This is a genomic window from uncultured Campylobacter sp. (assembly GCF_944323605.1).
GTDB lineage: Bacteria > Campylobacterota > Campylobacteria > Campylobacterales > Campylobacteraceae > Campylobacter_D.
The window spans coordinates 1-57,671 of sequence record NZ_CALUTC010000007.1; the positions used below are offsets into that span (position 1 = coordinate 1).

Sequence of the window (57,671 nt, forward strand, 5' to 3'; positions counted from 1 at the left end):
AGAAAAAGATCGGCTTGAGATCTTATATATACGATTATTTTTATATCATCAAAACCTACTTCTGTGAAAAATTCTTTTAATGCTATACTTGCATTTTCTACATCTTTACACCACCACAGAATATCCTCAGAAGAGAAAATAAAAGTTTTATTAGGATTTTGCTTAAGTTCTTCTTTTAATTTTTTTATTATATCTTTTACAAAGCTATCTTCTTTTTTGCCTTTTAAATAAAAATCAACTATGTAAATGAGATAGATATGTCTATTACGCGATAAATTCACATTAGAATACAATATTCCTTTTTCTTTTAGTTTTTCATGGTTTTCATCAAGAAATACTTGTATAGTAGTAGTGCCTGTCTTACCAGTGCCTATATGCACGTAAGCCGTCATATTAAATCCTTAACAATGCTAATTGCTTATATTATTATCCAAAAGTTTTTTATACTCAACACAGCCATCGCTAAAACCTAAATCACAAGATTTTCCAAAATTGCTTTTAGCAGCCGAGCGATTATTTTTTTCACTTAAGTAAAATTCAGCCAAAACAAAACAAGATTTCGCATCCTTTAAATCACACGCTTTTGTGTAAGCTTTTTGTGCTAAATGGGTATTTTGCTTTACTATATCTCCATTTCTATATAAAAAACCCATTCTAAGACAAGAATTTGCATCTTGTAAATCACAAGCTCTTTTATAAAATTCAAGTGCTAATTCCCCATCTTTTTCCTCATCATATATCATTCCTAAGCCTTTGCAAGCATTAAGATGTTCTAAAGAACAAGCTTTGTATAGATTTAATCTAGAATTTTTTATATCATCTTTGCTTTCTAAAATCAAAGCTAAATTAAAGCAAGCATTGCTAAGCTTTTTATCGCAAGATAGTTCATAATATCTTTGTGCTGTATCTTGACTATATGAAACTCCCTCGCCATTTTCATACATATATCCTAATAAAAAGCAGGATTTTGCACTACTTGATTGTTCGCATAAAAATTCGAGCAAAGGTAAAGCCTTTGCGTAGTTTTTGGATTGATAATACCCTAAAGCCGTATCAAAGTCGTTTGAAAATAAAAAAGTAAAAAATACAAATAAGGATAAAAAAATTCTCTTCATACAAAAACCTTAATTTTTAATATCTATGATAGCAAAAAAAAATAAACCCTATAAATCTTTAAGCGTATCTTTTGCTTTTAGAATGTGTTTTAAGTTTTTTTCTAGCTCATTTTTTTTATGTGATATAAGCTCTTTTTTACGCGAGATGAGTTCTAAATTTTGCTCTAAATGCCTTGAAACAACCTTGCTTATAACAGGCTTATTTATAAGTAAAGCTTCAAATTCGTGCACGTTTAATTCCGTTAAAACCCTTTCGTATATCTCGCTTTTTTTAGGATAGTAAAGGCTAAATTGTGAGCTATCAAGTTCGTAAAAATTCCTACTCTCATTTATTTTCCTAGAAAAAAATCCAAGACTTAGCTTTGTAGCATTTTCGTAATTTGTAAAGGCTTTTAAATTTAGCTTTTCTAAAAAAAGCTCAAGATCTAAAATATTTTTAAATAATATATTTTCAAAATCTCTTAAAAAATACTCCTCACTGGCATTACAAAATGCTCTTACTTCGCTGAAATTATCATCACTTTGAAAATCATCATCTTTTTTTATATTTGAAAACCTAGATTTAAAAAGTAAAATTTCTTTTTGAAAAAGTAAAAAGCTATTGTTTAGCTTATCTTTTAGCTCCTCAAAAGATTTGCTTAGCTGTGCTTTTACTTTTTTAAACTCTTTATTTAAAACATCGCTATTGTAAAACATAGATAAAAAAGCATCATCGCTTGATATATACGGGCTTTTGTAGTCATATTTCATATATAAATTTTTCTTAAAAAAGCCACTTGCTTCTTTGTAAAAATGAGCTTCTTTCTCTTTTACATTATCAAAAATTTCCTTAGAAATCCTTTCGCTAATGCCTTTAAGGCTTTCTAAAATTTGATGATTTAAAATTTTTACATCTTTTAGCACTGTTTTAAAATGCTCTTTTAGATAATTTTCGTATTCATTAAATTTTTTTTCTAATATAGAGAAAACATCGCAAAAAAGTGTATTTTCATTTTCTAAAAGTTTGCAAATTTTTAAAATTTTTCTTTTTGTGTAAGCTTTTTTTAGCTCTAAATGGTCTAAATTTTTTAAAAAATTTAGTAAAGTGTCAAAATTTGACTGTTTGTAAGTATTTTTATCAGAAGCTTCTTTGCAAGATATTGCTATGACTTCATTAAAATACTTTGAAAAAATTGTTTTTGCATAGCTTGATACATTTTCAAGCTCGCTTTCATTTAATTTATCTTTTTGGTTTAAAACACAGATACTAGCACCTTGAAGTAAATCTAAATTCGCTTTTATGGCATCTTCCTCACTCTTTTTTCCGGCATTATCTATGAGACTTAGCCAGATTAGAGAATGTATGCTATTTAATTCTTTAAAGGTTGTAACCGTGTCTGTGTCGTTTGCATTTAATCCCGGAGTGTCGATTAGAGTGATATTTTTAAGTATTTCTACCGGTGCGTATATGTGTAAGGATTTTGCTTCTTTTACATTATTTCTTTGATCGGTGTAGTGTTTTAACTCGCTTATATCGCAAAGCAAATCGCTTCCATCTTCAAATTCTATTCTTAAAAAATAATCTCTAGCATAACGCAAAAATGTAGGTTTGAATGTAACAGGCACGGCACCTGTTGGTAGGCATTCTTTTTGCAAAATGATGTTTAAAAGGCTTGATTTACCACTTGAAAACTGTCCTATAACAGCAACGTTTATATTTTTACTTAAGGAGTAAATCAGCTCATCAAGCTCTTTGCTTAAATTTTTACTTAAATGCATAAATGGTTCGTTTAAGATTTTGCATATAGATTTTACCTTGCCTTCAAAGCTATCATCAAAACTAGGCAAATAAAGCCCTTCATAGGCTTTTATGAAGTTATTTAGAAGTTTAATTTGCATTTAAAAGATCCTCTTTTAGCTGGGTAAGTCTTGAAATTTTCTCCAAATTTTCATCATAAGAATTAAGTGTTTTAGAATTTTCGCTTTCAAGACTTGATATTACAGCACTTAGATTGTGTAATTTTTCTTTTTGGCTTATTTCGTATTGAGATAGTTTTTTGTTTAAAAATTCATAGAAATTTTGATTTATATTTAAATTTTCTAAGAGTTTTTTTAGATTAAAATTTTTGAAAGCTTCGTTAATGCATTCGTCAAATTTTACTTCCATTGTAAAAATATCAGCTTTTTCTTGCACTATATTTGATATTTGCATTCTTAAAATGCTAAAATTTTCATTATCAAATATATTTTCTATAGCTCTTGAAATACCTTCTTTAAATTCATCAAAGCCACTATCAAAATCATCTTGCAAAAATTCATATTTAAGTGAAAGGCTTTGTTTAAGCTCTGAAATCCTTTTCAAATTTTCAAATTTCACATCTCTTAAAATATCATTTATACCATCTTTTGTTGTTATATCCACTATGCTTAAAATACGATTTAAATTCGCCTTTAAAGACTTGCTTTTCAGATATTTAAGCTCATCAATCAATCTTTCTTTTAATTTTTTTGCCAACAAAAGCACTAAATTTTCAATGCCATTTTCTATATTATCAAGCTTTAAGAAAGTAGCATTTATCTCTTCCTTAGCCTTTGTTAGCTCTTTTTGCTCCTCTTTAAATTCTAGTAAAAGTTGTTTATTTTTTATATTTATGCCTTCTTTACTTTCTTTTATTAGCTTATTTTGCATTTCATATTCATCTAAGAGCTTGTTTAGCTCCAACATAAGCTCTTTTTTGTAGGCATTAAGAGCTATCTTGCTTTTTTGACCCGAGTAAAGTTCGTTAAAAAGATAGGTTTCAAGTTCTTTTATGCCGCTTTGCTTGAAAGCTTCTTCATTTTCTAAGCCCTTGTAAAAATCGCTAGCTTTTTTAGAGCTTACGCACAAAAAGTCTATATTCTCTACCAAATTTTCATCTAGGTCTTTTAAATTTTGCCTTAGACTTTGTTTTGTGTAGTTTATAACCTCTTTTAAATCACTTTCGCTTAGCAAATCAGCCTTTGTTAAAACTACCAAAAACTTAGATAAGCGGGAATTTAATAGGCAGTTGATTAAAAATTCTAAATCCTTTTGTGTTAGGCTTTGAGAAGCATTCATAAGGTGTATTAAAAAATCGCTTTCTTTTATATATTCTTTTGTTAAAATTTCCCTTTGCACTACCACATCATCAAGTCCGGGTGTATCTACTATGCATATATTATTTTGCAAGAAATCTAATTTACTTTTTAATTCTATCTTTTTTATAAGAGCTGAAAGTTTGTTTTTAGCAGAGCTAAAATTTTTCAAGTCTTTTGTTTCTATTTCCTGTGTTAAACCACCGTCTTTTATATAGTCTTTTATGTTTATATCTTGCGAAAGCTCATCTACAAATTTTTGCAGTTCTTTATTATACTGTGAGCTTTTTAGTATATTTTCCCATTCTTTTTGATTCCAAAAGTAAATTTTAGCTTTATTTTCGTTTCCATATCTTAAAACCGTTAAATTTGCCGTTTCTGGTATATTTGATGTTCCTAAAAAATCTTCTTTTAGTAAAGCATTTAAAAGGCTTGATTTACCAGCGTTCATCACGCCTGTTATGGCTATATTAAATTCTAAATCTTTAAATTTTTGTAAAGAATTTTGTAGTCTTTGTTTTGCATCGTGATTAAGGCTTAAATTTTGAAGTTCTAAATTTATCGCATCTAGTTCTTTAAAATTTGCTTTAAAAAGGGCTTGTTTGTCTATTTCTTCTAATTTTATATTTTCTATGAAAGTTATCACCAAAGAAGTATCTGAAATTTTTTCCAAAATTTTCAAGGCTTTTAATAGATCGTTTTTATCGATAAAGCCACTTTTTAGCAAGTTTATACAACAGAGTTGAACTTGCTGTATGTTAAATATATCCACTCTTAAATTAAGTTTTTTGAATATATCTTTAAATTCATTTAAGAGAAAATATCTTTCGTAATTATTAGAATTTGTGCTTAGTATTATCGCAAATTCGCTCACATCAAGTATATTTTTATCTTCAAAATTTGCATTAAAATCTAAAAACTGTAAGTTATCTTGCCAGATTTTTTCTAAAAAAGTTTGCAAATATTTTTCCCCCTCATTATCAGGGGGAAAGTTTTTATTTATCTTTTTGTGCGACAAGTTGTCTTCTCATATATGCTATTTTACTTTGCAATGGCAGCTCTTTTGGGCAATTATCTTCACAGGCAAGCAAAGACATACAACCAAATACACCGTCATCATCTCCCACAAGCTCATAAAAATCCTCTATGCTTCTATGATCGTGTGGATCTTGTAAATATCTAGCAGTTCTTAAAAGTCCAGTTGCACCTATAAAATTTGGTCTCATTAGTTTTGTAGCACAAGATGCTAGACAAATTCCACATTCTATACATCTATCAAGTTCAAAAGTTTCTTCAGCAACTGCTGGTTCTATCTTTTCTTCTATCTTAGATATATCTGTTTCTTTTTCGTTATGCACCCAGCTTTCAACTCTTTTACACATTCCCTCAAACCATTCTCCTGTATTTACACTTAAATCTTTTATGTGTCTAAATGCAGGCATAGGCATAAGTTCTATAACTCCGTCAGCATAATCCTTTGTAAGAGTTTTACAAGCTAGTTTTGGCACTCCATTTATCATCATAGCACAAGAACCACAAATTCCAGCACGACAAACAAAGTCAAAGCTTAAATCAGCGTCCATTTTTTCGCGTATCAAAGTAAGACATACAAAGACCGTCATAAAAGGAGTTTCCTCAAGCTCATAGCTAACAAAATGAGGTTTTGAAATTTTGCTTAAAGGATTATATTTTAAAGCTCTTATGGTTAGTTTTCTACTCATAATTAACTCCTATTCTTTGATTTAAAGCTTTGTATTTTGGTTGTAATTCGTAAGGCATTAAAGCGTGTTGAATTTCGTGTCTTGATTTGCCTTCAGCTTCCATTTTTTCCCTTATAGCATCAACTTCAGCTTGTCTTTTTTCGCTTAGTGGATTTTCGATTATATTACCTTTTGCACCGTATCCTCTAAATGCTGGTGGCATTTCCATTTTCATAATATCAAGCTCATCATACTCAACCTTTGGCAAGGTCTCGCCCTCAACCCAATAAGTAAGAGTTCTTTTCATCCAATTCAAATCATCTCTTTTTGGATAGTCTTCTCTGTAATGAGCACCTCTGCTTTCTGTTCTAAGTAAAGCTCCATACGCAACACAAAGTGCGACTTTTAGCATTCTAGGCACTCTATAAGCTTCTTCAAGCTCAGGATTTGCTGTAGCTATGTTTTTGCTATGCACTTTTACATCAAGGGATTTTTTATAAAGCTCTTCAAGCTCATCAACAGCTTCTTTTAATCCTTCTCCTGTCCTAAAAATAGCTACCTTATCCCACATTATCTCTTTCATTCTGTTTTTTATCTCAAATACAGAATTTTTTCCTTCTTTATCTACTAAGGATTTTAGATATTCATATTCTTTTGTTAAGAATTTTTTAACTAAATCTGTATCAACAACCTCTCCATTGTTTTTACAGTAATCAGCAAAATAGTCTCCAACTATCATACCAGCAACAACCGTTTCAGCACAAGAATTTCCTCCCAAGCGGTTAAAGCCGTGCATATCCCAACAAGCAGCCTCACCACAGGCAAAAAGTCCTTGTAACCATTGAGATTCTCCTGTTGGCTTTGTTCTAATTCCACCCATTGAATAATGTTGCATAGGTAAAACAGGAGCCCAGCCTTTAGGACCTTCATCAGCAGGATCTATGCCGTTAAATGTCTTACATATATCTTGCACGTCTCTTAGATTTTTTTCTATGTGAGCTCTACCAAGTATAGAAATATCAAGCCATAAGTGATCTCCATAAGGACTTTTTACTCCTTTTCCTTTTCTTATATGCTCCATCATTCTACGACTTACAACATCTCTACTTGCTAGTTCTTTTTTTTCTGGTTCATAATCAGGCATAAATCGGTATCCATCAACATCGCGTAAAATTCCACCATCTCCTCTACAACCCTCAGTTAGTAAGATCCCGCTTGGTACTATAGGAGTTGGGTGAAACTGCACTGCTTCCATATTTGATAATCTACAAAGCCCGGTTTCAAGTGCTATAGCAGCACCTGTTCCTTCACAAATGACTGCGTTTGTGGTTTGTTTATAAATTCTGCCATATCCACCTGTAGCTATCATAGTTCCTCTAGCAACAAAGGCTGTTAATTCTCCATTTGTAAGGTCCCTTGCTATAACGCCTATGCACCTTTTACCATCGTGCATAATCCTCACAGCTTCCATTCTATCTATGATCTTAACTTCGTGCTTTATGGCTTCATTTGCAACACCATACAGCATACAGTGCCCGGTTGCATCAGCTATATAACAGGTTCTCCATTTTTTAGTTCCGCCAAAATCCCTAGCATTTATTAGTCCGTGTGCTTCTTCTTTTTCTTCTATAACTGTTTTTTGAGCGTTTATTACAACAGTTCTAGGTCCTTTAGTAACCCTAGTCCAAGGCACACCCCAGGCTGCTAGTTCGCGTACTGCCTTTGGAGCAGTTTGAGCAAACATTCTTGCTACTTCTTGATCACAGCCCCAGTCAGAACCTTTTACTGTATCAGCAAAATGCAAATCCTCATTATCTCCATCCCCTTTAGCTCCATTTCCTAAAGACGCTTGCATACCGCCTTGAACAGCCGCAGAGTGCGATCTTTTTACGGGACAAATACTTAGCAATGTAACGCTTTGTCCGCTTTTAGCTACTTCAATAGCAGCTCTAAGCCCAGCTAAGCCACCGCCTATTACTAAACCGTCGCTATATTTAATATTCATATCACTCACCTCTTAACGCATATATGTAGGAATGTAACGACTTCCTATTTCGTGATCACTCATACCAACTTTTATGTAAGCTGCCATAGTTAAAAGCCCTAGAGCTATAAAAAATACACTTATTATCCATTTTAGTTTTTTAAGAGCTTTTCTGCTTGCTTTTGCATTTTTGCCCTCAAACCAACCCCATTTAACACATAGTCTATAAAGACCTATTCCTCCGTGTAATTCAACTGCAAAGAGTAGAACAAGATAAAAAGGCCACATTTGAAGCATTCTCTCACCTGAGCCGTAAGGATCTATGGTGTGAGCTTGAAAAAACATCATTCCCAAGTGATAAGAAGCAAAGAAAAACATAATAAAACCAGTTATTGCTTGTGTAAACCATAAGCTTGTATCGCCGTGTTTTATAGTTTTTGCGTGAGTTCTAAAAAGCTGCCACTGTCTGTAGTTTATAGGAAATTTTCTCATAGCTAGTCCTGCATGCACTACGAATATAACAAAAACTATAAAAACTATGATAGAAACTACCCAAGGTTGCGGAGTACCAAATATGAAGCTACCCTCGAACATCTTTGATATACTATACATAAAATCATTGCTAATTAAAATACTAGCAACAAAAAACATATGTCCCCACATAAACAGTCCCAAGAAAAGACCACTAGCGCTTTGGATAAAATCAAGCTTTGCTGGTAATTTGCTCTTTTTACCATCAATGCTTTTTCCAAAGTAACCTTCAATGATTTGACTCATTGCTACTCCTTGAAAAAAAATTGTTAGTTTTAAGATAACGTTTAGATTATATTTTTAATACACTTAAAATAACTTAAATTAATACCTAAATTTAAACCTTAAATAAATAAAAATTAACAATGAAGCAAGAATCATAACAATACTTAAAATTTGTCCCATAGTCAGTCCAAAGCTTAAAAAACCTATATGCATATCTGGTTCCCTGTAAAATTCACAGATAAAACGGGCGATAGAATAAAATAAAGTATAAAGTATGATTAACTCACCTTTAAATCTTTGAAATTTTCTTGCTATAAATATCAATACAAAAACTACAACACCTTCCAAAAAAGCTTCATAAAGTTGCGATGGATGCCTTAAAATTCCATCTACATAAATTCCCCACGCAACATCTGTGCTTCTTCCAAAAAGTTCTTGATTTAAAAAATTTCCTATTCTTCCAAATGTATATGCTAACGGGACAGAAAGTGCTACTAGATCTAAATATTCCCAAATATTTTCTTTGTATTTTTTGCAGAATAGTATTGTAGCTATAAAAAAGCCTACAACTGCACCGTGAAAGCTCATACCACGAATTCCTACAAAATCTCCGTTTGCATTGAAGGGATTAAAAATTTGCCAAGGTTGCATTATATACCAAAGAGTATTATTATCATAAATTAAAATATAGCCTAGTCTTGCTCCTAAAATAACTCCTATTTCCACCCAAACAAAATAATTATCTATCATCGCAGCTTTTATATTGAAACCGTATTTTTTTGCAAAGTATTGTCCTATAAATAGCCCAGAAAATAGTGCTAATACATACATAAGACTATACCAATATATATTAAAACCAAATATAGAAAAAGCAATCACATCAAATGAAGAATAGATATTTTGCCAAGTGTTCATAATTTTCCTTTTTTGTGAAAATATAGCAAATTAAGCCTTAATATATGTAAAATTTTGATAGAATATAATCAAAGAAAGGATTTAAAATGAAATTTATTGTATCAATTTTGTTTGCTTTTTTATTTTTATCTTGTGCAAACCAACGCACTTACAGCCCCTTGTTGAGTTTTGATATTCCATATGAGTTAAAAATGAGTGAAGAATCAAAAAATATAGAATTAAAATTTAATGATATAAAATTATATGAATCGCTTAGTAAAGATACTAGCACAGAATTTAAAAACACAGCTCTTTACGCTAGGTTAAAAACTGAAATAAATCTTTTAAAAGACGCCTTGCAAAAAGAAAGCAAGAAAATTTTAGAAGCAAAGGGATATAAGATAGTTGATACTAATGCTGATTACACTGCTTATCAAAGCTTAAATATTTATCTTGATGAAATTCAACTTGCTAAAGATGAAAGCTTAATAGATGGAAATTTTATAAGATCAAATTTAAAAGTAAATCTTGTGTATGGTCTTGCTATAGACTTTAAACGTAAAAAAATACCTTTTAGAAATATACACACAGAAAGTAAGATAAGTGGCATAGAGCTAAGATACAAAGTGCCTGATTCTAAAGATTTGCAAGGCTCAAATTTAAAACAATCTATAACAGAGCTTGATGAAGATATTAAGCTTGTTGTTAAAGATATAGATGAATTTTTAATCGATTTTTATAGAAAGAGTATTAAATCTTTGATTGATAATTTATAATTTTAAAAAATATATTATCGATTTAAATCAGGAGCCGAGTATAGCTTTAGATTCATTTGTATTTTTATATTGTTTTGGTTTGTGGATTTAAAGCTTATAGGATAGTCTATTTTGAATAAATTTTTATATTTTTCTAAACCATACACAAAGCTATAAAAATTACTAGGATCTTTTATAATAGCATTTATTTTTATGTTTTTGTTAAGATAAGCTTCGGAGCTATTTACATCAGAAATTGATATATTAATATTAGTAAAATTATTTTCAGATAATAAGCTCATAAAATCATCTTGCTTAAATTCGCTTGTAAATTTTGATAAAATTTCACCATAACTTGAATATAGCTCTTCAAGCTTGTTTGTAGATAGTGTGAGTTTTGTCTGTGCATCAGAATTTATATCATTTTGATTTAAGAGTCTTACTCTGCTTTCTTCGTGCGATTTAAAAGATGGCATTATTAAAAAAACTATTAAGGCACAGCATATACATACAAAAATTAGGATATGCATAGAGAATTTTAATAAATTTAAATTATCTAAACTGTTATCTTTTTTCACTTTAGACCTTCTATATTTTTATTTACGCTCACAAATTTATACCAACCATTGCTAAGAGGGTAGAAATTTATAGAGCTTGTATCAAAAGTGCTTTTTAATGGAGTTTGAATCAGCAAAGCAAACATTTCTTTTGTAGGAGTGATTCCTACTAATTCTAGTGAAAATTTATCCATTTTTACACTTTCTAATCTTATAGCACCCGATTTTATTACAAAATCAAAAAGATTATTAACTATATTTCTTATCTTCATATTATCACCATCCGAAGTAAGCACACTTAAGGCAAAATTCTTTCTGGCGGTTAATGTATCAAAATCAGCGTTATTTTTAGAGGTTTGCTCTTGCATTTTTATCAATTCTTGTTTTTTTGTTTCAATTTCCATATTCATAAGAGTTGTTTTAGCTAACACAAAAAAGTAAAATGATAAAATTACACCTATACATAGTATGTAAAATATCAGCCATATCTTAGCTACGAAACTAAATAGTGATTTTTGCTTAGGTTTTATTAAGCTATATGTCATACCTTAAGCTCCTTACGCATAAGCTCATTCATAAGCTCTAATGTATCTATTTGCACCAGTTTTGGCTTTAAGAAAAGCTCACTTTCTATGTAACTTAAAACAGCATTGCTTATGTTTTCATTATCATAAAGCACTATATCATCTATAAAATTTCCTTTGTAAAGTGGATTATTATAAAATTCTTTTATACTCATAAATATATAAGAACACATCTGCATATCATTGCTAAAATCTCCTAAATTTATTTTAGCTGAACTCGTGTATTGCATATCGTCTAGTTTTTCATCTAAGAGATTATCTAGCTTATCTAAGTCATAATTTTCTATGTTTGCGTCTTCTATTTCTTTGTTTTCTTCCTTTTCTACTGTGGTGCTTTCTTTGTTTTCTAATGCTGATTCTTTTGGGCTAAGATCAAAAAAACTTCCAAAGCATATATCCTTTGCTTTGCATATCATTACAGCAATACAGTTAGAGTGTCTGTATATATAAAGTCTTAGTTTGTTTTCAATATTTTTTTCTTTGCTTATGCAGTAATATAGCAGAGCCAGTGGAGAAAAAGCAAAATCAAGTCCACCGCAATATTCAAACTTTTTTTTAAGTTCATTTATAGAATTTATAGATGAATATAATCTAGCATTAGCTATATTTATTGAAAATACATTACTTGGATTTACGCCGTATCCGCTCATATCTTTCGAATTAACGCAAGGAACTATACCTTGAATTTGACGGTCAAAAAATACAGATATGTAATAAAGTTGGAAGTCATTAACTAATGTTTTTACATACCCTAAAAGCTTTTCTTCGCTTTCAAATGTTTTTTCATAAGTATGTATTAATTTGTTATTTTTAATACTATGAGCTCTTACTATATGTTTTTTGTTTTCAAAAATAACACAAACAAAAAGATGTAACATATATCTTCTAAAAGACAAAAACATTATTCACATATCCTTAGTAAAACTATCTTCTTTTGTAATAATATCAAATTTTTCCTTGATTATCTTTTTTGCTTCATCTTTACTTAAATTTTTTATGCTAAATGCTTGTGAAATTCTATATCTTAATCTAGAAAATGGCTTTGGCAGTATCATTTTATCCCAAGATTTAAACTGCCAATACCTATTTGCTTCATAGTTTAATACAACTATATCAACATCTTTTTTTTGAGATATATTTATGCAACCATCTGATATTGAATGATAAGGACCTCTAGGACCATCAGGGGTTATGGCTATGCAGTTTCCAGAATCTAAAATCTTAAATGAAGATCTTAAAACGCCAGTAGCGTTTTTGTATGTGCTTCCTCTAACGCTATCTATGCCGAAAAGTTCTATATTTTTAGCTATTAATTCCCCATCTTTATGTTCTGAAATCATTACAAAAACTCTTTTATCTTTAAGTCCTAGTTTTTTAAATATAAATGGCATTAAGGCAAGTTTGCCGTGCCAAAATAAAAAAATATAATTTTTATTATCTAATTTATCTCCTATAAATTCTTTTTTGCAACTTAGAAATAAAAACCACTGTAGTAAAAATATTAATCTTATAATAAAAGCAAATTTAAATGACTTCACCGTAAAGCACCATTCTCCTAGCTTGATTTATCTTTACATCTTTTATTTTTCCAAGTAATTCTTCACTAGCCTTTACTTGAACTAAAAAATTATTATCACTTCTACCGGCTACAAAACCATCATTTCTAAGTTCATCAAATAAAATTTTCATATTTGTATTTTCTTTTGTCTTTACTATTTCATCTAAAATTTCATTATATCTTGCTTGCAAAATGCTTAATCTTGTCGATGCTGTTTTTTCATCTATTTGATTTTCCATAGTAGCAGCCTTTGTAAGAGGTCTTTTTGAATATTTGAATGAAAAAACTTGCTCAAAACGAACAGCTTCTAAAACTTCCATTGTGTCTTTAAAATCTTGCTCGCTTTCTCCCGGAAATGCTACTATTATATCTGTAGATATGCTTACATCAGGGCAAAGCTCTCTTAGTTTTAAGGCTCTATCAAGATACCATTTTTTATCATAACCCCTTTTCATAGCCTTTAAAATAGCACTAGAACCACTTTGTAAAGGCATATGCATAGATTTGCAAATTTTTTTATTTGTGCTAAATACATGCAAAAATTCATCATCCATATGCAAAGGATGAGGACTTGTAAAACGAATTCTTTCTAAGCCATCAATCTCGCTTAATTCTTGCAATAAATTTGAAAAATTCATTTTTTTATGTTTTGATGAGAAATATTTTCCATAATTATTTACATTTTGACCGAGTAAAAAGACTTCTTTAGCACCATTTAAGACAGCCTTTTTCGCCTCTTTAAAAATTATATCAAAAGGTATAGATAATTCTTTGCCCCTTGTATGCGGGACTATGCAGTAAGTGCATTGTTTATCGCAGCCAATAGATATATTTATGTATGTTTTATAAATGCTAGAACGGTAGTCTTCAAAACTGAATTCACTATCATCATTTTCAAGATCAATGCTTATAAATTTTGATGTTTTAACAGCTTGGGAAATTTTTGAAACATTTCTAGCACCTAGAACAAAATCAACAACAGGAGCTTTTTTAAAAATTTCATCTCCTAAGTGAGATGCCGTGCAACCACATACACCTATCTTTGCACCGTTTTTTTTGATTTTATCAAAAGAGCCAATTTCTGAAAAAAGCTTATGAACTGGTTTTTCTCTAACCGAACAAGTATTTATTAAAATTAAATCTGCATCTTTTGCTTCTTTTGTAATGCTATACTCATCATTTTTGCTAAGCTCGGCTATCATATGCTCTGAATCTCTTACATTCATAGCACAGCCAAGCGTCTGTATAAAAAGCTTTTTACTCAAAATATATGCACCTCGTATATATAATCTCCACTATCAAGACCGTATCTTACTTCTCTGTAATACACAGAAAGACCCTTTTTTTCGAAATGTTCAACTAGTGAATTTAAATTTTTTTTAGAATTTTCCTTGTCAAAATAAAAAAAACTTTGCCCTTCTTTTTCAACGCTGTCTTCTAGTTTTTTTAAACTTATAGTTTTTGCTTGCTCGTCTAATAAAGTCTTTGCTAATTTTAAGTCCATTATAAATCCTTGTCTATATTACTTTTGAAATTTTTAATTTTAGCAAATTTTACTTTTAATTAAACTTATTTTGTATATAATTTGACTCTAACTTTATAAAATTTCCCAAAAAGGCTTTATAGAAAATGGAAAAAATTACAGATATAATACAGTCCATAGCTAATGAAAAAAATTTAAATTTAGAAGATGTAAAAACTAAAGTTATTACCGCCTTGGTAAATACTGCTAAAAAGGTTTATGGAGAGCATTATGACTTTTTTGTTGATCCTAAAGATTTGAAGCTGTATCAAAAAATTATAGTAGTTGATGATAAGGACGAGAGGCTAAAAGAGGAAAATGAGCATTTTATCTCTCTTAGTAAAGCTAAAAAAGAAGTTAATGGTGTGGAAATAGGCGATGAATTAACATATGAATGTAATCTTGAAAATTTAGGCAGAACAGCGGTAAATACCCTGCATAAAGAATTAGAATATCACGTGCAAAAGCTTTTAGAAGATACTATATATAAAAAATATCAAAATATGCTAGGACACATAGTTTTTGGCACTGTTATTAGAGTAGATAGCGATGATAATACTTTCATAGAAATAGATGAGATAAGAGCTTTTTTGCCTAGAAAAAATAGAATCAAAGGCGAGGTATTTAAGGTAGGAGATGTCGTTAAAGCAGTGATTCGAAGAGTTTATATAGATAAAAATGGCATCAGAATGGAACTCTCAAGGACTAGTCCAAAATTTTTAGAAGCTTTATTAGAATCTGAAGTGCCAGAAATAAAAGACGGACTTGTAAGTATATATGCAAGTGCTAGAATTCCGGGAGAAAGAGCAAAAGTTGCACTTATATCAAATAGTCCAAATGTTGATTGTGTTGGGGCTACTGTTGGTTCTAAAGGGGTTAGAATAAATGCTGTGAGCAAAGAGTTAAATGGTGAAAATATAGATTGTATAGAATACAGTAACGAAGCTGCCATTTTTATAACTAGAGCTTTAGCACCAGCCATAGTAAATTCCGTTGTTATTGAAGATAAAAAAGCTATAGTAGGGATTAACAGCGAACAAAAAAGCAAGGCTATAGGAAAAAATGGTATTAATATAAGACTAGCTTCTATGCTAAGTTCATATGAAATAGAATTAAAAGAATTTAAGGAGATAAAAAATAAAGAAAATGAGGATGCTATCAAAAATCTAGAAAATTTATTCAAAAATATATAAGCTAAGGATTTTTGTGAATTTTACACAGGCATTTAAACTCACAGTGCCAGTAGCCTTTGCTTATATCCCACTTGGTATTGCACTTGGAATTTTAGCCGCTAGCAATGATTTTTCTTATTTGCAAATTTTAGCTATTTCTTTTTTTGTTTATTCTGGCTCTGCTGAATTTTTGCTTGTAAGCTTTATAGTAAATGATGAAAGCATTTTAGGAATTTTTGTGAGCTTGTTTTTGGTGGGATTTAGGCATTTTTTTTATACACTTTCTTTATTAAATGAGCTAAAATCATTAAATTTTTTAAGACATTATGTTATTTTTGCCTTATCTGATGAAAGCTTTGCTTTGTTAAGTGCTTATAAAAAGGAATTTAATGAAGACATAAACAAAAACAAAAAAAGCTTATTGCAAAGTTTTATTTGTTTTTTAAATCAATCCTATTGGCTAATGGGCGTTAGTTTGGGATTTTTGCTACAGAATGTTTTTGTTGTGGATTATTCTGGCATAGAATTTGCCCTAAGTGCTTTGTTTATAGTCATTGCTTATGATGTTTATAAGCAAAATCCAAGCAAGGATATCCTGCTTTTTTCAGTATTTATAGGACTTTGCGCCTTGTTTTTTATAGATAAAAAATATATGCTTTTTTTATCTTTGTTTGCTGTTCTTTTGTATTTATTTGTTAGGAAATATTATGCAAGATAAGTTTATTTTAATAATTTTCATAGCTTTTTTGGCAACTTACAGTTCTCGATTGCTTCCATTTTTGCTTTTTAATAAGAAGTCAGAAAGCAAAAAATTACTTTTTATACAGCACAATATGCCACTTGCCATAATGGTAATATTAGTTTTTTACACATTTTATTCTTATGATTTATCTAGTTTTAAAAATATTTTTTCTTTGTTTTTATCTTGTGTTTTTGTGTTATTTTTGCATATTGTATTTAAAAGTGCTTTGTTTAGTATAGTTCTTGGAATTTTATTTTATATGCTTTGTTTGAGAATTATTTAATTAAATTGGTAAGATAAAATAAAAATTCTTAGGCTCTTTTTCAAAACCAAGCTCTCCTGAATGTGCGTTTATGATTTCTTTAGATAAAGACAGCCCAAGTCCATTTCCTTTTAGTTTTGTTGTTTTAAATGCTTCAAATACCGCTTTTTCGTCTTTTATTTCAGCTCCGTTATCAAAAACTTGCACATATAACATTTTATCTTTCACAAAGCTTTTTATGGATATAAAGGCTTCGTCTAACTCTTTTTCTTCTATGGCATCTATGCTATTGTATATTAAATTTTGCAAAACTAAAACAAGTAAATTTTTATCTGCATTAATGTCAATATCCAAAAAATCAAAATCAAAATTTATATTAGCATTAAAATTATAAGAATTTATCACAAAATCACATTCTTCTTTTAACTCTTTTAGATTGAAGCTGTGTTTATTTATATGCACTCCCTTTGTAAATAGTAGGGTTGAATTTACTATCCTTTCAACTCTTGCTATAGCTTTTTGAATTTCAAGCACTATATGTTTATTTTTTAATTCACTTCTTGAAAATAATGTAGAAGCTAATAACGATATAGAGCCTATTGGATTTCTTATCTCGTGTGCTAAATGAGCTGCTACACTACCCATACTAGCAAGTCTTTCATTCCTTTTCTCATCACTTATATCCGTAACTAGTATTATGCAAAGATCATCGTGTTTTGTATTTTTTACTGTGTAAAATCTTGTATTGTATTCAAGCTCATAAGAACCGATTTTGTTTATATCTATTTGTTGTAAGAGTTTTTCATTTTTTGAGGCTTGATAGTTTTGTAAAACTGTTTCTTTTTTTGAATTTATTACCCAAAGTATGGCTGGTAAAACATCTATAATATCGCTTATCATTTTACTTAAAGCCATATAGCTTTCATTAAGTTTTTTATATTCGTTTTCTATGATATAGCTTTGTTCTATTAGCGATTTTAAGCCATCTTTTAAGACTTCTTTTTCATCAGAATCTAGGCTCTTTAGTATATTTTCGTTCATCTGTGTCCCTTAGAAGTAATTTTAAATCGTTTATATTAAATAAAAGTAAATTTTGCACCTTATTTTTTGTAAGCTGTGTAGAAAAGCCATTTTTTGAAAAAAGTATGAAATAATCAGGTTTTAATCCTAAAATTTCAGCTTTATTTTTTAATATATTAAATATATTTTTACACGATTTTTTTTCCGTAAATTTTACCTCACCAATCAAGGTCAAGTTGCTATCTTTATAAAACAAATCAAACTCAAGCTCTTTATTCCAAAAGCTAGATACGCACTCAAGCTTAAATTTTTCTTCTACAAGTTCTTTGCCAAGCATTTCAAAACAAAAGCTTTGATAGTGCGTAAAATCATTTTTTATTTTTTGCAAAAGCTTGTCATATTCTTTTTGTTTTATCATTTTTTCATTAGGCTTTAAAAAATAAAAGAAAAATCTTGCAAAATGATTTTTAAATATCACCTTATCTTGAACAGTGTATTTTCTTAGCTCTTTTTTTTCTTTTTCTCCCTTTTTTAAAACTTTTTTCTTTTCTTTGCTTTTTTCAAGCTTAAGCAAACCGCTTTCTAGCAGTTTATTCATAGTAGATAAACCTTTAAAATGTCCTAAAATTTTATTTATGGAATACCTCTTTCTAGAATTTTTTGCTAATAAGCATAGAGCATTTATGGTTTCTTTATCAAAATTAAATCTCTTGTCTATTAATTCGTAGTATTTAAATAATTCTTGTATGCTAGAGAAAATATCATTTGATTTAGCCTTTAAAAAACACCCGTCAAATACAGAATAAAAGTCTATTAATGTATTTATATGCTTTAAATTTGGATACTGCGTGCTAAAAGTGCTGAATTTTATGTTTTTCCTTTTTTATAATCTTTTTCTTGTATAATTGTAGCAAAACTTTTCTTAAAATTTTTGGGATAATTTTATAGAGATTATGGATATAAAAGATTTAAAAAAAGATATAATTTTAAAAAAAAAGCATAAATATTTTGATTTCACAGCCTCTGCCTTGGCTTTAAGGTCTGTAGAAAAAGAGATAAGAAAAATTTTATTAACTTATGCAAATACTCATTCAGATAGTGCTTTAAACTCTTTTATCACACAAAAATACTATGATGATTCAAGAGCGTATATAAAAAAAAGCTTAGCTCTTAGCGATGATTTTGCTTTAATTGCTTGTGGGACTGGTGCAAGTGCTGCTATTAAAAAATTTCAAGAGCTTCTAGGTCTTTATGTTCCTCCTCTTGTAAAAAAGAAATATTTTTCTAATATCGATAAAAAAGATTTGCCTTTGGTCATAATAGGTCCATTTGAACACCATTCAAATGAAATTTCCTTCAGGGAAGCCTTGTGTGAATGCATTAGAGTGCCTTTGAATAAAAATTTAGAGGTTGATTATGAATTTTTTGAAAAAACCTTGCAAGAAAACTCACAAAGAAAGATTATCATAAGCTTTTCACTTGCTTCAAATGTGACCGGCGTTTTTAGTGATTACAAAAAAATTTATTCTTTAGCTAAAAAATACAAAGCTATATTGGCTTTTGATGGTGCGTCTTTTATTGCTTATAAAAATATAAATTGCGATTTTTACGATGCATTGTTTATAAGTTCTCATAAAATTCTAGGAGGAGTTGGTGCTTGTGGGCTTTTAGCTATCAAAAAATCTTTATGTGGAGATATTCCTAGTTTTGCAGCCGGAGGGACTGTTTCTTATGTATCTAAAAGTTCTGCTAACTATCTTAATGATGTTGAAATTTTAGAAGAGGGCGGAACTCCCGGAATTTTACAGCTTATAAGAGCCTCTTTAGCTTTTAAAAAAAGAGATGAAATAGGTCTTGACTACATAGAAAAAAAGAGCAAAATTTTAAAAGAATATTTTTTAAAAAAATTAGAACAAATAGAAGATGTTGTTTTGTATGCTGGGAATTTTAAAGATAGACTTTGTATTTTTTCATTTAATATAAACGGAATTTCTCCTTTTGATCTGTCATATACCTTAAGCAAATACTATAAGATAGAAACTAGGGCAGGTTGTGCTTGTGCTGGACCCTATGGACACGATTTGCTTGGATTAAAAGATAATCAAAAGCTAGAAAACAAGCCCGGTTGGCTTAGAGTCTCCTTGCACTACACTCACGATATAGAAGATTTGGATTATTTTTTTGACTCCCTTAAAAAGAGTATCGATAGGCTAAAATATTAATATTAGTTTATGTTTTTGTCTTTACTTGTGCAAAGATGTGATAAGAAGCATTCATTACACATAGGGTTTTTAGCCTTGCAAGTATATCTACCAAAAAGAACCATAGCTTGATGTAGGTAGTTTAAGTTGTCTTTAAAGATTTTTACTAGTTCTTCTTCTGTTTTTTCGGGCGTTTTTGCAGTGCTTAGTTTTAATCTATGAGCTACCCTAAAAACGTGGGTATCAACAGCCATAAAATTTGCTCCACACCATTCTATTAAGACAACGTGAGCTGTTTTTTGCCCAACACCAGCTAAAGACTTTAAATCTTTTTCATTAAGCGGAATTTCGCCATTAAAATTTTCGCAAACTGATTTTGCCATTTTTATTAAATTTTCGGCTTTATTATTGAAAAAAGAGCAAGTTTTTATATAGTTTTTAAGGCTTGCTAACTTAGCCTTAGAAAGACTTTTTATATCTGGATAGGCTTTAAAAAGGCTAGGAGTTATTAAATTTACTCTTTTATCGGTGCATTGTGCTGAAAGCATAACACATACTAAAAGTTCATACAAATTTGAAAAAACAAGTTCAGTTGTGGCTTTATTATATTTTTGTAAAAAAAGTTCTTTTATCTGAGATTTTCTTTTCATTTTGTTATTTTATATTACTTAAGCTTAACGAAACTTAACTATAATGTCTTAAGTATTTCACTCAAAAGGAATGTTTATGAGAAAAATTTTATTTACAGCCTCTATTTGTCTATCTTTAAATTTGGCAAATGCAGCTGTTTTAGCTACTGTCAATGGAAAAGATATCACAGATACGGAGCTTAACAAAAGATTGGAGCAGGTTTTAGCCGGTAAATCCATAAATTCTTTACCAGCCGAACAAAAAAGAATGCTTATACAGCAGTATATTGCTCAGTATCTAATCATAGAAGATGCTAAAAAAAAGGGATATGAAAAAGATAAGCTTTATTCTGAAAACTTAGAACTTGCAAAAGAAAGCATTTTGATGGGGGTTTATCAACAAAAATTAGCAGATGATGTTAAGGTTGATAGCTCCAAAGTTAAGGCACTTTATGAGAAAAATAAAGATCAGTTCATAGAACCAGCTGCAGTTCATGCAAGACACATACTTGTTAAAAGCGACGCAGAAGCAAGAGCTATAATATCTGAGCTTGGCACATTAAAAGGTTCTGCTTTAACTTCGAAATTTGAAGAATTAGCAAGAGCTAAATCAATAGACCCGGGCTCTGCTTCAAGAGGAGGTGATCTTGGTTGGTTTGGACAAGCTGATATGGTAAAACCTTTTAGCGATGCCGCTTTTTCTCTTAAAAATGGCACTTTTACAAAGACGCCTGTTAAAACTCAATTTGGCTATCATGTGATATTAAAAGAAGAATCAAGAGCTAAAAAACAATTGACATTAAGCGATGCCAATGTTAAGAGATTTATAGAAAATCAATTAAAAGCACAAGAAGTTAATATTCTTATGAATGAAAAGGCTAAAGAGCTTTTTCAAGGTGCTAAGGTAGAGATAAAATAATGGGTGTTTTAGATATAGTAAATGCCGGCGTTGTAAGTGGCGAAAAATTAAATCAAGTTTATGAGTATGCAAAATCAAACAATTTTGCTATACCTGCTGTAAATGTAGTTGGCACAAATTCTATAAATGCTGTTTTAGAAGCAGCTAAAAAAGTAAATTCCCCCGTTATCATCCAGTTTTCAAACGGTGGGGCTAAATTTGTGGCTGGAAAAAATTGTCAAAATGGCGATATTTTAGGTGCTATCAGTGGTGCAAAGCACGTTCATTTACTTGCTAAAGCTTATGGTGTGCCTGTTATTTTGCATACAGACCATGCTGCAAGAAAGTTGTTGCCTTGGATAGATGGTTTAATAAAAGCAAATGCAGAATTTAAAGAAAAAGAAGGACAAGCTTTGTTCTCATCTCATATGCTTGATTTAAGCGAAGAGAGTTTAGAGGAAAATTTAAGCACTTGCGAAGCTTATCTTGAGCGTTTAGATAAGCTTGGAATTTGTCTTGAAATAGAGCTTGGTTGCACAGGCGGAGAAGAAGATGGCGTTGATAATACAGGTATTGACAATGCTAAGCTTTATACTCAACCAGAAGATGTAGCTCTTGCTTATGAAAGACTAGGTAAAATAAGCGATAGATTTTCTATAGCAGCTTCTTTTGGTAATGTGCATGGTGTTTATAAGCCCGGAAATGTAAGCTTACAGCCTAGTATATTAAAAAACTCCCAAGCCTATGTAAAGGATAAATTTAATCTAAATTACGATAAGCCTATAAATTTTGTCTTTCACGGTGGTTCTGGTTCAGAGCTTAGCGATATAAAAGAAGCTATTTCTTATGGTGTAATAAAAATGAATATAGACACAGATACTCAATGGGCATTTTGGGATGGAGTGCGTGAGTATGAAAAGCAAAATAGGGATTACCTACAAGGACAAATTGGAAATCCACAGGGTGATGATAAGCCAAATAAAAAATATTACGATCCAAGAGTGTGGTTAAGAGCTGGTGAAGAAAGTATGATAAAAAGACTTCAAAGGGCTTTTGAGGATTTAAATTGTATAGGTAGAAATTAGGGATTTTTAATGGATAGAGAAAATTTAGAGGTTGTATTACCAGACATAAAGCAAAGAAGTGGTTTTTTAGTATATGTAAAGATTATATTTTTGCCATTTGTGTTTTGTTTTATAGCTATTTGTGCTTATTTAGACTACATAGACTTAAATATAGGTATAATAGAACTAAGTCTAATTATTTGCATATTTGTAATAGTGCTATTTTTTGCAAGATATAGCTCTGAATACACCTCTAGTATTTTCGAACAACAAAAAGATGAATTTAAACAAGCACTTAAAAAATATATTATGAAAAATTTTTTAAGTATAGGCAAAGAAACCAAAAGTAACGCTTCTTTTGATGATTTTGCCAACTCTTATATAAGAGGTATAAAAAATGAGCATTTCTCCTCAATGGCTAGTAATGTATTTGCTCTTTTAGGAATTTTAGGAACTTTTATAAGCATAGCTTTTTATATACCAAATTTTACAAATCTTAATATGAATTCATTAGAAGCAGATATATCAAAGCTATCTATAGGTCTTGCTTCATCTTTTTATATCTGTATTTATGGGATTTTTTTATCTTTATGGTGGATGTTTTTTGAAAAATTTGGAAATTTAAAAATTCAACTCATTTTAGATAGGCAAAAAAATGCTACTAGGGCTTTCTTTTGGTCAAAAGAGGAGCTTAGACAAAGATATTTGGAAAAATCTTTACAGCACTTCGATAAGATAGGTATAGTTTTTGAGCAAGTTAGCAATGAAGACTTTTTCAAAGAGCTTGATCATAGCATAGAACGTAAATTTGGTCTTTTTCAGGATATGCTTAATGTTGAAGAAAAAGCCATAAGACTAAGCAGTGAAAATATAAAGCAAAGTATGACTGAGCTAAATAGAGCACACAGAAATCAAAGAGACTTAAGCAAAATTTATCTTGAAATGACTAATAGCATAAGCATTTTAAATCAAAATTTCAAAGATATAAGCTCAAAGATGAGTGAGCAGTATAATAAATTATTAGATGTTAGCAATGAAAGAATATCTCATCTTGATAAAACATTGATATTGTTAGACGAAAAAATAGATTCTTTGAAAAGAAATTTTGAGCTTTATGAAACTTCCTTGCTTGAAAGTCAAGATAGAGTGTTTAAAGGCTTTAAAGACGCTATGTTTCAAGGTATGAAAGACTTCAAAGAAGTTTATGAAGAGGAAAAAACTATAGATGATAAAATAGAAATGATGTCTCAACTAAAACAAGATATGACAGAAATTGATAATGAAGCAAGTGAAGTTATAGCAAAGCTTGTGCAAGAAGATAAAGTCGCAAAGAAAAATGAAATCTAACAATAATCTATTCTTATTTTTTCCAATGCTTATAGTAGCGTTATTTATGCTGCTTTTATTTCTTCTTTCTGTATTATTTTTAAAAAATATATTTACACGAGAAGAGATAAAAAAAGAAGAATATGACTTAGTGTCTCAAAAAGAAAAATTTGATGAGTATATAGAAAATTTTAAACAAAGAGAAAAAGCCATATTTGATTTAGCTAGAGGTATGGAGAGTGGAAATCTTAGCATAAACACAAATTCAAGGGACAAAGATTTACTTTTGCTTCTTTCGCAGCTTGAAAGACAGGAGGCTGAATTAAATTCATTGAAAAATGATTTTAATAAGGCAAAGCAAAAAATTTTGGATTTAAATTTTTTACAAGGTGATACTATACTAGAATTACAGGCAAGATTGGATGCTAATATAAGTCTAGATTCTCAAAGTGGGGCTATGACTATAAGGTCTGATTATTTGTTTAATGATAATTCCTACACTCTTAAAAGCGAAGCGAAACCAAAATTACATAGAATTTTATCCGAGTATTTTAATGCGATATTAGAAGATGATTATTTAAAGGGCATTATACAAAACATAATCATAGAAGTGCATTCTTCTTCAGATGATTCATCTTTTATGTATAAGTTGGATTTAACACATAAAAGAGCTTATGAGTTAGCATCTTTCATACAATCTTTTTACAAAAATAATTCTTTTAAAAAGCTTTTACTAATTAGTGGAAAATCATTTTCACAGCCAATCTACACAAATGGCGTTGAAGATGAGGTAGCTAGCAATAGAATAAAGATTTATTTTACAGTATCAAATGAAGCGATTATAGAAAAATTTGAAGAATTTTTTCATTAGTAAGATAGACAAAATAAAAATTGGCAATTTTTCTTTTTATGTAAAAAGAGATGATTTATTAGGCGTAATAAATGGCAATAAAGCTAGAAAATTGGCATTTTTTATGGATAATGAATACCAAAAAGGACAAAAATTAATATCTTACGGTTCATCCCAAAGTAATGCATTAGCTGCTTTAAGCATATTTTGCAAACAAAGATCCTTAAAATTTATCTTTGTTTGTGAAAAAATTTCTTCTTTTTTAAAGCAAAATCCACAGGCAAATTACGCTTTAGCACTTGAAAATGAAGCTTTAATATTTGAAAATTTAGAATTTAAGCACAGAAGAGATAAGGCTTTAAATTTTTTAGAAGAAGGAGATATATTTATAGAAGAGGGGATTGCTGTTAAGGAGGCTGAATATGGGCTTAAGATTTTAGCCAAGGAGATACAAACTCAAAGCAAAGAATTAGGAATTGAATTTGATATTTTTTTGCCTTCTGGAACTGGCACATCTGCTGCTTTTCTAGCTAAAAATTCTGATTTTAATGTCTATACTTGTGCTTGTGTCGCAGATGAAGCTTATTTAAAACTTCAAATTTCAGCACTTACTAAATTTCCAAAAAATTTGCATATATTGAGTGCTAGTAAAAAATTTCATTTTGCAAAACCTTATAAAGAGCTTTTTCATATCTATAATGAATCTTTAAAAAGCGGCATTGAATTTGATTTACTTTATGACTGTGTGGGACTTTTAACTGTGCTTGAAAATAAAAATATATTTAAAAAACCACTTTTATATATACATCAAGGAGGTTTGCTAGGAAATTCTAGTATGTTAAAAAGATATATAAGAAAGGGTTTTTAGCATATTAATCTTACTCACACAATCCAGCTTCTATTAAAAAGCAAGATGGCTTGTATTCTTGTTTTTTATCTTTGCTATCTCTTTTTGCATAGCTTAGATAAAGTAAGTCTTTGGCTCTAGTAGTTGCTACATAAAAAAGCCTTCTTTCTTCCTCTATATTAGACATTATTTTTTTATTTGGAAACCTATCTTGTGCTAAATCCACAACAAAAACAAGCTCAAATTCAAGCCCTTTACTAGCATGAACTGTGAGCAAATTTACTCCTTTTGCTGAATTTATTTCTGAGCTTGCTAAATTTAGAAAATTATAATACATATCTATTTTTTCATATTGCAAGGCATAATTTTTTAACATATCTATTTTTTCATATAGTCTTTTAGAAGCCTCTTCTTTTTTGAAATAATCTACTTGACCGGCTTTATTCATAGAACGTTTATATATAAGCATTTCGCATATTTTTTGGAAAAACAAATTCGAGCTTATCTTTTGGCTTAACTCATAAGAATTTTTACATTTTTTTGCATCCTTAAAATAAAGATAAAGTTGTTCTAAAACCTTTGCCACTTGCTCATCTACTTTAGAAAGCTTTAATATAGGGTGTTCGTTAAATTCACTACTAAGTTCAAATTTTTGCTTGTCTTGCATAAGTTCTAAATCATCAAAGAGACCAAGGCTATAATCAATCCTTTTTGTTTTTTCAAGTTTTATGTTTAAATCAGGCTCTAAAAAACCTTTTATCAAATTTTCATTTCCTAATTTTGTAATATTATCAAATAGCTCTTTTGAAAAAGCTGCACCAACTCCTTTCGTGTATTCTAAAAGGTGCATAAATGCCATTAAATCTTTTGGGTTTATAAAAAGAGAGAGCATAGCACAAAAAGCTTTTACTTCAAGACTTTCAAAAAAGCTCCAAGTTCCCTTTCTAACGGCACTTATCCCAAGCTCTCTTAATGCTAATTCTATCCCGTCTGCACTTGAATTGTTTCTAAATATTATAGCTATATCCTCGTGCCTTACTTGACTGTGAAGTATTATTTGTGCTATGTTTTGGTATTGTTCGTATAGATTATCATACACAAGCAAAGCAGGCTCTTTAAAATTTCCTTCTCTTGTTACTATTAGCTTTTTTGGGTAGAGTCTTTCGTTGTTTGATATTACTTTATTTGCTAATTTTAGAATTTGAGCTGATGAGCGGTAGTTTTTATTTAAGGTGTAAATTTTCGCATCTTTAAATTTATCTTTGAAATTCCCTATTATGCTTATGTCAGCACCGTTAAAAGCATATATACTTTGATCATAATCTCCTACGCAAAATAAACTTTTACTTTTAAAAGAGCTTATCAATGAGGCTTGTAAGCTATTTGTATCTTGGTATTCATCTACTAGTATTTCACTAAATTCTCTTTCATCTTTTAAATTTTCTTTTAGTCTTATAAGCAAGTCATTAAAATCCACATAATCAAATCTCTTTTTTTCCTCTTCGTATTCTTTTAATATATCAGCATAAATTTTTATGAATGGCACTTGATCTTCACTATAGTTGTCTATAAAAAATTCCTCAAAACTTTCATTGTTGCTTTTATTTTGAAAAAGTGAGTATATATCGTATAAATAACTTGCAGTATATGGCTTTGAATCGCTAATATGTGCAAAACTTCTTTTTTCATATATGCTTTTTAAGAGGCTTTTAAGTTCGCTTGATTGCTTTAAGCTTATATTGTGATTTTTATTTCTTAGCAGCTTGTATGCTACGCTATGAAATGTTCCTGCTAAAATTTCCTTTGTTATTGATTTATCAAAGTATTTATTTAGCCTTGTTATCATTTCTTTTGAAGCTTTGTTTGTAAATGTTAGTAGCATTATTTCATCGGCTTTTACACCATTTTTAAGTAAATATGCTATTCTAGCTACTATTGTTGAAGTTTTTCCTGTGCCAGCACTTGCTATTATTAGATTGTGTCCGTATTCTGCGGTAGCGGCTTTTAGTTGCTCTTCATTTAATCTTGAAAGTGGCATTTTTATCCTTTAAGGCTGATAATTATAAAAAAAAATTACTTAAAGTTCTTATGTTTTAAAAGTTTTTTACTGTATAATTTAGCAATTTTTTCAAAAGGTAATTTATGAATTCTAAGAAAATTATGGCAATTTTGCTGGTTTTGCTAGTAGTTTTAGTGTGCTTATTTTATTATATGTTCGCAAATAGAAATATAAAAGCTATAGATTTTAATGAAGAAAATCTCACAGAAGTAAAAACAGAAGTAAAACAAGATAAAAAACCAGAAATTAAGGTTGTAAAAAGCACTACAAATAAAGCCAAAAAAGAAGAAAAAATAAATTCCAAAGAAGCAGTTAAAGAAACTAAAAAAACTAATAATCCTACAAATGAATTGTATGATGAATACAAAAAGCTCTTAGCTCAATCAAAAAGAGATAGAAGTTTAGGTGAGCCAAGATACAATTTTTATGTCTTAAATTCTCAAAAGCTAAATGCGGCACAAAAAAGATTGATAAATGATATAAGAACGACTCTTTCTCTAAGAGGCGGTTATCTTAAATATGAAATTTTTGTTGAAAAAATTTCTGATGAAAATATGAAACTTTATATTTTTAATACCTCTTTATTTGATAATACTTCTTGGGAAAAATTAGATGCAAACGCACTTCCTAATATGCTTTTTAAATTCAATCAAGATACTGTTTTAAGTATAAAAAATAGCTTTTATATGAGAGATTTAAAGCTATCTATAGGTAAAAATGCAAAAATCAAAGCTATGCACATAAGCGGACACACTGATGAAAACGGTTCAAAAGCTTATAATTATGCTTTAGGCTTGAAAAGAAGTGCAGCTGTTGCAAGCGAATTTCTAAGGCAGGTTGGTAAGATTACGTTAGATTCTTACGGAAAAGACGCTCCATTTGGCGTAAAATCCTACGAAAATCGTTGTGCTGCTATAGTCTTTATGTAAGAAAAGGTTTTTATATTATGTATGATAAGAGTATAGAGGAAAAATATTATAAAATTTGTGAGCAAAGAGGATATTTTGAGCTAGACGGTAACAAAAAAATACAAAAAAAAGATAAATATTTTTGTATAATGATGCCACCTCCTAATGTAACCGGAGTATTGCATATTGGACATGCACTTACTTTTACCTTGCAAGATATTATAGTTCGTTATAAAAGAATGGATGGGTATAAAACCTTATATCAGCCAGGTCTTGATCATGCTGGTATAGCAACTCAAAATGTTGTGCAAAATTTATTATTAAAAGAAGGTCTAAGTAAAGAGAAAATCGGTCGCGAAGAGTTTGTAAAAAGAGTTTGGCAGTGGAAAGAAAAGAGTGGGGGTCAAATTTTAGAGCAAATGAGGCTACTTGGCATAAGCCCTGCTTGGTCTAGGCTTAGATTTACAATGGATAAAGGTCTTGCAAATGCAGTAAAAGAAGCCTTTGTAGATTTATACAATAAAAAGCTTATATTTAGAGCAGATAAAATGATAAATTGGTGCACTAATGACGGTGCTATAAGTGATATAGAAGTGGAGCACAAGGAAAATAAAGGCTTTATTTATTATATAAGGTATTTTTTAAAAGATAGCGATGATTATGTTTTGGTGGCAACTACAAGACCAGAAACTTTTTTTGGCGATAGTGCCGTTATGGTTAATCCAAAAGATGAACGATACAAGCATTTGATAGGGCAAACTGTTTTGCTTCCTTTAAGTAAAAAAGAGCTTAAAATAATAGCAGATGAATATGTTGATATGAAATTTGGAACTGGGGTTGTTAAAGTTACTCCAGCACACGATGTAAATGATTATGAAGTTGGTCTTAGACATAATCTTGATTTTGTTGTTATTTTTGATGAAAAAGGTATTTTAAATGAAAAATGCCTAGAATTTAATGGGCTTGAAAGATTAAAAGCAAGAGAACTTATAGTTAAAAAGCTTGAAGAGGAAGGTTATTTAGAAAAGATTGAAGAACATGTAAATCAAATAGCTTACTGCTACCGTTGTAAAAATATAATAGAGCCATATATTTCAAAGCAGTGGTTTGTAAGTAAAGATATAGCAAAACAAAGCATAGATAAAGTAGCAAATAAAGATATGAAATTTTTTCCTAGCCATTGGATAAATAGTTTTAATGCTTGGATGAGAGAGCTTAAAGATTGGTGCATATCAAGACAACTTTGGTGGGGACATCAAATTCCTGTTTATTACTGCGAATGCTCCTATGAATTTGCTTCAAAAGACGAACCTAGCGAATGCCCTAAGTGCAAAGGCAAGAATTTCAAACAAGATGATGATGTGCTTGATACTTGGTTTTCTTCTGGACTTTGGGCTATGAGCACTTTAGGTTGGGGAAATCGTGGCTGGAAAGAAGGTGAGCTTTATAATAAAGATGATTTAAAATATTTTTATCCAAATTCTTTGCTAATAACCGGTTTTGATATTTTATTTTTTTGGGTAGCTAGAATGATGTTTCAAAGCACGAATGCACTTGGTTTGTTGCCATTTAAAGAAGTATATCTTCACGCCTTAGTAAAAGATGAACTTGGTAGAAAAATGAGTAAGTCTTTAGGAAATATAATAGACCCAAAGGAAAGCATAAATGAATATAGTGCCGATATATTAAGATTTTCACTTGCTTTGCTTGCTATACAAGGAAGAGATATAAAGCTTAGCAATGATAAGTTGATTCAAGTAAGAAATTTTACAAACAAACTTTACAATGCAGCAAATTATTTGCTTTTAAATGAAAAAGACTTTAAAAATTTGCACGAAATTGATATAAAAAGTGAGCTTGGCAAGTATGTTTTATCGCGTTTTAATCTATGCGTAAAAGAGCTTAGAGAAAATTTAGATAATTACCGCTTTAATGATGCAGCAACTGTTCTTTACCGATTTTTTTGGGATGAATTTTGTGATTTTGGCATAGAGCTTTCTAAAGCCGAAAAATCAAGTGTTATAGAGCTTGGTTCTATATTTAAAGAAGCATTAAAAGCCTTATCTGCATTTATGCCTTTTATAAGCGAATACTTGTATCACAAACTTAGTGGGACTACTTTAGAAAATGATGAAAGTATTATGATAAAGCCATACCCTGAATTTGTGAAAAGAGATGAGGAAATTGAGGAGCTTTTTTCTTTGATTATAGAAAGTATAGTTTCTATAAGACGTGCAAAAAGCGTTATAGAGCTTACAAATTCAAAGATAAAAAAAGCATATGTAAAGCTAAATGATGAGAATTTGATAGAAAAATTAGAAAAATATAAACATTTTATATCTTTGCTTTCAAAGAGTGATGATATAGAATTTGTAAATTCCAAAATACAAAATTGCAGTGCCGACATAAGTCTTAATTTAGAAACCTTTGTGCCTCTTGATGATGTCGATTTAAGTGCTGTTTTTCAGAGATTAAATTCACAAAAGAAAAAGCTGGAAAAAGAAAAAGATAAATTATCATCTATGCTTTTAAATGAAAATTTTTTAAAAAATGCTCCAAAAAATTTAGTTTCACAAAATCAAGATGCTCTTAAAAATGTAGAAGAGAGGATTTTAAAAGTAGAAGCTGAACTTAAAAATTTAAGGACTTTAAGTGATTAGTATAAAAAATTTAAAAAAATATTACGGCTCTTCTTTGGTTATAGACGATGTAAGTTTAGAGATTAAAAAGGGAGAGATTTTTGCTATAGTAGGACATAGTGGTGCTGGCAAATCCACTCTTTTAAGGTGCATAAATGCACTTGAAAATTATCAAGAGGGCAGTCTTAAGGTATTTGATAATGAAGTAAAAGACATAGCTAAAAATTCAAAAAAAATAATAAAGCTAAGACGCGATATAGGTATGATATTTCAGCACTTTGCTTTAATGAGCAGAAAGACTGTTTTTGAAAATGTAGCTATGCCTTTACGCACTCATTATAGCACTTGTAAATTTCTTGCTAAAGTTTTTGGTAGGGATTTTATGAGCTTTAGTGAGCTTAAAGATAGAGTTGATGAATTATTAGAACTTGTCGGTCTTTCAGATAAGGCAAATTCTTATCCTAGTGAGCTTAGTGGAGGTCAAAAACAAAGAGTTGCCATAGCTAGAGCTTTGGCTTTAAAGCCAAAAATTTTACTTAGCGATGAAGCAACATCAGCACTTGATCCAAATACTACAAAAAATATTTTAGAGTTAATTTCTAAGATAAACAAAGAACTAGGCATAACCGTTGTTTTAGTAACGCACGAGATGGAAGTTGTAAAAGAAATAGCCCAAAGAGCTATTTTGCTTGAGCACGGTAAAATAATTGGAAGTGGTGAAATTTCTAGTTTATTTTTGAAACCAAACAAAAAAATGAAAGAATTTTTAGGAGAAAGTGATTTCTTACCAGATGAGGGCTTAAATATAAAACTTTATTTTCCAAAAGAAGTAGCACAACAAAGCATAATAACTTCTATGGCTAGAGAGCTTGATATAGATTTTAACATAGTTTGGGGCAGGATAGAAAAGCTAAATGGAGTGGCACTTGGTAATATAGTCATAAATATAAAAAATGAAAATAAAGATGCCATACTTTCTTATATTCAAAAAAGTGGCGTTTTATGGGAGCTAGTAAATGAATCTTGAACAAAGCATAAGTAATTTTACTCAAATTTTATATCCAGCTTTGCTAGAAACTATTTATATGAGTTTTGTATCTACCTTGCTTGGTTTTGTATTGGCTATAATTCCGGGAATTTTGCTTACAATATGGGATAAAGGAGGTCTTTGCGAAAATAAAAAAGCATATATGGTGCTTGATTTTTTTGTAAATATAGTTCGTTCTTTCCCCTTTATTATATTAATAATAGCTTTAATGCCTTTAACAAGGATTATAGTTGGCACTAGTATAGGAACAAGTGCTGTTATAGTCCCTCTTACCTTAGGTATAGCGCCCTTTTTAGCTAAGGTTATAGAAGCTGCTTTTAAAGAGGTCGATAAAAGCATAATAGAAGCTGCAAAATCCTATGGAGCTAGTAATATGCAAATTATTTTTAGGGTAATGTTTGTAGAATCTTTACCGTCTCTTATCAACGGTCTCACTCTCACTTTGATAGTTGTAGTTGGTTTTTCTGCTATGGCTGGAACTGTTGGTGGCGGCGGATTAGGCGATGTGGCGATTAGATACGGATATGAAAGATTTAATACAGGCATTATGATAGAAACCATAATAATTCTACTCTTGCTTGTGCAAATTATACAAGTGCTTGGTAATTTCCTTTATAAAAGGACTAAAAAATAGATAAATTATTCACTAAGACTTGTATTATTTTCTACTGTCTTAGTGGATAAATTCGCATCTCTTTCTAGCTTGTTTTGCGATTTGTTAGAATCAATGTTTTTGCTAATGTTTTGATTGTTTGCTTTTTTATCTTTATTTATATCTTTTTCTAATCTTTTTATAGGCTCTAATACATAATGCTTAAACAGTGAAATTTTAGGCTTTATAACCGCTGTTTCTTCTGCATTTGTTGAATGATAAACTGTTACGCCATATTTGCTAGCATAAAATTTTATTAAAGCTTTTTGTAGTATTGCTTGTGTAGATGGTTTAAACCAAGCATTGTTTGAAATAGCTATTATTATTTTAGATGATTTGTATATTTTTTCTTTGGTAACCTCGTAACAAATCGCATTTGTTATTATTTGTCCATTAAGCTCGTATTGATTTAATTCTTTTCCTTTAGCAAAGCCTTCAAAACCCGGTAATAAGTATTTCGTAAAAAAGTCTTTTAAAAAAGGAATTTCTTCAGAAAATGGAACCAAGTAGTGCTTATGCATAATATTAACTTCTTTGTTTTTAAAGATGTAAGTGCTGTTATAAACTTTATCTTTTTGAGTGCTTAAAGCACCTACTACTATAGTAATATCATTTGATAATTCTTTTAAAAGCTCGTAATACATAGAGTTAAAATCATTTTTTAAATCAAAAACAAAGCTAGTTTCAGGAAAAATTATAAGCTCTTTTTTATCTGTTATTGCTTTAAAAACTTCATTTAAAACATCATCAGAATAATTTTGTAAATTTTGTGCTAGGTGTTTTTGATTTTGAGATATATTTGTATTTACTAGTTTATAGTTTAAATTTAATTCTTGAGATTCTTTGTCATCGTATTGCATTCCAAGAAAAAACAAAAATGTTATAATAGCCATTTTGTAATATCTAGATATATATTTTTCATAGTAAAAATACGCTATTAAAAATATGCAAATAGCACCTCTATAATTAGCATCAAATGTGCCATATACAGTTAAAACATTGAAATTTAACCAGTCAAACCCAAGCGGATGCACGAAGCTTAAACAGAAAATGGCTGCCAGTCTTAATAAATCAAATTTAAAAATATAACAAATTCTAAATAAAATCCCATACACAAGGGCTATAGCCAAAATTTCAAATGGTATAATCCAAGTAAGATTAAAATAAATAGAAGAAAGCCCTATCCACCAAAACCACAAAATGCCTATAAAAAAACCACTATAAAAATATACCTTAGAATCGCCTCTTAAAAGCAGTATAAGACCGTATATTGCTAAAAATGGTGATAAAAATTCTAAAAATAAATTTTCAAAAAATGAAATATATATAAAATTTGAAATTAAAAAAGCTATAAAAAAGGCTTTTATTATTTTAAAACTGTTAGAATTATAATTTAATTTTTTCACAAAAGGAAAAAAAAATGGAACAAGGTTCACTTTTAAGCTCATTACTTCCCCTAATAGTGCTTTTTGCAATATTTTATTTTTTGGTAATAAGACCACAACAAAAACAAGCAAAGGCACATAGACAAATGCTCGAGTCCTTGCAAAAAGGCGATAAGATTATTACCAGTGGCGGACTTATTTGTGAAGTCGTAAAACCTGAGGATGATTTTATCAAAGTTAAGCTTAATGATGAGAATGTTATAGTAAAAGTTTCTAGAGATTTTATAGCAAAGAAGATTGATGAATAGCTCAAGAATAAGCTACCGTTTAATTGTATTTATACTAGTTTTAGTCCTTTCTATAATTTTTTCTATACCGTCTTTGTTTCAAACTCAAAGTGGAAAAAAAATAAATTTAGGACTTGATTTGCAAGGCGGTCTTTATATGCTTTTAGGAGTAGATAATGATGAGGCTATAAAATCTAAGATAAAATCAATAGCTTCAGCACTTAACTACGAGATAACAAAACAAGAAATGTTGGTTGATAATCTAAAAATAAATGGAGAATTTATAGAATTTGATGTGTATGATGAAAATGATAAACAAAAAATAGATCTTGTTTTAAAAGATATACAGGGTTTAAATATAGACTTTATCAATATGCATTATAAGATAAGCTTAAATGAATTAGAAACAAAAGCTACTAAAGATTATGCACTTTTACAAGCTGTTCAAACCATAAGAAATAGGCTTGATGGTTTTGGACTTGCAGAGCCAACGGTTGCAAAGCAGGGCGAGGATAAAATTTTAGTTGAACTAGCTGGTATTAAAACTAGAGAAGATGAGTTAAGAGCTAGAGAAAGGATTACTACATCAGCACATCTTCAGCTTATGGAAGTAGATGATACTAAACTAGCACAAGCATCTTATATGAGCGAAGCTGAAGCGGCTAGCTACGGTCTTGTTATACTAAGTGATGCTAAAAATGAAAATATCAAGTATCCCTTAAAAAGCATACCAGTTTTAGACGGCTCTACCTTAACAGATGCAACTGTGGCTTTTTCACAGCAAGGTGGTTCTCCTGTTATAAATTTTACATTAAATTCTCAAGGAGCTAGAATTTTTGCTGATTATACGGGGGCAAATGTTGGTAAAAGACTTGCCATAGTGCTTGATAACAAGGTTTATTCTGCTCCTTCTATAAACGAAAGAATAGGTGGCGGTAGCGGTCAAATAAGCGGCTCTTTCACGCAAGAAGAAGCACGAGATGTTGCTGTAGCTTTAAGAAGTGGTGCTTTGCTTGCCCCTGTTGTTTTACTTGAACAAAGAAGCATAGGACCATCACTTGGTGCAGATAGCATAAAACTTAGTATGATAGCTTTAATTGGTGCTTCTATATTTATAGTTATTTTTATGATTATGTATTATGGCATAGCCGGAATCTTTGCAAATATGGCTCTTGTTGTTAATATCTTAGCCATAATAGCCGTTATGGCTATGTTTGATGCCACTCTTACCTTACCGGGAATGGCTGGACTTGTCTTAACTGTAGGTATGGCTGTGGATGCAAATGTTATTATAAATGAACGTATAAGAGAGCTTTTAAGAGACGGTGTAAAAATAAGGCAGAGTATAGAAAATGGCTATAAAAACGCTATGAGTGCTATCATAGATTCAAATATTACTTCTTTAGTTACTTCCATTGCACTTTATGCTTACGGGACTGGACCTGTGAAAGGTTTTGCCGTAACTTTAGGCATAGGCATAATAGTATCTATGATAACTGCCATTTGGGGAACTCATGGTTTGTTTGAATTTTTTATGAAAAATATAGAAAAAAGTAATAACACAGTGCTGTGGTTTGGATATAGGAAAAAATAATGCAATTTTTTAGTCAAAAGAAAATTTATGATTTTATGAAAATGCGTTTTGCTGCTATATCTATTTCAGGATTTTTGGTGATTGGCTCTATATATCTACTTTTTGATAGAGGGCTTCAGTATGGTATAGACTTTGCTGGAGGAACGCTTATACAGCTAAGATACGATGAAGCAGCACCTATATCACAGATTAGAGAAATTTTAGAGGCAAAGGGCGAATTTCAAAATCTCTCAGTAAATGAGTTTGGTAGCGAAAATGAGGTAAATATACGTTTTTTAGGTAGCAGTGAAAATGTTGGTGTGGATATAGCTGAGCAAATTTCTAGCTATTTAAAAGACACTGGAAATTTTGAGATTAGAAGGGCTGATGTAGTCGGACCTAAGGTTGGTGATGAGCTTAGAGAAAAAGGGCTTATGGCTATTATAGTTTCTTTAGTAGCTATATTGATATATATAGCTATAAGATTTGAATGGCGTTTTGCTATGGCTGCTATAATAACTGAAATTCACGATGTTATCATAACTCTTGGAGCTATTTCATTATTTAGAATAGATGTAAATTTGGATATCTTAGCAGCCGTTTTAACGGTGCTTGGTTACTCTTTAAATGATACTATCATTATTTTTGATAGGATAAGAGAGGGTATAAAAACTAGTAAAAATACAGAATTCTCACCTATTATAAATGAAGCTGTATCCGCTACATTATCAAGAACAGTGCTTACTTCAGGTCTTACTTTAGCTACTGTAATAATACTTTATTTATTTGGAGGATCTACTATAGAAGGCTTTGCATTAGCATTGATGGTAGGTATGATAGCTGGCACATTATCTTCTATATTTGTAGCTAGTCCTGCATTGCTTTGGTTTAAATTTTCCGTGCTTGATTATAGGCAAAAAGAAATTAAAAAAGAAAAAGCTAGAGCTGAAAAAGAAAAGCAAAGAGCACTTTATGAAAAAGGAAGCGTTTAATGTCTTATAATGCAAAAGAGATTGAAAAAAAATGGCAAGAAATTTGGAAAAATGAAGATTATTTCGAGCCAAAAGATGATTACAAGCTAGAAAAAAAATACATACTGTCTATGTTTCCTTACCCAAGTGGTAGAATTCATATGGGACACGTTAGAAATTACAGCATAAGCGATGCTCTAGCTAGGTATTATAGAAAAAAATCCTTTAACGTGCTACATCCTATAGGCTTTGATAGCTTTGGTATGCCTGCTGAAAATGCAGCTATCAAACATAAAATTCACCCAAAAAAATGGACTTATGAAAATATAGACTATATGAAAAATGAGCTTTTTTCTTTAGGTTTTTCTTTCTCAAGAAAGAGAATGCTAGCTACTTCAGACCCAATTTACACTAAATTTGAGCAAGAATTTTTTATAAAAATGTATGAAAAAGGGCTTATATATACCAAAGAAGCTACTGTGAATTGGTGTGAAAATGATAAAACTGTTTTAGCTAATGAGCAAGTTGAAGATGGAAAATGCTGGAGATGTGGGAATGAAGTAATTCAAAAAAAAATGCCTGGTTATTATGTAAAAATAACATCTTATGCAAAAGAGCTTTTAGATGATTTAAAAAAATTACAAGACAAATGGCCAAATCAGGTTTTAACAATGCAAGAAAATTGGATAGGGCAGAGTTTTGGCTTAGAATTTTCTTTTAAGCTTGATGATAGCATAGAGCTTGATACAAAGAGTTTTGAGGTTTTTACAACTAGAGCAGATACGATTTATGGAGTTAGTTATGTAGCCATTGCACCAGAACACAAGATAGTAAATGAGCTTATTGACAAAAAACTTATAGACGAAGAGCTTATAACAAATATAAAAGCTATGCAAAATCAAAGCCCAAAAGAAAGACAAAGTGATGAAAAGAAGGGTTATTTTTTGAATCTTTATGCTATTCATCCTCTTAGCAATGAAAAAATTCCAGTTTGGGTAGCGAATTTTGTTTTGATTGATTATGGAAGTGGAGCTGTTATGTCAGTCCCTGCACACGATGAAAGAGATTTTGATTTTGCTAAGAAATACAAACTTCCTATAAAACAGGTTATACAAAATAACGGCGAAGCAATCAACGATAAGCCCTATTCAGATAAATCAGGCATTTTGATAAATAGCGATGAATTTAATGGACTTGATTGTAATGAAGCTAGAGAAAAAATTATCCATAAATTTGAAACCTTGTCTATTGGCAAGAAAGTTGTAAATTATAAAATAAGGGATTGGGGTGTTTCTAGACAAAGGTATTGGGGAGCTGCTATACCTATGATAAGGTGCGAAAAGTGTGGCATAGTTCCTTGCGAACTTTCATCTTTGCCTATAACATTGCCAGATGATGTTGAGATTACAGGAGAAGGAAACCCACTTGAAAAGCACCCAACTTGGAAGGACTGTATTTGTCCTAAGTGCAAACAAAAAGCCATTAGAGAATGCGATACTTTGGATACATTTTTTCAAAGTTCTTGGTATTATGCTAGATTCGCAAGTGATGAAAAAACTTGGAATGAAAAGGCTTTTGATGAAAAAAGTGTTTCTTACTGGTTAAATGTGGATCAATATATAGGCGGTATAGAACACGCTATACTTCATTTGCTTTATGCTAGATTTTTTCAAAAAGCTTTAAGAGATATGTCATATTTGCGAGATGATGAGCCTTTTGCTAGACTTTTAACTCAAGGTATGGTTATAAAAGATGGTGCAAAAATGAGCAAATCAAAAGGAAATGTTGTAGATCCTGATGATATTATCAATAAATATGGAGCCGATACAGCAAGGCTTTTTATCCTTTTTGCAGCACCACCTGCAAAGGAACTTGAATGGAATGATGACGCCTTAGAAGGTTCTTATAAATTTATAAATAGACTATATGAAAGAGCTTTAAGAGTATCTAAAAATGCTAGTTTAGATATAGTTCAAAACGAGCTTAGCAAAGAAGAAAAATATGCTAGATTAAAGGTTTATGAAGCACTTAAAAAATCATATGAAGTATATGAAAAAACTTTCGCTTTCAACACTTTAATAGCAGCGTGTATGGAAGCTTTAAATGCTTTAAATACTGTCGATAATGATAGTTTAAATAAAGAAGCTTTTTATATTATATTAAATATATTAGAGCCTATAATACCGCATGTTTGCTTTGAGTTAAGTCAAAAACTTTTTGATTTAGAAAATTTTAAAAAAGAATTAGTCTTAAAAGATGAGGTATTTACAAAGGATACTATAAATTTAGCAGTAAGTGTAAATGGCAAAAAAAGAGCTGAAATAGAGCTTTCATCTTCAAGTTCTAAGGATGAGATCATTGATTTAGCTAAACAAGCGGTTTCAAAATGGCTTGTAGATAAGAGCATAGTAAAAGAAATATATATAGAAAAAAAGCTTGTTAATTTGGTAGTTAAATGAAGTTTTTATTATTAGCATTAACACTATTTTTTTGTGCTTGTGGCTATATACCTACAAGTAAAATGGCTGATAATGTATTTCAGGATAATATTTATTTAGAGGTTGATATATCTGTTAAAGATCCGAAAAATAGCGTATTTGTGGTCGATGCAGTTAGAGACGTGTTGATAAATAAATTTGATAAAAATCCTGTTGAAAAAAGCAAAGCTGAAGATTTTATGTATGTTAAGGTTGGAAATTTAGATTTTCAACCGATAATTTATGATGAAAATGGCTATGTTGTAGCCTATAGAGTTAAATTATACTTGGAATTTAACATAGAATTAAAAAATGGCTTAAATGATACTATAAGAACTAGTGGTGATTATGACTTTGATATATTGCCAAACAGCGTTATAAGTGATAATGTGAGATATGAAGCTATAAGATCGGCTTCAGAAGAAGCTTTTGATGAATTTGTTTCTATTATAGCTATGAGAGGGCTTTCGTATGACAAAGGTAAGTGAAATAGCTAAACAAACCTTGCTTTTATTAAATCAAAGAGGACTTAAAGCAACTCCTGAAAACTATAGCGATGTTTTCGAGGAATTATCCCAAGAATTAGGCTTAAGTGGTGGCTCTAAAGAAAAGCTTGATAAATACAAAGCTCTTTTAATACCTAGTTATCAAGAAGAAGTAAATAAAAGAGGTGTAAAAAATTTAGATGAGCTTATAAGCTTTTTAATATCTAGCCTAAATAGAAAAAACATAGATAAAGCGAAAGAATTTTTCGAACTTTTAGAATCAGTTTTTAATGCTTTAGTAGTAAGCAAAGATAAAAAAGTTAGGGATTTAGCTTCATCTTCAAATTCTGCTTTATTAAGGACTACTGATTCTAGGGCTATTTTTTTACTTACTAAAAAATGGCAAGATTTTGCTGAAAAATATGAAGATTTAGAGCTTGATGAAGAGCTTAGAAAATACGGCATTAAAAACGACGAATTTAAAGGAACTATTAAAAAACTTTTATTTGAGCTTGAGCAAAGATCCTTTGAAAGGTTTGCAAAGCTTATATCTATGTGTTTGCCACCTTCTTTAAGCAAAAATGAAAATATAGAAAAATTTTCTAAAAATATCATAGAAAAACCTTATCTTTTGGCTAAGAAACAAGATTGCGATGAATTTGAAAATGAATTGTTTGAAATGGTTAATAAAAGAATTAATAGCGATTTAAATTTCACTCAAAGATATCTAAGTTTTTTTAACCAAAATCTACAAAAGTTAAATAAGCTCTTAGATTCTCTTAGCTCGCTAAACAAAACAAATGTTGATTTTATAAACAAACTTGAAAAAGATAAGCAAGGAAATATTAGCTTAAGTTTTGATGATTTAAAATCAAAATTTATATCTTTAAACGATAAAATGAATGCTATGTTCTCCCAAATTAAAGAAATGGGTGACGATAAAAAAATACAAGATTGGACGCTTCAAAAACAAATTTTAAAAATGGATGAAAATTTTATACAGGAAAAAATAAATTATGCTCTTTGTATCTTTACTGTTAGTAATTATAGATATATAATGGAAAAATACGGACTTTCAAGCCTAAATGAAATTTTACTTCGTTTTAAGAAATTTTTGAAAGATAAATGTGCGGATAAAGATGAACTGTGGATACTAGATGAAAAATCTTATCTTTTGATACTTAATGATATAGAATACGAAAAATTAATTTCTTTCGTTCAAGACTGCTATACTGTTATTGAAAATTTTAGATTTATTTACAAGCAAGACATAGTCAAACCAGTAGTAAATACATTTTTTATGGATAAATCTAGCTATCCACATTTAAATATTCTTGATGAGCTTTTAAAGAAGTTAGATTGATGTCTTTTAAAGAATTTTTAGAAAGAAAAACCCAATTTTACAGCGGTATAGATAGATTCCGTGCCTTTAGATTATTTGAAAAATACAAAAAAAATCTTGATTTTAAGCAAAATGTTTTTCATATAGTTGGGACAAATGGAAAAGGTAGCACAGGTAGATTTATAACACAAATTCTAGAAAAATTAAATTTTAAAGTAGGACATTTTACAAGCCCGCATATATTTAAATTTAATGAGAGATTTTATTTAAATTCTGATATATCAAGTGATGAGCTTTTGCAAGATACGCATAATGAGCTTTTTAGTATAATGAAAGATGATTTAGAAAAACTTTCTTATTTTGAGTATTCAAATTTTCTAGCAGCCCTTATGTTTAAAGAATGCGATTTTGTAGTGCTTGAAGCCGGGCTTGGAGGAGAATACGACAGCACCTCCTTGTTTAAAAGAGATGTTTCTGTATTTACGAGTATATCTTTAGACCACACCGATATATTAGGAGATAATTTGCTTGATATAGCAAGAACGAAGCTTAAAACTATGGCAAAAAAAGCTTCCATATACAAAGAGCAAAAAAAAGATGTTTTGGATATGGCAAAAAAGATAGCATTTTTAAAAGAAAGTGAATTAAAAATTTCAAATTTAGACCCAATTTTTAAAAAATACATAGAATTTTACATAAAAAAATACGCAGTTCCAAAATTCTTAGAAAATAATTTAAGCCTAGCTCTTAGTTCTTTATCTTTTTATTTTTCTCAAAACGAACTTATAAATGCTTTACAAAATTTAGATAAGTTAAAATTAAAAGCTAGATGTGAAAAAATAAATGACAATATCTATGTAGATGTGGGACATAATGAAGATGCGGCTAGAGTTATTTGTGATTTTTTTAGGGGAAAGAAGCTAAATTTAATATACAATTCTTTTTTAGATAAAAATATTTTTTCTATATTAAGCATTTTAAAACCTATAATTGATAAAATTATGGTTTATGATTATAAAAGTGAAAGAAAACTAGCTACTAAAGAGATAGCTAGCTTAGCTAAACAACTTGATATACCTTGTCAGGATTTTGATTATATAAAAGAAGATGAGCAGTATCTTGTTTTTGGCTCTTTCGTTTTAGTAGAACAGTTTTTGAAAGGTAGTCTTTGATAAAACATAAAAGACTTTTAAATAAATTTACGATAACAATAACAGATATAAATGGTTCTAGACATTTTTATCTAAGTCAAATAGTTAAAAAAATAGCTCTTTATGTAGCTTCTTTTATAGTATTTGTTCTTGTTGCTTCTATTCTTTATATAAAATACTTGGATAACAAAGTAGATGAGCTTACAAAAAAAGAAGAAGAGCTTTTACAAAGAAGCAAAGAGCTTGTTTCTAAAAATGAGAATATGCAAAAGAGCTTATCTGAAAAAGCTGAAGAATATGCTTCCATAGAAAGCAAATTAGCAGACTTTGAAGAACAGTTAGGACTAAATGTAGATAGAAAATTAAGTCTAACAGAAAGAATGGACAAGCTAAATTTGACAAATGAGCAACAAATTGGCGTTTTAATGCAAATTCCAAATGGTTGGCCTATTAAAAATGCAGGTGTTTCTGGTGATTACGGTTGGAGACAACACCCAGTTTTAAGTAGAAGAGAATTTCACGCTGGTATAGATTTAAGAGCTACTGAAGGCACTCCCGTCTATGCACCTGCTAATGGTGTGGTTGAATTTTCAGGTTGGAATAATAATGGTTATGGATATACTGTAGTTTTGCTCCATAATTACGGTTTTAAAACTGTTTATGCACATTTAGAAAGAAGGCAAGTGGTTCAGGCAGGTCAGTTTGTAAAAAAGGGGCAGCACATAGCGTATTCTGGAAATACAGGTATGTCAACAGGACCACATTTGCACTATGAGGTTCGTTTTATTAATAAAACCTTAGAGCCTCTTTATTTTATGAATTTAACTAGATCAAATATGGATAAATTTTTTAAACAAGAAAGGAGAATTCCATGGCAATCTTTAATAAATCTAATGTCGACTCAGGCATCTCAGAAACAACGGTAATATCATCTGGTGCTAGGATAGAAGGTCAGTTTTATTTTAATTCTATACTTCATTTAGATGGTGAAATAAGTGGTGTAGTGCAGTCTCAATCTGTAGTTATAATAGGCAAAACAGGCACATTAAAAGGACAGCTAAATGCTGAAAAAGTAGTTGTTAACGGTATATTTGAAGGAGAGCTAAGTGCTGATAGTTTAGAGATATTAGCTGGTGGGCTTGTTAATGGCAATATAAGCATAAATCAAATAGCCATAGAAAATGGTGGCAAATTTATAGGAAATTCTAGCTTTAAAGATGGAGTAGGGAGTATAAATTTAATAGAAAACAATAACTAAAATGCAGGCAAAACTTTACGAATTTTTGCAAAAAAAATCTCCTTCCTTGTTGCTTTGTGAAGATGATAAGGAGGCTGATTTACTCTCTCAAGTAACTGAATTTTTAGGCTTTAAAAGTTTTGTTTTACCTGATTTTAGAGCCTATGAAAATGATGATTTAAGACCATTTTTAAAAGAGCTTCTTGAGATTTGTAAAATTCTTTATGAGTATCACAAATGTAGTGAAAAGAAAATTCTCATATCTCCTATAAAAACTGTGCTAAATAAATTACCTTCTAAAAGGCACTTAAATTCACTTATTATAGATAAAAATAAAAAATTCGACATAGAAAGTCTTAAAAACGAACTATTGTTAATGGCTTATGAGTGCGTTGATATAGTTCAAGAAAAAGCTGAATTTTCTATCCGTGCGGATGTTGTAGATATTTTTGGAATTAGCGATGATAATCCCATTAGAATTTTGTTTTTTGAAAATGAGATTGAAAGTATTAGGTATTTTGATGTAAATACACAAAAATCATTTCCAACAGAGCTTGACTTTGTGGAATTATGTCCATTTTTAGCACATTTTACTAAAGATTCTTATGATGATTTGCAAGATAAACTTAAGCATTTAAACTCTAATGCCCTTTCAAACGATATTAACTCTCTTGCTTTTTGGTGTGTAGATGATTTTGAGGATTATTTAAAGCTTGATTTTTACTGTATAAAAACTTTTAATCAAGATGAATTTACAAAAGACATAAGCATAATAAATTCTAAGCTCATTCCCCAAGCAAAGCATTATAAGGATTTGGATACAACATATAGCAAGGATTTTTTTGCTTTTCATAAAGATAAAAAAATAACACTATTAGCAAGAAATGAAGCCTTATTAAATGAATTAGATATTTCCAATATCACTTATATAAAAAGTCCTCTTAGAGTAAATATTATAGGCGATAAAGATATTATTGCCTCCCTTAATAAAAAGCAAAAAATTAAACGAATTCCTAAGTCTAGCTTGATTGTTGATGAGCTTAAAAAGGGTGATTTTATAGTTCATCAAAATTACGGCATAGGTAAATTTGTGGGTCTTGAAATGATAACTGTGGCAGGGGTTAAAAAAGATTTTGTTAGTCTGCTTTATCAAAACGATGATAAACTTTTACTTCCCGTTGAAAATTTGTATCTTATAGATAAGTATATAAGTTCAAACTCTAGTATCCCTAGCCTTGATAAGCTCGGTAAAAATACTTTTATAAAATTAAAAGAAAAACTACGCGTAAAACTTTTTGCTATAGCTTCACAGATAGTTTCTATGGCGGCAAAAAGGGCTTTAATAAAAGCAAAAGATATAAAGATAAATTTAGAGGAACTTTTAATTTTCGAGCATAGTGCAAATTTCACATACACAAAAGATCAGGCAACGGTTTGCAAGGAAATAAGGCAAGATTTTATGAGTGCTAGAGTTATGGATAGGCTATTAAGCGGAGACGTTGGCTTTGGAAAAACAGAGGTTGCTATGAATGCTGTATTTTCTGTAGTTAAAAGTGGTTATAGCTCTTTTTTTTTCGTGCCAACTACTCTTTTATCTCATCAGCACTATAAAACAGCTAAAAAGCGTTTGAATCCTTTTGGCATAGAGGTTTTTAAGCTAGATAGATTTACAAGCACAAAGGATAAAAAGATAATACTTGATAAATTAGCCAAAAATGAGGCTTGTTTAGTGATAGGAACGCATTCTTTATTATCTGTTAGTTGTGAAAATTTAGCACTTATCATAATAGATGAGGAACATAAATTTGGGGTTAAACAAAAAGAAAAATTAAAAGAATTCTCACAAAATTCTCATATACTTTCTATGTCCGCCACTCCAATACCAAGAAGCTTAAATCAGGCTTTAAGCTCTATAAAATCATATAGTGTTTTACAGACTCCACCAAATGATAGATTAGATGTTAGAACCTTTGTAAAAGAATACGATGAAGCACTTATAAAAGAGGCTATTTCAAGAGAATTAAGAAGAGCTGGACAAATTTTTTATATACACAATCACATAGCAAGCATAGAAGCTTGTAAAAAAAAGCTTTTGGCACTTTTTCCTAATCTTAAAATTCTAATACTTCATTCTAAGGTCGATTCAAAAACCACAGAAGAAGAGATGATAAAATTTGAAGAAAAAGAATACGATTTATTGCTTTGCACGAGCATAGTTGAAAGCGGTATAGATTTGGCAAATGTAAATACAATAATAGTAGAAAATTCCCAGTGTTTTGGTATGGCTGATTTACACCAATTAAGAGGCAGGGTTGGCAGAAGTGATAGACAGGGTTATTGTTACTTTTTGATAGAAGATAAAAAAGCTTTAAAAGATGATGCCATAAAAAGATTAAATTCATTACAAAGCAATTCTTTTTTAGGGGCAGGTTCTATTTTAGCTTATCACGATTTAGAAATTCGAGGAGGAGGGAATTTGCTAGGAGTAGATCAAAGCGGACATATAGAGCAAATTGGCTACAGTCTTTATCTTAAGATGTTAGAAGATGAGATAAATATTCTTAGCAAAGGAAAAGAGCTAGATATAGAAGATACAGAATTAAAATTAAATGTAAATGCTTTTTTAAATGAGGAGCTTATAAGCGAAGATAGATTAAGGTTGGAGCTTTACAGAAGACTTAGTAAATGTAAAAATGTAAATGATGTATATGAAATATCTGGAGAAATAGAAGACAGATTCGGTAAGCTTGATAGATATACAAAAAATTTTTTAAATCTTATAAATATAAAAATTTTGGCTAACGATAAATTTAAGCTAATAAGCTCATATGAAGCAAATATACAGCTAGTTAAAAGAGATGAAAGCAAAGAAGTTATAAAAGCAAGTAGTGCAGATGATGAAGAAATCATTGCTTGTATATTGCAAAGACTTAGAAAGGAAGAAAATGGACTGGCAAAGGTATGAAGCTGCTATTTTTAGAGCTAGAAAGGAAATTTTAAAGCCTGTAGATGATATAGATGAGGTTTATTTTAAAGACTTGCTTGGTCTTGAAAAGCAAAAAGAACTCATTTATCAAAATACCTTAAATTTTATAGACGATAAACCAGCACATCATACCTTGCTTTGGGGTGCAAAAGGCTGCGGAAAGTCAAGTCTTGTAAGGGCTGTTTTTTGTGAGCTAAAACACAGAGATTTAAGGCTTGTTGAAATTTCAAAAGATGATTTGCATTTTTTAGTAGATATAATAGACGATTTAAGAAAAGAAACTTATAAATTTATCATATTTTGCGATGATTTATCTTTTGAGGAAAATGACAATAGCTATAAATTTTTAAAACCGCTTTTAGACGGTAGCATAGAAAAAATACCTAATAATATTTTGTTTTATGCCAGCTCTAACAGAAGGCATCTTGTAAAAGAAAACATAAGCGATAATGAGCAAGTAAGTATGGTAAATGGAGAGTTGCACCTTGGAGATTTGATAGAGGAAAAGCTTTCCTTAAGTGATAGATTCGGACTTTGGATAAGTTTTTATCAAGGCTCTTTTGATGAGTATTTAAAATTAGTTGATTTTTATTTTGAGGATTTTAAAGGAGATAGAAACGAACTTCATTCAAAAGCAAAAGAATTTTCACACTTAAGAGCATCTCGTTCGGCTAGAACTGCAAAACAGTTTTACATAGCCTTTAAGGATATTTTAAAATGAATGGCTATGAAATTTTTAAAAAATTAATCGCCTTAAAATTAGATTTTTCAAATTTTGATTGGCTTGAAAATAGCAATTTAAGCGAATTTGAAATTTTACTTTCTATCATACTTACTCAAAATACAAATTGGAATAATGTCTTAAAAGCACTTTCGAATTTAAAAAAAGCAAATATAAACGATTTTAATGCTTTGGATAATATAAGCAAAGAAGATTTAGCACTTTTGATAAAGCCAAGTGGATTTTATAACACAAAGTCAAAACGTATAAAAGATTTTATTAATTCTATTAAACTTGATTTTAAAGATTTTGATGATTTTAAAAATAGAGTTGATAGACAGTGGCTTTTGAGTGTCAAAGGTCTTGGTTTTGAAAGTGCTGATGGCATTTTAAATTATCTTTGTGGTAGAGAAATTTTAGTAGTAGATGCTTATACAAATAGACTTGCTAAGGCTTTAGGATATGAGTTTGAAAGCTATGATGAGTGTAGAGAATTTTTTGAAAGTGGCGTAGAAAAGAATCAAGAAAAACTTTGCAAATTATTAGGAAAAGATTATAAACTTTATGAGCTTTATCAAATTTTTCACGCTTTGATTTTGTCCTTTGTAAAGATGTATTCAAAAGGTAAAAGCATAAATAGCGATGGTATGAATATCATAAAAGATCTAAATTAAAATCAATCATCAAATTCTCTACTTAATACAACACCATTATTATCTATCTTAAGCTCCATATTATTTGACAATTTTATCTCATAATATAAAATTTTTCTTTCTATTTTCATTATAGCTACATTAGGGTATTCATTTTTTATTATCGCGGCTATGTGTTTTGGCAAAATATTTGGATTAAGACTAGCATATCTTGCTTTTGCTTCTTTAAAATTGCCTCCTATATCAAATTCAAGCTCTGTGCCATCGCTTAAATAAATTTCATAGGTGCTACCATCAACTTGGACTAAGCCAACAGAAGCTTGAAAATTTGCACTTATGAATTGTTTTATATTATCAGGTAAAGCTGAAGGTGATATCATCATATCAGCTTTAAGATACAAAAAAACAACTGCAAGTAAGACAAATACCCTCTTAAGCAAAGAAATATCCTTATTTTTTCTTAAGATTATATATAAGCTTTGTGAATTATTAGTGAACTTTAATATAAAATGCTACAATTTTGAAAAAAGATTTAGGTTTTATTATGTTTTGTATCGCCCTTATAATTTCAAATTGCATTCTTTATTTTCTAATACCAGATAATGGACTGTATTCTATAAATGTATTTTTTATGCAAGGAGCTTATTGGCAAATTATAAGCTCTATGTTTATGCACGCAAATTTAACTCATCTTGCTTTAAATATGATTGTTTTATACCAGTTTGGATATATTTTAGAAAAACATTTAGGAAGTATAAAATTTGCTATTTTATATATGTTTGGAGGAATTTTAACCTCTTTGTTAAGTGCTTTTTATGTATATTATGATAGCATTAAAAATCAAGCATTTATAAATCTTGTCGGGGCAAGTGGTGCTATCTGCGTTTTGATAGGTTTTTATGCTTATGCAGATAGAAAATCATTGTTAGGCTTGGTTGTAGCGGTTTTGATTATGAGTTTTGTGCCTATATTTATGGGAGTAAATGTAGCTTGGTATGCACATATTTTTGGTTTTATTTGCGGTTATTTGATAGCTAGATTAAGGGTATTTGTATGAAAAAAATTTATTTATTAAGACATGCCAAAGCTTTTAAAGAGGGATTAAATGACTTTGAAAGAGATTTAAATGAAAAAGGCAAAGAGGATATAAAAAAAATGCTAAAAAAGCTTGAAAAATATGGCTTAAATTTTGATATGATAGTATCATCTAAAGCTACACGAGCTTTAAAAACAGCAAAAAAATTCGCACAGCATTATAATAAAGAACTACATCTTGAAGATAGTTTTTATGAAGCTAATGCTAAGGACTTGTTTTCTTACATAAAAAATTTAGATGATAGCATAAAATCAGTTCTTTTAGTCGGACATAATCCAGCCTTAAGTGAGTTAGCCGAGCTTTTAAGCGATATTTGTATAAATTCTTTTCCAACAAGTTCTGTTTTAGGGCTTTATTTTGAGTCTGATTCTTTTAAGAATTTAAAGGAACACGAAGCTAAGATTTTATTTTTTGAATGCGTTAAGAATTTATAATTTTTTTGAATGCTAAAATTAAAACAAAAGCTTTTTTGCTATAATCAAGCACAAATCATTTTTTATATTTAAGGTTTTTTATGGATTATAAAGAATACTTAGAAAAAGTAAGTTTAGCTAAAAAATACGCCTTAGCGTATTATCAAAAAGATGAACCATTAGCAAGCGATGAGGAATATGACAAGCTAATAAGAGAGTTAAGAGCCTTTGAAAATGATAACAAAAGCCTTATTTCAAGCGATAGTCCGAATCAAAATATAGGCTCTGTCATACAAAGCGAATTTAAAAAAATAAAACACTTAAGCAAAATGTGGTCTATGGAAGATGTTTTTAATGAGGAAGAGTTAAGAGCATGGGCTAAAAGAGCTAAATGTGATAAGGATTTTTTTGTGGAGCCAAAATTTGATGGTGCTAGTTTAAATTTGCTTTATGAAAATGGTGTCTTAATAAGCGGTGCTACTAGAGGGGACGGGGAATTAGGCGAGGATATAAGTTTAAATGTTTTAGAGATTGATAACATACCAAAAAACATAAATTATAAAGAAAGGATAGAAATTCGCGGAGAAGTTTTGATATTAAAAAGTGATTTTGATACACTAAATGAAATGCGAGCCAAAGAAGGTTTAAGCCTTTTTGCAAATCCTAGAAACGCAGCTTCAGGCAGTTTAAGACAGCTTGATACAAGCATTACAAAGCAAAGAAAACTTAAATTTTATCCTTGGGGTGTAGGTGAGCATAGTTTGCATTTTGAAAAACATAGCGAAATTATGGCTTTTGTAAGATCTTTAGGTTTTTTATATGATGATTTTATAAGGATTTGTAAAAATTTAGATGAGGTATTATCTTCTTACAAGGAACTTTTAAACTTAAGAGATGAAAAAGCTATGATGATGGACGGTATGGTTGTTAGAATCGATGATCTTAAGCTTTGTGAAGAGATTGGCTATACTGTTAAATTTCCAAAATTTATGGCAGCTTTTAAATTTCCAGCTATTGAGAAAACCACTCGTTTATTGGGGGTAAATTTGCAAGTTGGCAGAAGCGGTGTTGTAACCCCAGTAGCTATTTTAGAGCCTGTTAGCTTAGATGGGGTTACGGTAAAATCAGCCACATTACATAATTTTGATGAAATTTCAAGACTAGATATAATGATAAATGACTATGTATCAGTTATTAGAAGTGGAGATGTTATACCTAAGATAACTAATGTTTATAAAGATAGACGACAAGGTCTTGAAAGCAAAATTTCTCGTCCAAAATTTTGTCCGGTTTGCTCAAGCGAACTTTTAGATGAGGGGGCTTTGATAAAATGTCAAAATTTAGATTGTGAAGCTAGGCTTGTGAATCTTGTTATACACTTTGTTTCAAAAAAATGTATGAATATAGACGGACTTGGTGAAAATATAGCAGAGCTTTTGTATAAACACAAAAAAATAAGTTCCATAGAAAGTATATATTCTTTAAAGGCGGAGGATTTTGAAAATTTAGAAGGTTTTAAAGATAAAAAAATCAATAATCTTTTATCATCTATAGAGTCTTCAAAAGACAATGAACTTTTTAGATTTATATCAGCACTTGGGATAGAGCATATAGGAGAAGTAGCTGCCAAAAAGATAGCTTCTAGCTTTGGCTTTGAATGGATAGAAAAGACAAAGGAGGATTTTGAAAATTTAGAAGGCTTTGGAGAGCAAATGGCTTTTTCTTTGCAAGATTTTTTAGCTGTTAATAAGGGCAGAATTTTACATTTTTATGATATTTTAAGGCTTAAAAATACACAGCAAAATATACAAAATTCACCATTTACAGGAAAAACAGTGGTTATAACAGGAACTTTGTCAAAGCCAAGAGATGAGTTTAAAATTATGCTTGAAAATATGGGAGCAAAGATATCTTCATCTATCTCATCTAAAACAGACTTTTTGCTTTGTGGAAAAGAAGCCGGATCTAAGCTTTCTAAAGCTAAAGATTTGGGTGTGCGAATTCTTAATGAGGAAGAGTTTAACTCTTTGTTAAAATGAGATTTTTTGTTATTTTATCATTATTTATAATAACTCTCATTTGGCAGGAGCTTATTTTTGTATTATTTTTTTCAATTTTTATTTTTTATGCTATTTATAAAGAAAATTTAAGTTTTTTAAAAGCTAGAAAGATCATCATTAAAAAGGCTACCATACAAAAAAATTCGTTATTTGATAAATTAAGCAAAGGAAAAACTTATAGCAAAATACTTGCTTTTTTATTTAGTGCAACCCTTGTTTTGTCATTGCTTTTAAATTTGCTTTATGCAAATAGACTTGATTTAGTTTTTTTCTTTTGTATTTTTCCTATATTCTTTTTTTTAAGCAAGATGCTTTTAAGGAGTCAATTTAAGCTTAGCTCTTATAATATATTTTATTTTATAGCCTTTTCAGCCTTTTTTACCGCCTTTTTTTATGCTATTTCAAATTTAATTTTTAAAGAACCTTTAGAGGCTTTTTTATATCTTAAAGAAAATATAGATTTATATAAAATAAGCTCTGTTTCTTTTTTAAATTTTATATCTCAAGGAATTCACATATTAGCTGTTTTAAAGAATTTTTTGTTGCTTTATTTTGACAATATAGCCATTGAAATACTTGTTTTTTGCTTTGATTTTTTAAATTCTTTTTTTTCTTTTTTAGCACTTGGTTTTGTTTATAGCTTCTGTTTTCATAAAAAATCTTACATATTTTTAGTTTTATTCTTAGGTTTTATTCTGTTTTTTGTGTATGATGATAAAAGAAACAAAGAAAAAATTTATCAAGATTCTTTGGTATTTGTATTTGAGAACATACAAAATAAAGCTATCTTAGATGAAAATTTGAGTCATTTAAAGGAAAATTTAAAATACAATACCCATTTTTTAAAAATTTTTAAAGAGATTTTGGAAAAATCAGCTTTTGACATAGGACTTTGGTGGTTTAGTGAAGAAAAAAAAGAGCTAGAAAATGAGCTTAAAAAGGCTTTAGATGAGATATGATAGCTTTGTTAGCAAGAGCTTAAAAATTTCTCGCAATAAGGCTTTAGAGCTGATAGAAAACAAAGAAGTATCATTAAATTCATCTTTTTTTAAGCCATCTTTTAATATTAAAAACTATCTTTTAAGCATAGATAAAAAATCAGATTTAAGTGAGGCAGATTTATTAAATAGTGAGCTTTTAAAGCTTGAATTAATAAAGAAAATTTATGTAAGTAGAGCGGCTTTTAAACTTAAGTATTTTTTAAATGAAATACAGCTTGATTTAAAAGATAAAATTTGCCTTGATATAGGCTCTTCAAAGGGCGGATTTGTAGAGGTTTTGCTAGAAAATGGAGTTAAAAAGGTTGTAGCTTTAGATGTGGGTTCTATGCAACTTGACAAGAGTTTAAGAGAAAATTTAAGAGTTGTTTGTGTTGAAAATACTGACTTAAGATCTTTTAAAAGTGATTTAAAATTTGATTTTATAAGCTGTGATGTGAGTTTTATATCTTTATTAAAACTTTTAGAATATATAAATAATTTTGCAAAAAAGGATATAATTTTGCTTTTTAAGCCACAATTTGAACTAGGCATTGACGCAAAGAGAAATAAAAAAGGTTTATGTTTAGATGAAAAAGAGATATATAGAGCAAGAGAAAATTTTGAAAAAGAATGCAAGGCTTTATGCTGGAATTTTAAATTCAGCAAGGCTTCAGAGTTGAGAGGAAAGAATGGAAATATCGAGTATTTTTACTATTACCAAAAAGGATGAAGTAAGAGACTTGGCTATAGGTTGCTTTGATGGACTCCATTTAGCACATTTCGAGCTTTTTAAGCATCTTGGTAAAAAATCAGCTATCTTAATAATAGACAAAGATTATAAATACAACCTAACTCCGAATGAGGACAAACATTTTTTTATAAATTTTAGTGTCTTTTCTTTGTCATTTGATGATATAAAACATATGCAAGGTGATGAATTTTTAAATGAGCTTAAAAAAGAATTTAAAAACTTAGAAAAAATAGTGCTTGGTTATGATTTTCGTTTCGGTTTAAATAGAGCATTTGCCGCTGATGATGTTGAAAAGTTAAGTGGCATTAAAACCGTTATCGTGCCTGAATTTAAGCTTAATGGGCTTAGCGTGCATTCAAAACTAATAAGAGAATTTTTAAAAAATGGCAAAATAAAAGAAGCAAACGAGATGTTAGGCAGAGCTTATAGCGTTAAAGCAGAGATTGTAAGAGGGCAGGGACTAGGTTCAAAAGAGCTTGTGGCTACTATAAATTTGGAGTGTAAAGATAGATATTTGCTTCCTAAAAATGGTGTTTATGCAAGTTTTACAAATTTAAATGATAAATTTTTTAAAAGTGTTTGTTTTATAGGTATTAGAAATACAGATTTAAATTTTAGCTTTGAAACCCATATTTTAGATGAGAATTTTAAAGATGAGAATTTTAAAGAAGCAAGAGTATTTTTCAAGGACTTTTTGAGAGAAAATCAAAAATTTAAAGATTTATCGCAGCTAAAAGCTCAAATTCTAAAAGACTGTAAAAATGCTTTAAAACTTTTAGGAGGCTTTAATGAAAGATGAAGTTTTTAAGCTCGATGTAAAAAAACAATTTGAATTTGATGAAGATGTGGTATCTGTTTTTGATGATATGATAAGCAGATCCGTTCCTTTTTATGATGAAAATTTGCAACTTTGCGTTTCTTTGATTTCAAAACTTGCTAAACAAAATTCTACACTTTGTGATCTTGGTTGCTCTACAGGCACTTTTTTGCTCGAAATGTTTAAGGCAAGAAGTGATTTGCTTTTGCACGGCATAGACAGTTCAGAAGCTATGCTTAATAACGCTAGGCATAAAGCCAAAGCGTATGGTGCAAAGATAACACTGCATAGCGGCTTGCTTGATGAATTTTTGTTTTTTAAAAGCGATATATTTGTCTCATCTTATACTATGCAGTTTATAAGACCCCCAAAAAGACAGGCTTTGATAAATAACATATATGATAAACTAAACGAAAATGGATTTTTTATAATGAGTGAAAAAGTGCTTTATGAAGACGCTTTTTTGTCTAAAAAAATGATAGAGCTTTATAGCGAATATAAACTATCAAAAGGATATAGTAAAATAGAGATAAGCAATAAAAGAGAAGCCTTAGAAAATGTTTTAGTCCCATACAGTGAAAAAGAAAATATTGCTATGCTTAAAAATGCTGGATTTTCCAAGATAGAAAGCATTTTTAAATGGGCTAATTTCGAGACTTTTTTAGCTTTTAAGTAATGCAAAGCTCACAGTCTATTTGTTTGCTAAATTTAGCTATACTTTTTTAATATTATTTTAAGGTTTTAAATGACTTATATTTTAAAAATTTGCACTGCTGATGAAAAAGGCTTGATTTATAGGATTTGCGACCTTATTTTTAGACACCATATAAATATCATTAAAAATGATGAATTTGTTGGCGAGGGAATGTTTTTCTTTAGGTCTGTTTTAGAAGGTGATTTTGATACAAATGCTTTTTTAGGACTTTTAGAGGCACTTTTACCAAAAAATTCTTTAATAGAACTGCATAAAAATAGAAAAAAAGATATAGTAATCTTTGCAAGTAAAGAAAGCCACTGCATTGGAGATTTGCTGATAAAACACTACAGCAATGAACTTAAAGCAAATATAAAAGCTGTTATTTCAAACCACGATTCGTTAGAGGATTTAGTTTTGAAATTTAATCTACCTTTTCATTTTATATCCACTTTAAATTTAGATAGACAGTTGCAAGAAGAAAAGGTTTTAGAGTGTTTAAAGGGATATGATTTTGATTATCTTGTATTAGCAAAATATATGAGAATTTTATCATCTTCTTTTGTTTCGAAATTCGAACATAAAATCATAAACATACACCACTCATTTCTACCAGCTTTTATAGGTGCAAATCCCTACAAACAAGCTTACGAAAGAGGAGTTAAGATAATAGGTGCAACAGCTCATTTTGTTAATGATAATCTTGATGAAGGTCCTATAATAACTCAAGATATATTGTCAATAAGCCACGAAGATACTTGGCAAGATATGAGAGATAAGGGTAGGGCAGTGGAAAAAAATGTTTTAGCAAAGGCACTTGATTTGGTCTTTGATGACAGAGTTTTTATATACGAAAATAAAACAATTGTCTTTTAAAATTTTTTGTATGATATTTGCAAGAAATCTATAAAACTGTATAATATAGTCAAGCAAATGTTTTGGATTAAATATGAATTTTATAAAAACTGTCATAATATTTACAGCTATATTAACTTTAGCTCTTTTGTATGCACCACAACCAATAGCTCCAAATTTGGCTATTTACTTTAATGTTTCTTTGAGTGAAATTTCTTGGGTATTAAGCGTTTCCTTGATACCTCTTGCCATAGCACCGCTTTTGTATGGATATTTGCTTGAAAAATTCTCCTTAAAAAGAATACTCATTTTTTCTTTACTTGCTTGTGCTATTTTTCAAATTATCGCAAATTTAAGTTCTAATTTTTACTTTTTTCTAAGTTTTAGATTCTTGCAGTCTCTTTGTATCCCAGCCATACTTACATCACTTTTAACTCTTTTAACTCGTATAGACGAGCAAAACACTCAAAAAAATGTAGCTATTTACGTGGGAGCTACTACATTTGGTGGTTTTGTGGGCAGGGTTTTTGGGTCTTATCTTAGTGATTTGTTTTCTTGGCATTTTGCCTTAAATTTCTTTGCTATATTAATGCTTTTTTGTGCTTTTTTGTGCTTTGCTTTTAAGGATAGTAATTCTAGTGTTATGCAAGTATCATTAAGGGATTTTATACCATATTTTAGGGAAACTAAATTTTTGGTTTTGCTTTTTTGTATATTTATAATGTTTTTTTCTTTTCAAAGTGTGCTTTCATTTTTGCCATTTCATCTTAAGGATATTTTTAAAGATATTACACAAACTCAAATAGGTTTGATATATCTTGGTTTTTTAACGGGCATTTTTAGTTCTTTGTTTATAGGGCAGACTGTTAAATTTTTTAAAAGTAGATTTAATACAGTTATTTTTGGGCTTTTTATCTTTATAACAGGGACTATTTTTATGCTGATTCCATTTTTTGAATTTTATTTTATAGCTATGTTCGTTTTTTGTAGCGGAATGTTTATATGCCACTGTATATTTTCTGCTTTGTTAAATTTAAGCACTACACAAAAAGGATTGGCAAATGGACTTTATCTGACATTTTACTACAGCGGAGGGGCTTTTGGTTCGGTATTGCCAAGCTTTTATTATGCTAGTTTGGGTTGGAATTTCCTTTGTATCTTTACTGTGTTACTTTTATTCTCATCTATATTAATTTTACTTAAATATAGGAATTTTTATAAATACTAAAATAATATTTTGCTTTTAGCTTAAAGTATAAATCTAAAAACATTTATATTCTTTTGTATTCTTTGATATAATGTTTAATAAAAAATTAAGGTTTATACTATATGTCAAATTCTGTTTCTTTTAGAGATTATCCAAAAGCAAAAAGCTTTCTTTTTGTATCAGGGATTAAAAAAGATGATTTTAAGCATTGCTTTGCAAGTGAAGCAGATGCCATTGTAATAGATTTAGAAGATTCTGTTCCAGCTGAACGCAAAAAAGAGAGTAGGGCTAATGTATTAGAATTTTGTCGCTTAAATTCTGATAAGAAATTTTTTATTCGTGTAAATGATGCACAAAGTGATTTTTTCAATGATGATATGGTTTTTATAAGAGAATTAGGCTTGAAGTTTATAATGGGTATAATGCTTTCTAAGGCGGAGCAAAAAGAGCACATAGAATCTGTCTTAAAAAAATTTAGGAGAAGTGCCTATAATCTTGCTTATAGAAAGTGCTTTAGGACTTCAAAATTTAAATCTCATAGCCGCACATCCTTGCGTAAAACAACTTGCTTTTGGGGCATTTGATATGATACTTGATTTGGGTTTAAAAGATGGATATGGTAAGGATTTTGTGTTAAATTATGCTCGTGTGCAAATGATTTTATCAAGCCGAATTTACAATCTTTTGCCACCGAT

The 57,671-nt window shown here is 29.8% G+C and carries 54 protein-coding genes and 3 pseudogenes (1 of these 57 running past the window's edge); 37 read left to right on the forward strand and 20 right to left on the reverse strand.

The window, feature by feature from the left end; translation table 11 throughout:
* From Q0J35_RS05080 to lgt, 8 genes and pseudogenes are all read right to left on the reverse strand, one after another.
* Positions 1–392, reverse strand: a pseudogene (locus Q0J35_RS05080) (hypothetical protein); the annotation flags it as partial.
* Positions 393–410: 18 nt separating this feature from the next.
* Complete coding sequence (locus Q0J35_RS05085) at positions 411–1,115, reverse strand: tetratricopeptide repeat protein (RefSeq protein ID WP_297193748.1); 705 nt, start codon at positions 1,113–1,115, stop codon at positions 411–413.
* Positions 1,116–1,163: 48 nt separating this feature from the next.
* Entirely contained in the window at positions 1,164–2,993 is a 1,830-nt protein-coding gene (locus Q0J35_RS05090) for a dynamin family protein (RefSeq protein ID WP_297193750.1), read from the reverse strand.
* Positions 2,983–5,169, reverse strand: a complete 2,187-nt coding sequence (locus tag Q0J35_RS05095; RefSeq protein WP_297193752.1) for a dynamin family protein — start codon at positions 5,167–5,169, stop codon at positions 2,983–2,985. Before Q0J35_RS05095 ends, Q0J35_RS05090 begins: the two co-directional genes overlap by 11 nt.
* 34 nt (positions 5,170–5,203) lie before the next feature.
* On the reverse strand, positions 5,204–5,929 hold the full coding sequence (locus Q0J35_RS05100) for a fumarate reductase iron-sulfur subunit (RefSeq protein ID WP_297193754.1): 726 nt from the start codon (positions 5,927–5,929) through the stop codon (positions 5,204–5,206).
* Entirely contained in the window at positions 5,922–7,913 is a 1,992-nt protein-coding gene (locus tag Q0J35_RS05105; protein ID WP_297193756.1) for a fumarate reductase flavoprotein subunit, read from the reverse strand. The genes Q0J35_RS05100 and Q0J35_RS05105 overlap by 8 nt, the downstream gene beginning before the upstream one ends.
* A gap of 12 nt (positions 7,914–7,925) precedes the next feature.
* Positions 7,926–8,669, reverse strand: coding sequence for a fumarate reductase cytochrome b subunit (locus Q0J35_RS05110; RefSeq protein WP_297193758.1), 744 nt, complete (start codon positions 8,667–8,669; stop codon positions 7,926–7,928).
* A gap of 78 nt (positions 8,670–8,747) precedes the next feature.
* Positions 8,748–9,563, reverse strand: a complete 816-nt coding sequence (lgt, locus tag Q0J35_RS05115) for a prolipoprotein diacylglyceryl transferase (protein ID WP_297193760.1) — start codon at positions 9,561–9,563, stop codon at positions 8,748–8,750.
* Between the two features lie 86 nt (positions 9,564–9,649).
* Here lgt and Q0J35_RS05120 point away from each other — a divergent pair, with 86 nt between their 5' ends.
* Positions 9,650–10,318 (forward strand): hypothetical protein, encoded by a 669-nt coding sequence (locus Q0J35_RS05120; protein ID WP_297193762.1) that lies wholly within the window; start codon positions 9,650–9,652, stop codon positions 10,316–10,318.
* Between the two features lie 14 nt (positions 10,319–10,332).
* Here the strand turns inward: Q0J35_RS05120 and Q0J35_RS05125 are convergent, their stop codons facing one another.
* Genes Q0J35_RS05125 through Q0J35_RS05150 form a run of 6 tightly spaced genes read right to left on the reverse strand, consistent with a single transcriptional unit; the run spans position 10,333 to position 14,500 of the window.
* Entirely contained in the window at positions 10,333–10,875 is a 543-nt protein-coding gene (locus Q0J35_RS05125; protein WP_297193764.1) for a hypothetical protein, read from the reverse strand.
* The gene (locus tag Q0J35_RS05130; RefSeq protein ID WP_297193766.1) at positions 10,872–11,399 is read right to left on the reverse strand and encodes a hypothetical protein; all 528 of its coding nucleotides are present in this window, start codon (positions 11,397–11,399) and stop codon (positions 10,872–10,874) included. Before Q0J35_RS05130 ends, Q0J35_RS05125 begins: the two co-directional genes overlap by 4 nt.
* Positions 11,396–12,340: a hypothetical protein gene (locus Q0J35_RS05135; protein ID WP_297193768.1), complete on the reverse strand. Its 945-nt coding sequence runs from the start codon at positions 12,338–12,340 to the stop codon at positions 11,396–11,398. The genes Q0J35_RS05130 and Q0J35_RS05135 overlap by 4 nt, the downstream gene beginning before the upstream one ends.
* A gap of 3 nt (positions 12,341–12,343) precedes the next feature.
* Complete coding sequence (locus Q0J35_RS05140; protein WP_297193770.1) at positions 12,344–12,976, reverse strand: lysophospholipid acyltransferase family protein; 633 nt, start codon at positions 12,974–12,976, stop codon at positions 12,344–12,346.
* Positions 12,963–14,264 (reverse strand): tRNA (N6-isopentenyl adenosine(37)-C2)-methylthiotransferase MiaB, encoded by a 1,302-nt coding sequence (gene miaB / locus Q0J35_RS05145; protein ID WP_297193901.1) that lies wholly within the window; start codon positions 14,262–14,264, stop codon positions 12,963–12,965. The genes Q0J35_RS05140 and miaB overlap by 14 nt, the downstream gene beginning before the upstream one ends.
* Entirely contained in the window at positions 14,258–14,500 is a 243-nt protein-coding gene (locus tag Q0J35_RS05150) for an HP0268 family nuclease (protein WP_297193772.1), read from the reverse strand. The genes miaB and Q0J35_RS05150 overlap by 7 nt, the downstream gene beginning before the upstream one ends.
* 125 nt (positions 14,501–14,625) lie before the next feature.
* Between Q0J35_RS05150 and nusA the strand changes: the two genes are divergently transcribed.
* From nusA to Q0J35_RS05165, 3 genes are read left to right on the forward strand one after another with little or no spacing between them, the layout of a single operon-like run.
* The gene (gene nusA / locus Q0J35_RS05155) at positions 14,626–15,711 is read left to right on the forward strand and encodes a transcription termination factor NusA (RefSeq protein ID WP_297193775.1); all 1,086 of its coding nucleotides are present in this window, start codon (positions 14,626–14,628) and stop codon (positions 15,709–15,711) included.
* A 13-nt stretch (positions 15,712–15,724) separates the two neighbouring features.
* Positions 15,725–16,408, forward strand: a complete 684-nt coding sequence (locus Q0J35_RS05160; RefSeq protein WP_297193777.1) for an AzlC family ABC transporter permease — start codon at positions 15,725–15,727, stop codon at positions 16,406–16,408.
* Entirely contained in the window at positions 16,398–16,715 is a 318-nt protein-coding gene (locus Q0J35_RS05165) for an AzlD domain-containing protein (protein WP_297193779.1), read from the forward strand. Before Q0J35_RS05160 ends, Q0J35_RS05165 begins: the two co-directional genes overlap by 11 nt.
* Here the strand turns inward: Q0J35_RS05165 and Q0J35_RS05170 are convergent, their stop codons facing one another.
* Together Q0J35_RS05170 and Q0J35_RS05175 are read right to left on the reverse strand one after the other, a co-directional pair.
* On the reverse strand, positions 16,716–17,735 hold the full coding sequence (locus tag Q0J35_RS05170; protein WP_297193781.1) for an ATP-binding protein: 1,020 nt from the start codon (positions 17,733–17,735) through the stop codon (positions 16,716–16,718).
* Entirely contained in the window at positions 17,701–18,585 is an 885-nt protein-coding gene (locus Q0J35_RS05175; RefSeq protein WP_297193903.1) for a DUF234 domain-containing protein, read from the reverse strand. The genes Q0J35_RS05170 and Q0J35_RS05175 overlap by 35 nt, the downstream gene beginning before the upstream one ends.
* 82 nt (positions 18,586–18,667) lie before the next feature.
* Here Q0J35_RS05175 and Q0J35_RS05180 point away from each other — a divergent pair, with 82 nt between their 5' ends.
* The gene (locus Q0J35_RS05180; RefSeq protein ID WP_297193783.1) at positions 18,668–19,936 is read left to right on the forward strand and encodes an aminotransferase class V-fold PLP-dependent enzyme; all 1,269 of its coding nucleotides are present in this window, start codon (positions 18,668–18,670) and stop codon (positions 19,934–19,936) included.
* Between the two features lie 2 nt (positions 19,937–19,938).
* Here the strand turns inward: Q0J35_RS05180 and nth are convergent, their stop codons facing one another.
* On the reverse strand, positions 19,939–20,565 hold the full coding sequence (gene nth, locus Q0J35_RS05185; RefSeq protein WP_297193785.1) for an endonuclease III: 627 nt from the start codon (positions 20,563–20,565) through the stop codon (positions 19,939–19,941).
* Between the two features lie 76 nt (positions 20,566–20,641).
* Here nth and Q0J35_RS05190 point away from each other — a divergent pair, with 76 nt between their 5' ends.
* From Q0J35_RS05190 to Q0J35_RS05210, 5 genes are read left to right on the forward strand one after another with little or no spacing between them, the layout of a single operon-like run.
* Positions 20,642–21,463 (forward strand): peptidylprolyl isomerase, encoded by an 822-nt coding sequence (locus Q0J35_RS05190; protein ID WP_297193787.1) that lies wholly within the window; start codon positions 20,642–20,644, stop codon positions 21,461–21,463.
* Entirely contained in the window at positions 21,463–22,527 is a 1,065-nt protein-coding gene (fbaA, locus tag Q0J35_RS05195; protein ID WP_297193789.1) for a class II fructose-bisphosphate aldolase, read from the forward strand. The genes Q0J35_RS05190 and fbaA overlap by 1 nt, the downstream gene beginning before the upstream one ends.
* Before the next feature lie 9 nt (positions 22,528–22,536).
* The gene (locus Q0J35_RS05200) at positions 22,537–23,853 is read left to right on the forward strand and encodes a hypothetical protein (protein ID WP_297193791.1); all 1,317 of its coding nucleotides are present in this window, start codon (positions 22,537–22,539) and stop codon (positions 23,851–23,853) included.
* Between the two features lie 46 nt (positions 23,854–23,899).
* Entirely contained in the window at positions 23,900–24,703 is an 804-nt protein-coding gene (locus Q0J35_RS05205) for a hypothetical protein (protein ID WP_297193793.1), read from the forward strand.
* Positions 24,684–25,550, forward strand: coding sequence for a 1-aminocyclopropane-1-carboxylate deaminase/D-cysteine desulfhydrase (locus tag Q0J35_RS05210; RefSeq protein ID WP_297193795.1), 867 nt, complete (start codon positions 24,684–24,686; stop codon positions 25,548–25,550). The genes Q0J35_RS05205 and Q0J35_RS05210 overlap by 20 nt, the downstream gene beginning before the upstream one ends.
* A gap of 10 nt (positions 25,551–25,560) precedes the next feature.
* Here the strand turns inward: Q0J35_RS05210 and Q0J35_RS05215 are convergent, their stop codons facing one another.
* The gene (locus Q0J35_RS05215) at positions 25,561–27,567 is read right to left on the reverse strand and encodes an ATP-dependent helicase (RefSeq protein WP_297193797.1); all 2,007 of its coding nucleotides are present in this window, start codon (positions 27,565–27,567) and stop codon (positions 25,561–25,563) included.
* A 104-nt stretch (positions 27,568–27,671) separates the two neighbouring features.
* Here Q0J35_RS05215 and Q0J35_RS05220 point away from each other — a divergent pair, with 104 nt between their 5' ends.
* The 4 genes and pseudogenes from Q0J35_RS05220 to Q0J35_RS05235 all read left to right on the forward strand — a co-directional run.
* On the forward strand, positions 27,672–28,517 hold the full coding sequence (locus Q0J35_RS05220; protein WP_297193799.1) for a hypothetical protein: 846 nt from the start codon (positions 27,672–27,674) through the stop codon (positions 28,515–28,517).
* A gap of 17 nt (positions 28,518–28,534) precedes the next feature.
* Positions 28,535–31,156, forward strand: coding sequence for a valine--tRNA ligase (locus Q0J35_RS05225; RefSeq protein ID WP_297193801.1), 2,622 nt, complete (start codon positions 28,535–28,537; stop codon positions 31,154–31,156).
* Positions 31,149–32,162 (forward strand): methionine ABC transporter ATP-binding protein, encoded by a 1,014-nt coding sequence (locus tag Q0J35_RS05230; RefSeq protein WP_297193804.1) that lies wholly within the window; start codon positions 31,149–31,151, stop codon positions 32,160–32,162. The genes Q0J35_RS05225 and Q0J35_RS05230 overlap by 8 nt, the downstream gene beginning before the upstream one ends.
* A 13-nt stretch (positions 32,163–32,175) precedes the next feature.
* Positions 32,176–32,817 (forward strand): annotated as a pseudogene (locus Q0J35_RS05235) (methionine ABC transporter permease); the annotation flags it as partial.
* A gap of 194 nt (positions 32,818–33,011) precedes the next feature.
* Here Q0J35_RS05235 and Q0J35_RS05240 read toward each other — a convergent pair.
* A pseudogene (locus Q0J35_RS05240) lies at positions 33,012–34,283 on the reverse strand (apolipoprotein N-acyltransferase); the annotation flags it as partial.
* Between Q0J35_RS05240 and yajC the strand changes: the two are divergent.
* From yajC to Q0J35_RS05300, 12 genes are read left to right on the forward strand one after another with little or no spacing between them, the layout of a single operon-like run.
* Positions 34,256–34,528 carry a preprotein translocase subunit YajC gene (gene yajC / locus Q0J35_RS05245; RefSeq protein WP_297193805.1) on the forward strand — a complete coding sequence of 91 codons (273 nt, stop codon included), beginning with the start codon at positions 34,256–34,258 and terminating at the stop codon, positions 34,526–34,528. The pseudogene Q0J35_RS05240 and the gene yajC sit on opposite strands and share 28 nt — an antisense overlap.
* A complete protein-coding gene (gene secD / locus Q0J35_RS05250) occupies positions 34,521–36,101 on the forward strand; it encodes a protein translocase subunit SecD (RefSeq protein WP_297193807.1) in 1,581 nt (526 codons plus the stop codon). The genes yajC and secD overlap by 8 nt, the downstream gene beginning before the upstream one ends.
* On the forward strand, positions 36,101–37,072 hold the full coding sequence (secF, locus tag Q0J35_RS05255; RefSeq protein WP_297193809.1) for a protein translocase subunit SecF: 972 nt from the start codon (positions 36,101–36,103) through the stop codon (positions 37,070–37,072). Before secD ends, secF begins: the two co-directional genes overlap by 1 nt.
* Positions 37,072–39,510, forward strand: a complete 2,439-nt coding sequence (gene leuS / locus Q0J35_RS05260; protein WP_297193811.1) for a leucine--tRNA ligase — start codon at positions 37,072–37,074, stop codon at positions 39,508–39,510. The genes secF and leuS overlap by 1 nt, the downstream gene beginning before the upstream one ends.
* Positions 39,507–40,016, forward strand: coding sequence for an LPS assembly lipoprotein LptE (lptE, locus tag Q0J35_RS05265; RefSeq protein WP_297193813.1), 510 nt, complete (start codon positions 39,507–39,509; stop codon positions 40,014–40,016). The genes leuS and lptE overlap by 4 nt, the downstream gene beginning before the upstream one ends.
* The gene (locus Q0J35_RS05270; protein WP_297193817.1) at positions 40,000–41,376 is read left to right on the forward strand and encodes a hypothetical protein; all 1,377 of its coding nucleotides are present in this window, start codon (positions 40,000–40,002) and stop codon (positions 41,374–41,376) included. Before lptE ends, Q0J35_RS05270 begins: the two co-directional genes overlap by 17 nt.
* Positions 41,376–42,527, forward strand: coding sequence for a Mur ligase family protein (locus tag Q0J35_RS05275; RefSeq protein ID WP_297193905.1), 1,152 nt, complete (start codon positions 41,376–41,378; stop codon positions 42,525–42,527). The genes Q0J35_RS05270 and Q0J35_RS05275 overlap by 1 nt, the downstream gene beginning before the upstream one ends.
* Positions 42,527–43,432, forward strand: a complete 906-nt coding sequence (locus Q0J35_RS05280; RefSeq protein ID WP_297193909.1) for a M23 family metallopeptidase — start codon at positions 42,527–42,529, stop codon at positions 43,430–43,432. Before Q0J35_RS05275 ends, Q0J35_RS05280 begins: the two co-directional genes overlap by 1 nt.
* The gene (locus tag Q0J35_RS05285) at positions 43,378–43,764 is read left to right on the forward strand and encodes a polymer-forming cytoskeletal protein (RefSeq protein ID WP_297193819.1); all 387 of its coding nucleotides are present in this window, start codon (positions 43,378–43,380) and stop codon (positions 43,762–43,764) included. The genes Q0J35_RS05280 and Q0J35_RS05285 overlap by 55 nt, the downstream gene beginning before the upstream one ends.
* A 1-nt stretch (position 43,765) precedes the next feature.
* On the forward strand, positions 43,766–46,708 hold the full coding sequence (locus Q0J35_RS05290) for a DEAD/DEAH box helicase (protein ID WP_297193821.1): 2,943 nt from the start codon (positions 43,766–43,768) through the stop codon (positions 46,706–46,708).
* Positions 46,689–47,450, forward strand: a complete 762-nt coding sequence (locus tag Q0J35_RS05295) for an ATP-binding protein (RefSeq protein WP_297193823.1) — start codon at positions 46,689–46,691, stop codon at positions 47,448–47,450. Before Q0J35_RS05290 ends, Q0J35_RS05295 begins: the two co-directional genes overlap by 20 nt.
* The gene (locus Q0J35_RS05300) at positions 47,447–48,124 is read left to right on the forward strand and encodes a 3-methyladenine DNA glycosylase (protein WP_297193826.1); all 678 of its coding nucleotides are present in this window, start codon (positions 47,447–47,449) and stop codon (positions 48,122–48,124) included. Before Q0J35_RS05295 ends, Q0J35_RS05300 begins: the two co-directional genes overlap by 4 nt.
* 2 nt (positions 48,125–48,126) lie before the next feature.
* Here Q0J35_RS05300 and Q0J35_RS05305 read toward each other — a convergent pair whose 3' ends face one another.
* Positions 48,127–48,543: a PepSY-like domain-containing protein gene (locus tag Q0J35_RS05305; RefSeq protein ID WP_297193828.1), complete on the reverse strand. Its 417-nt coding sequence runs from the start codon at positions 48,541–48,543 to the stop codon at positions 48,127–48,129.
* Positions 48,544–48,647: 104 nt separating this feature from the next.
* Here Q0J35_RS05305 and Q0J35_RS05310 point away from each other — a divergent pair, with 104 nt between their 5' ends.
* The 11 genes from Q0J35_RS05310 to Q0J35_RS05360 all read left to right on the forward strand — a co-directional run.
* Positions 48,648–49,160, forward strand: coding sequence for a rhomboid family intramembrane serine protease (locus Q0J35_RS05310; RefSeq protein ID WP_297193830.1), 513 nt, complete (start codon positions 48,648–48,650; stop codon positions 49,158–49,160).
* Entirely contained in the window at positions 49,157–49,633 is a 477-nt protein-coding gene (locus tag Q0J35_RS05315; RefSeq protein ID WP_297193832.1) for a histidine phosphatase family protein, read from the forward strand. The genes Q0J35_RS05310 and Q0J35_RS05315 overlap by 4 nt, the downstream gene beginning before the upstream one ends.
* An 80-nt stretch (positions 49,634–49,713) precedes the next feature.
* Complete coding sequence (gene ligA, locus Q0J35_RS05320; protein WP_297193834.1) at positions 49,714–51,651, forward strand: NAD-dependent DNA ligase LigA; 1,938 nt, start codon at positions 49,714–49,716, stop codon at positions 51,649–51,651.
* Positions 51,648–52,631 (forward strand): hypothetical protein, encoded by a 984-nt coding sequence (locus Q0J35_RS05325; RefSeq protein WP_297193837.1) that lies wholly within the window; start codon positions 51,648–51,650, stop codon positions 52,629–52,631. Before ligA ends, Q0J35_RS05325 begins: the two co-directional genes overlap by 4 nt.
* Positions 52,621–53,382, forward strand: a complete 762-nt coding sequence (locus Q0J35_RS05330) for a TlyA family RNA methyltransferase (RefSeq protein WP_297193839.1) — start codon at positions 52,621–52,623, stop codon at positions 53,380–53,382. Before Q0J35_RS05325 ends, Q0J35_RS05330 begins: the two co-directional genes overlap by 11 nt.
* Positions 53,342–54,202, forward strand: a complete 861-nt coding sequence (locus tag Q0J35_RS05335; protein ID WP_297193841.1) for a bifunctional riboflavin kinase/FAD synthetase — start codon at positions 53,342–53,344, stop codon at positions 54,200–54,202. The genes Q0J35_RS05330 and Q0J35_RS05335 overlap by 41 nt, the downstream gene beginning before the upstream one ends.
* Entirely contained in the window at positions 54,192–54,896 is a 705-nt protein-coding gene (gene cmoA, locus Q0J35_RS05340; protein WP_297193843.1) for a carboxy-S-adenosyl-L-methionine synthase CmoA, read from the forward strand. The genes Q0J35_RS05335 and cmoA overlap by 11 nt, the downstream gene beginning before the upstream one ends.
* A 69-nt stretch (positions 54,897–54,965) precedes the next feature.
* On the forward strand, positions 54,966–55,790 hold the full coding sequence (gene purU, locus Q0J35_RS05345) for a formyltetrahydrofolate deformylase (RefSeq protein WP_297193846.1): 825 nt from the start codon (positions 54,966–54,968) through the stop codon (positions 55,788–55,790).
* A gap of 73 nt (positions 55,791–55,863) precedes the next feature.
* Positions 55,864–56,997, forward strand: coding sequence for an MFS transporter (locus tag Q0J35_RS05350; protein ID WP_297193848.1), 1,134 nt, complete (start codon positions 55,864–55,866; stop codon positions 56,995–56,997).
* A gap of 101 nt (positions 56,998–57,098) precedes the next feature.
* A complete protein-coding gene (locus tag Q0J35_RS05355; RefSeq protein ID WP_297193850.1) occupies positions 57,099–57,560 on the forward strand; it encodes an aldolase/citrate lyase family protein in 462 nt (153 codons plus the stop codon).
* Positions 57,472–57,671, forward strand: partial view of an aldolase/citrate lyase family protein gene (locus tag Q0J35_RS05360; RefSeq protein WP_297193852.1) — the start only. Its footprint extends 277 nt past the window's final position; the window shows 200 of its 477 coding nt (coding positions 1–200); the start codon lies at positions 57,472–57,474; its stop codon lies off the right edge, out of view. Before Q0J35_RS05355 ends, Q0J35_RS05360 begins: the two co-directional genes overlap by 89 nt.

Bases quoted from the DNA above. Each gene is read 5' to 3' on its own strand.
- Q0J35_RS05085 (WP_297193748.1), bottom strand. From the start codon at position 1,115: ATGAAGAGAATTTTTTTATCCTTATTTGTATTTTTTACTTTTTTATTT.
- Q0J35_RS05090 (WP_297193750.1), bottom strand. From the start codon at position 2,993: ATGCAAATTAAACTTCTAAATAACTTCATAAAAGCCTATGAAGGGCTT.
- Q0J35_RS05100 (WP_297193754.1), bottom strand. From the start codon at position 5,929: ATGAGTAGAAAACTAACCATAAGAGCTTTAAAATATAATCCTTTAAGC.
- Q0J35_RS05105 (WP_297193756.1), bottom strand. From the start codon at position 7,913: ATGAATATTAAATATAGCGACGGTTTAGTAATAGGCGGTGGCTTAGCT.
- Q0J35_RS05110 (WP_297193758.1), bottom strand. From the start codon at position 8,669: ATGAGTCAAATCATTGAAGGTTACTTTGGAAAAAGCATTGATGGTAAA.
- lgt (WP_297193760.1), bottom strand. From the start codon at position 9,563: ATGAACACTTGGCAAAATATCTATTCTTCATTTGATGTGATTGCTTTT.
- Q0J35_RS05120 (WP_297193762.1), top strand. From the start codon at position 9,650: ATGAAATTTATTGTATCAATTTTGTTTGCTTTTTTATTTTTATCTTGT.
- Q0J35_RS05130 (WP_297193766.1), bottom strand. From the start codon at position 11,399: ATGACATATAGCTTAATAAAACCTAAGCAAAAATCACTATTTAGTTTC.
- Q0J35_RS05135 (WP_297193768.1), bottom strand. From the start codon at position 12,340: ATGTTTTTGTCTTTTAGAAGATATATGTTACATCTTTTTGTTTGTGTT.
- Q0J35_RS05150 (WP_297193772.1), bottom strand. From the start codon at position 14,500: ATGGACTTAAAATTAGCAAAGACTTTATTAGACGAGCAAGCAAAAACT.
- nusA (WP_297193775.1), top strand. From the start codon at position 14,626: ATGGAAAAAATTACAGATATAATACAGTCCATAGCTAATGAAAAAAAT.
- Q0J35_RS05165 (WP_297193779.1), top strand. From the start codon at position 16,398: ATGCAAGATAAGTTTATTTTAATAATTTTCATAGCTTTTTTGGCAACT.
- Q0J35_RS05170 (WP_297193781.1), bottom strand. From the start codon at position 17,735: ATGAACGAAAATATACTAAAGAGCCTAGATTCTGATGAAAAAGAAGTC.
- Q0J35_RS05180 (WP_297193783.1), top strand. From the start codon at position 18,668: ATGGATATAAAAGATTTAAAAAAAGATATAATTTTAAAAAAAAAGCAT.
- nth (WP_297193785.1), bottom strand. From the start codon at position 20,565: ATGAAAAGAAAATCTCAGATAAAAGAACTTTTTTTACAAAAATATAAT.
- Q0J35_RS05190 (WP_297193787.1), top strand. From the start codon at position 20,642: ATGAGAAAAATTTTATTTACAGCCTCTATTTGTCTATCTTTAAATTTG.
- fbaA (WP_297193789.1), top strand. From the start codon at position 21,463: ATGGGTGTTTTAGATATAGTAAATGCCGGCGTTGTAAGTGGCGAAAAA.
- Q0J35_RS05200 (WP_297193791.1), top strand. From the start codon at position 22,537: ATGGATAGAGAAAATTTAGAGGTTGTATTACCAGACATAAAGCAAAGA.
- Q0J35_RS05205 (WP_297193793.1), top strand. From the start codon at position 23,900: ATGCTGCTTTTATTTCTTCTTTCTGTATTATTTTTAAAAAATATATTT.
- Q0J35_RS05215 (WP_297193797.1), bottom strand. From the start codon at position 27,567: ATGCCACTTTCAAGATTAAATGAAGAGCAACTAAAAGCCGCTACCGCA.
- Q0J35_RS05220 (WP_297193799.1), top strand. From the start codon at position 27,672: ATGAATTCTAAGAAAATTATGGCAATTTTGCTGGTTTTGCTAGTAGTT.
- Q0J35_RS05225 (WP_297193801.1), top strand. From the start codon at position 28,535: ATGTATGATAAGAGTATAGAGGAAAAATATTATAAAATTTGTGAGCAA.
- yajC (WP_297193805.1), top strand. From the start codon at position 34,256: ATGGAACAAGGTTCACTTTTAAGCTCATTACTTCCCCTAATAGTGCTT.
- secD (WP_297193807.1), top strand. From the start codon at position 34,521: ATGAATAGCTCAAGAATAAGCTACCGTTTAATTGTATTTATACTAGTT.
- secF (WP_297193809.1), top strand. From the start codon at position 36,101: ATGCAATTTTTTAGTCAAAAGAAAATTTATGATTTTATGAAAATGCGT.
- leuS (WP_297193811.1), top strand. From the start codon at position 37,072: ATGTCTTATAATGCAAAAGAGATTGAAAAAAAATGGCAAGAAATTTGG.
- lptE (WP_297193813.1), top strand. From the start codon at position 39,507: ATGAAGTTTTTATTATTAGCATTAACACTATTTTTTTGTGCTTGTGGC.
- Q0J35_RS05270 (WP_297193817.1), top strand. From the start codon at position 40,000: ATGACAAAGGTAAGTGAAATAGCTAAACAAACCTTGCTTTTATTAAAT.
- Q0J35_RS05275 (WP_297193905.1), top strand. From the start codon at position 41,376: ATGTCTTTTAAAGAATTTTTAGAAAGAAAAACCCAATTTTACAGCGGT.
- Q0J35_RS05285 (WP_297193819.1), top strand. From the start codon at position 43,378: ATGGCAATCTTTAATAAATCTAATGTCGACTCAGGCATCTCAGAAACA.
- Q0J35_RS05290 (WP_297193821.1), top strand. From the start codon at position 43,766: ATGCAGGCAAAACTTTACGAATTTTTGCAAAAAAAATCTCCTTCCTTG.
- Q0J35_RS05295 (WP_297193823.1), top strand. From the start codon at position 46,689: ATGGACTGGCAAAGGTATGAAGCTGCTATTTTTAGAGCTAGAAAGGAA.
- Q0J35_RS05300 (WP_297193826.1), top strand. From the start codon at position 47,447: ATGAATGGCTATGAAATTTTTAAAAAATTAATCGCCTTAAAATTAGAT.
- Q0J35_RS05310 (WP_297193830.1), top strand. From the start codon at position 48,648: ATGTTTTGTATCGCCCTTATAATTTCAAATTGCATTCTTTATTTTCTA.
- Q0J35_RS05315 (WP_297193832.1), top strand. From the start codon at position 49,157: ATGAAAAAAATTTATTTATTAAGACATGCCAAAGCTTTTAAAGAGGGA.
- ligA (WP_297193834.1), top strand. From the start codon at position 49,714: ATGGATTATAAAGAATACTTAGAAAAAGTAAGTTTAGCTAAAAAATAC.
- Q0J35_RS05325 (WP_297193837.1), top strand. From the start codon at position 51,648: ATGAGATTTTTTGTTATTTTATCATTATTTATAATAACTCTCATTTGG.
- Q0J35_RS05330 (WP_297193839.1), top strand. From the start codon at position 52,621: ATGAGATATGATAGCTTTGTTAGCAAGAGCTTAAAAATTTCTCGCAAT.
- Q0J35_RS05335 (WP_297193841.1), top strand. From the start codon at position 53,342: ATGGAAATATCGAGTATTTTTACTATTACCAAAAAGGATGAAGTAAGA.
- cmoA (WP_297193843.1), top strand. From the start codon at position 54,192: ATGAAAGATGAAGTTTTTAAGCTCGATGTAAAAAAACAATTTGAATTT.
- purU (WP_297193846.1), top strand. From the start codon at position 54,966: ATGACTTATATTTTAAAAATTTGCACTGCTGATGAAAAAGGCTTGATT.
- Q0J35_RS05350 (WP_297193848.1), top strand. From the start codon at position 55,864: ATGAATTTTATAAAAACTGTCATAATATTTACAGCTATATTAACTTTA.
- Q0J35_RS05355 (WP_297193850.1), top strand. From the start codon at position 57,099: ATGTCAAATTCTGTTTCTTTTAGAGATTATCCAAAAGCAAAAAGCTTT.